At 50.0% G+C, this 56,509-nt stretch carries 60 protein-coding genes (2 of these 60 cut by a window edge); 36 read left to right on the top strand and 24 right to left on the bottom strand.

Annotated features, from left to right (window positions below; all coding sequences use genetic code 11):
• Together EDF88_RS08745 and EDF88_RS08740 are read right to left on the bottom strand one after the other, a co-directional pair.
• On the bottom strand, positions 1-582 hold the 5' portion of the coding sequence (locus tag EDF88_RS08745; RefSeq protein WP_134184095.1) for an efflux RND transporter periplasmic adaptor subunit. 600 nt of this gene lie to the left of the window's left edge; only the first 582 of its 1,182 coding nucleotides appear in the window; its start codon is at positions 580-582; its stop codon lies beyond the left edge, outside the window.
• A gap of 20 nt (positions 583-602) precedes the next feature.
• Positions 603-1,058 carry a MarR family transcriptional regulator gene (locus EDF88_RS08740; protein ID WP_064516519.1) on the bottom strand — a complete coding sequence of 152 codons (456 nt, stop codon included), beginning with the start codon at positions 1,056-1,058 and terminating at the stop codon, positions 603-605.
• A gap of 195 nt (positions 1,059-1,253) precedes the next feature.
• On the opposite strand from EDF88_RS08740, the gene EDF88_RS08735 reads away from it, so the two are divergent.
• Positions 1,254-2,363, top strand: a complete 1,110-nt coding sequence (locus EDF88_RS08735; RefSeq protein WP_134184093.1) for a DUF1615 domain-containing protein — start codon at positions 1,254-1,256, stop codon at positions 2,361-2,363.
• 88 nt (positions 2,364-2,451) lie between these two features.
• Here the strand turns inward: EDF88_RS08735 and EDF88_RS08730 are convergent, their stop codons facing one another.
• On the bottom strand, positions 2,452-2,769 hold the full coding sequence (locus tag EDF88_RS08730) for a DUF2755 family protein (RefSeq protein ID WP_134184211.1): 318 nt from the start codon (positions 2,767-2,769) through the stop codon (positions 2,452-2,454).
• Positions 2,770-3,050: 281 nt separating this feature from the next.
• Between EDF88_RS08730 and EDF88_RS08725 the strand changes: the two genes are divergently transcribed.
• Positions 3,051-3,281, top strand: coding sequence for a DUF2754 family protein (locus EDF88_RS08725; RefSeq protein ID WP_134184091.1), 231 nt, complete (start codon positions 3,051-3,053; stop codon positions 3,279-3,281).
• Positions 3,282-3,284: 3 nt separating this feature from the next.
• Here the strand turns inward: EDF88_RS08725 and ddlA are convergent, their stop codons facing one another.
• Positions 3,285-4,385 (bottom strand): D-alanine--D-alanine ligase, encoded by a 1,101-nt coding sequence (gene ddlA, locus EDF88_RS08720; protein ID WP_134184089.1) that lies wholly within the window; start codon positions 4,383-4,385, stop codon positions 3,285-3,287.
• A gap of 133 nt (positions 4,386-4,518) precedes the next feature.
• Between ddlA and EDF88_RS08715 the strand changes: the two genes are divergently transcribed.
• From EDF88_RS08715 to adrA, 5 genes are all read left to right on the top strand, one after another.
• Positions 4,519-5,217 (top strand): extensin family protein, encoded by a 699-nt coding sequence (locus tag EDF88_RS08715; protein ID WP_134184087.1) that lies wholly within the window; start codon positions 4,519-4,521, stop codon positions 5,215-5,217.
• Positions 5,218-5,287: 70 nt separating this feature from the next.
• Positions 5,288-6,508, top strand: coding sequence for a multidrug efflux MFS transporter (locus EDF88_RS08710; protein WP_064516533.1), 1,221 nt, complete (start codon positions 5,288-5,290; stop codon positions 6,506-6,508).
• A 228-nt stretch (positions 6,509-6,736) separates the two neighbouring features.
• Positions 6,737-6,997, top strand: coding sequence for an anti-adapter protein IraP (gene iraP / locus EDF88_RS08705; protein ID WP_134184085.1), 261 nt, complete (start codon positions 6,737-6,739; stop codon positions 6,995-6,997).
• A gap of 246 nt (positions 6,998-7,243) precedes the next feature.
• The gene (locus EDF88_RS08700) at positions 7,244-7,558 is read left to right on the top strand and encodes a PsiF family protein (RefSeq protein WP_134184083.1); all 315 of its coding nucleotides are present in this window, start codon (positions 7,244-7,246) and stop codon (positions 7,556-7,558) included.
• Between the two features lie 94 nt (positions 7,559-7,652).
• The gene (gene adrA / locus EDF88_RS08695) at positions 7,653-8,780 is read left to right on the top strand and encodes a diguanylate cyclase AdrA (protein WP_134184081.1); all 1,128 of its coding nucleotides are present in this window, start codon (positions 7,653-7,655) and stop codon (positions 8,778-8,780) included.
• Positions 8,781-8,813: 33 nt separating this feature from the next.
• Here the strand turns inward: adrA and proC are convergent, their stop codons facing one another.
• Entirely contained in the window at positions 8,814-9,623 is an 810-nt protein-coding gene (gene proC, locus EDF88_RS08690; protein WP_134184079.1) for a pyrroline-5-carboxylate reductase, read from the bottom strand.
• Positions 9,624-9,782: 159 nt separating this feature from the next.
• Between proC and EDF88_RS08685 the strand changes: the two genes are divergently transcribed.
• From EDF88_RS08685 to ppnP, 5 genes are all read left to right on the top strand, one after another.
• Positions 9,783-10,244, top strand: coding sequence for a YaiI/YqxD family protein (locus EDF88_RS08685; protein ID WP_134184077.1), 462 nt, complete (start codon positions 9,783-9,785; stop codon positions 10,242-10,244).
• Positions 10,245-10,323: 79 nt separating this feature from the next.
• Positions 10,324-10,848, top strand: a complete 525-nt coding sequence (gene aroL, locus EDF88_RS08680; RefSeq protein ID WP_064516545.1) for a shikimate kinase AroL — start codon at positions 10,324-10,326, stop codon at positions 10,846-10,848.
• Between the two features lie 44 nt (positions 10,849-10,892).
• Positions 10,893-11,084 (top strand): YaiA family protein, encoded by a 192-nt coding sequence (locus EDF88_RS08675; RefSeq protein ID WP_064516547.1) that lies wholly within the window; start codon positions 10,893-10,895, stop codon positions 11,082-11,084.
• Between the two features lie 280 nt (positions 11,085-11,364).
• Entirely contained in the window at positions 11,365-12,042 is a 678-nt protein-coding gene (locus EDF88_RS08670) for an AroM family protein (RefSeq protein WP_134184075.1), read from the top strand.
• Positions 12,043-12,122: 80 nt separating this feature from the next.
• Positions 12,123-12,416, top strand: coding sequence for a pyrimidine/purine nucleoside phosphorylase (gene ppnP / locus EDF88_RS08665; protein WP_034457894.1), 294 nt, complete (start codon positions 12,123-12,125; stop codon positions 12,414-12,416).
• Between the two features lie 85 nt (positions 12,417-12,501).
• On the opposite strand, the gene rdgC is transcribed toward ppnP, so the two are convergent.
• Complete coding sequence (gene rdgC / locus EDF88_RS08660; RefSeq protein WP_064516551.1) at positions 12,502-13,413, bottom strand: recombination-associated protein RdgC; 912 nt, start codon at positions 13,411-13,413, stop codon at positions 12,502-12,504.
• Positions 13,414-13,538: 125 nt separating this feature from the next.
• On the opposite strand from rdgC, the gene mak reads away from it, so the two are divergent.
• The gene (mak, locus tag EDF88_RS08655; RefSeq protein ID WP_134184073.1) at positions 13,539-14,450 is read left to right on the top strand and encodes a fructokinase; all 912 of its coding nucleotides are present in this window, start codon (positions 13,539-13,541) and stop codon (positions 14,448-14,450) included.
• 58 nt (positions 14,451-14,508) lie between these two features.
• Here the strand turns inward: mak and sbcC are convergent, their stop codons facing one another.
• Complete coding sequence (sbcC, locus tag EDF88_RS08650) at positions 14,509-17,664, bottom strand: exonuclease subunit SbcC (protein WP_134184071.1); 3,156 nt, start codon at positions 17,662-17,664, stop codon at positions 14,509-14,511.
• Positions 17,661-18,878 carry an exonuclease subunit SbcD gene (gene sbcD / locus EDF88_RS08645; RefSeq protein ID WP_134184069.1) on the bottom strand — a complete coding sequence of 406 codons (1,218 nt, stop codon included), beginning with the start codon at positions 18,876-18,878 and terminating at the stop codon, positions 17,661-17,663. Before sbcD ends, sbcC begins: the two co-directional genes overlap by 4 nt.
• A 211-nt stretch (positions 18,879-19,089) precedes the next feature.
• Between sbcD and phoB the strand changes: the two genes are divergently transcribed.
• From phoB to proY, 4 genes are all read left to right on the top strand, one after another.
• A complete protein-coding gene (gene phoB, locus EDF88_RS08640; protein ID WP_064516559.1) occupies positions 19,090-19,779 on the top strand; it encodes a phosphate response regulator transcription factor PhoB in 690 nt (229 codons plus the stop codon).
• 22 nt (positions 19,780-19,801) lie between these two features.
• The gene (gene phoR, locus EDF88_RS08635; RefSeq protein ID WP_064516561.1) at positions 19,802-21,109 is read left to right on the top strand and encodes a phosphate regulon sensor histidine kinase PhoR; all 1,308 of its coding nucleotides are present in this window, start codon (positions 19,802-19,804) and stop codon (positions 21,107-21,109) included.
• A 418-nt stretch (positions 21,110-21,527) separates the two neighbouring features.
• Positions 21,528-22,850, top strand: a complete 1,323-nt coding sequence (gene brnQ, locus EDF88_RS08630) for a branched-chain amino acid transporter carrier protein BrnQ (RefSeq protein WP_064516566.1) — start codon at positions 21,528-21,530, stop codon at positions 22,848-22,850.
• Positions 22,851-22,921: 71 nt separating this feature from the next.
• Positions 22,922-24,304 carry a proline-specific permease ProY gene (proY, locus tag EDF88_RS08625; protein WP_134184067.1) on the top strand — a complete coding sequence of 461 codons (1,383 nt, stop codon included), beginning with the start codon at positions 22,922-22,924 and terminating at the stop codon, positions 24,302-24,304.
• Positions 24,305-24,350: 46 nt separating this feature from the next.
• On the opposite strand, the gene EDF88_RS08620 is transcribed toward proY, so the two are convergent.
• Entirely contained in the window at positions 24,351-24,644 is a 294-nt protein-coding gene (locus tag EDF88_RS08620) for a YicS family protein (RefSeq protein ID WP_064556978.1), read from the bottom strand.
• A 172-nt stretch (positions 24,645-24,816) separates the two neighbouring features.
• Between EDF88_RS08620 and malZ the strand changes: the two genes are divergently transcribed.
• From malZ to EDF88_RS08600, 4 genes are all read left to right on the top strand, one after another.
• A complete protein-coding gene (gene malZ, locus EDF88_RS08615; protein WP_134184065.1) occupies positions 24,817-26,634 on the top strand; it encodes a maltodextrin glucosidase in 1,818 nt (605 codons plus the stop codon).
• A gap of 175 nt (positions 26,635-26,809) precedes the next feature.
• Positions 26,810-27,451, top strand: coding sequence for a hydrolase (locus tag EDF88_RS08610; RefSeq protein WP_064516574.1), 642 nt, complete (start codon positions 26,810-26,812; stop codon positions 27,449-27,451).
• 16 nt (positions 27,452-27,467) lie between these two features.
• Positions 27,468-28,010, top strand: a complete 543-nt coding sequence (locus EDF88_RS08605) for an antibiotic biosynthesis monooxygenase (protein ID WP_134184063.1) — start codon at positions 27,468-27,470, stop codon at positions 28,008-28,010.
• Positions 28,011-28,033: 23 nt separating this feature from the next.
• A complete protein-coding gene (locus EDF88_RS08600; protein WP_134184061.1) occupies positions 28,034-29,902 on the top strand; it encodes an amidohydrolase in 1,869 nt (622 codons plus the stop codon).
• A 60-nt stretch (positions 29,903-29,962) separates the two neighbouring features.
• Here the strand turns inward: EDF88_RS08600 and EDF88_RS08595 are convergent, their stop codons facing one another.
• Both EDF88_RS08595 and acpH read right to left on the bottom strand, forming a co-directional pair.
• The gene (locus tag EDF88_RS08595; protein WP_034457921.1) at positions 29,963-30,565 is read right to left on the bottom strand and encodes a peroxiredoxin C; all 603 of its coding nucleotides are present in this window, start codon (positions 30,563-30,565) and stop codon (positions 29,963-29,965) included.
• A 201-nt stretch (positions 30,566-30,766) separates the two neighbouring features.
• Positions 30,767-31,348: an ACP phosphodiesterase gene (acpH, locus tag EDF88_RS08590; protein WP_064516580.1), complete on the bottom strand. Its 582-nt coding sequence runs from the start codon at positions 31,346-31,348 to the stop codon at positions 30,767-30,769.
• A 103-nt stretch (positions 31,349-31,451) separates the two neighbouring features.
• On the opposite strand from acpH, the gene queA reads away from it, so the two are divergent.
• From queA to EDF88_RS08555, 7 genes are all read left to right on the top strand, one after another.
• The gene (gene queA / locus EDF88_RS08585) at positions 31,452-32,522 is read left to right on the top strand and encodes a tRNA preQ1(34) S-adenosylmethionine ribosyltransferase-isomerase QueA (protein ID WP_064516582.1); all 1,071 of its coding nucleotides are present in this window, start codon (positions 31,452-31,454) and stop codon (positions 32,520-32,522) included.
• A gap of 80 nt (positions 32,523-32,602) precedes the next feature.
• Entirely contained in the window at positions 32,603-33,730 is a 1,128-nt protein-coding gene (gene tgt / locus EDF88_RS08580) for a tRNA guanosine(34) transglycosylase Tgt (RefSeq protein WP_064516584.1), read from the top strand.
• Between the two features lie 21 nt (positions 33,731-33,751).
• Positions 33,752-34,084 carry a preprotein translocase subunit YajC gene (gene yajC, locus EDF88_RS08575; RefSeq protein ID WP_034457929.1) on the top strand — a complete coding sequence of 111 codons (333 nt, stop codon included), beginning with the start codon at positions 33,752-33,754 and terminating at the stop codon, positions 34,082-34,084.
• Between the two features lie 27 nt (positions 34,085-34,111).
• The gene (gene secD / locus EDF88_RS08570) at positions 34,112-35,959 is read left to right on the top strand and encodes a protein translocase subunit SecD (RefSeq protein ID WP_074392041.1); all 1,848 of its coding nucleotides are present in this window, start codon (positions 34,112-34,114) and stop codon (positions 35,957-35,959) included.
• 10 nt (positions 35,960-35,969) lie between these two features.
• On the top strand, positions 35,970-36,941 hold the full coding sequence (gene secF / locus EDF88_RS08565) for a protein translocase subunit SecF (protein ID WP_064516589.1): 972 nt from the start codon (positions 35,970-35,972) through the stop codon (positions 36,939-36,941).
• 141 nt (positions 36,942-37,082) lie between these two features.
• Positions 37,083-37,448, top strand: a complete 366-nt coding sequence (locus tag EDF88_RS08560; RefSeq protein ID WP_064516591.1) for a VOC family protein — start codon at positions 37,083-37,085, stop codon at positions 37,446-37,448.
• Positions 37,449-37,519: 71 nt separating this feature from the next.
• Positions 37,520-38,239: a YafY family protein gene (locus tag EDF88_RS08555; RefSeq protein ID WP_134184059.1), complete on the top strand. Its 720-nt coding sequence runs from the start codon at positions 37,520-37,522 to the stop codon at positions 38,237-38,239.
• 31 nt (positions 38,240-38,270) lie between these two features.
• On the opposite strand, the gene EDF88_RS08550 is transcribed toward EDF88_RS08555, so the two are convergent.
• Together EDF88_RS08550 and EDF88_RS08545 are read right to left on the bottom strand one after the other, a co-directional pair.
• Entirely contained in the window at positions 38,271-39,155 is an 885-nt protein-coding gene (locus EDF88_RS08550) for a nucleoside-specific channel-forming protein Tsx (RefSeq protein ID WP_064516594.1), read from the bottom strand.
• A gap of 377 nt (positions 39,156-39,532) precedes the next feature.
• Complete coding sequence (locus tag EDF88_RS08545) at positions 39,533-40,096, bottom strand: DUF3251 domain-containing protein (protein WP_134184057.1); 564 nt, start codon at positions 40,094-40,096, stop codon at positions 39,533-39,535.
• Between the two features lie 151 nt (positions 40,097-40,247).
• Here EDF88_RS08545 and nrdR point away from each other — a divergent pair, with 151 nt between their 5' ends.
• The 6 genes from nrdR (at position 40,248) to pgpA (ending at position 44,447) form a co-directional block, all read left to right on the top strand.
• Complete coding sequence (gene nrdR, locus EDF88_RS08540; RefSeq protein WP_064516598.1) at positions 40,248-40,697, top strand: transcriptional regulator NrdR; 450 nt, start codon at positions 40,248-40,250, stop codon at positions 40,695-40,697.
• Between the two features lie 5 nt (positions 40,698-40,702).
• Positions 40,703-41,818 carry a bifunctional diaminohydroxyphosphoribosylaminopyrimidine deaminase/5-amino-6-(5-phosphoribosylamino)uracil reductase RibD gene (gene ribD, locus EDF88_RS08535; RefSeq protein WP_134184055.1) on the top strand — a complete coding sequence of 372 codons (1,116 nt, stop codon included), beginning with the start codon at positions 40,703-40,705 and terminating at the stop codon, positions 41,816-41,818.
• A 79-nt stretch (positions 41,819-41,897) separates the two neighbouring features.
• A complete protein-coding gene (gene ribE / locus EDF88_RS08530; RefSeq protein WP_034457942.1) occupies positions 41,898-42,368 on the top strand; it encodes a 6,7-dimethyl-8-ribityllumazine synthase in 471 nt (156 codons plus the stop codon).
• Positions 42,369-42,388: 20 nt separating this feature from the next.
• Entirely contained in the window at positions 42,389-42,808 is a 420-nt protein-coding gene (nusB, locus tag EDF88_RS08525) for a transcription antitermination factor NusB (RefSeq protein ID WP_034457944.1), read from the top strand.
• 168 nt (positions 42,809-42,976) lie between these two features.
• The gene (thiL, locus tag EDF88_RS08520) at positions 42,977-43,954 is read left to right on the top strand and encodes a thiamine-phosphate kinase (RefSeq protein WP_134184053.1); all 978 of its coding nucleotides are present in this window, start codon (positions 42,977-42,979) and stop codon (positions 43,952-43,954) included.
• Entirely contained in the window at positions 43,941-44,447 is a 507-nt protein-coding gene (gene pgpA, locus EDF88_RS08515) for a phosphatidylglycerophosphatase A (RefSeq protein WP_134184051.1), read from the top strand. The genes thiL and pgpA overlap by 14 nt, the downstream gene beginning before the upstream one ends.
• A 51-nt stretch (positions 44,448-44,498) precedes the next feature.
• Here the strand turns inward: pgpA and EDF88_RS08510 are convergent, their stop codons facing one another.
• The 4 genes from EDF88_RS08510 to xseB all read right to left on the bottom strand — a co-directional run bounded on the left by EDF88_RS08510 (position 44,499) and on the right by xseB (position 48,605).
• Positions 44,499-45,473: an aldo/keto reductase gene (locus EDF88_RS08510; RefSeq protein ID WP_134184049.1), complete on the bottom strand. Its 975-nt coding sequence runs from the start codon at positions 45,471-45,473 to the stop codon at positions 44,499-44,501.
• 55 nt (positions 45,474-45,528) lie between these two features.
• Positions 45,529-47,391, bottom strand: coding sequence for a 1-deoxy-D-xylulose-5-phosphate synthase (dxs, locus tag EDF88_RS08505; protein ID WP_134184209.1), 1,863 nt, complete (start codon positions 47,389-47,391; stop codon positions 45,529-45,531).
• Positions 47,392-47,462: 71 nt separating this feature from the next.
• Complete coding sequence (gene ispA, locus EDF88_RS08500; protein WP_064516608.1) at positions 47,463-48,362, bottom strand: (2E,6E)-farnesyl diphosphate synthase; 900 nt, start codon at positions 48,360-48,362, stop codon at positions 47,463-47,465.
• Positions 48,363-48,605, bottom strand: coding sequence for an exodeoxyribonuclease VII small subunit (gene xseB, locus EDF88_RS08495; RefSeq protein ID WP_034493701.1), 243 nt, complete (start codon positions 48,603-48,605; stop codon positions 48,363-48,365).
• A 206-nt stretch (positions 48,606-48,811) separates the two neighbouring features.
• Here xseB and thiI point away from each other — a divergent pair, with 206 nt between their 5' ends.
• Positions 48,812-50,260 carry a tRNA uracil 4-sulfurtransferase ThiI gene (gene thiI, locus EDF88_RS08490; protein WP_064516610.1) on the top strand — a complete coding sequence of 483 codons (1,449 nt, stop codon included), beginning with the start codon at positions 48,812-48,814 and terminating at the stop codon, positions 50,258-50,260.
• A gap of 85 nt (positions 50,261-50,345) precedes the next feature.
• Here thiI and yajL read toward each other — a convergent pair whose 3' ends face one another.
• Positions 50,346-50,942, bottom strand: coding sequence for a protein deglycase YajL (gene yajL / locus EDF88_RS08485; protein WP_064516613.1), 597 nt, complete (start codon positions 50,940-50,942; stop codon positions 50,346-50,348).
• The gene (panE, locus tag EDF88_RS08480; protein ID WP_064516615.1) at positions 50,902-51,816 is read right to left on the bottom strand and encodes a 2-dehydropantoate 2-reductase; all 915 of its coding nucleotides are present in this window, start codon (positions 51,814-51,816) and stop codon (positions 50,902-50,904) included. The genes yajL and panE overlap by 41 nt, the downstream gene beginning before the upstream one ends.
• 127 nt (positions 51,817-51,943) lie before the next feature.
• Between panE and EDF88_RS08475 the strand changes: the two genes are divergently transcribed.
• Positions 51,944-52,435: a YajQ family cyclic di-GMP-binding protein gene (locus tag EDF88_RS08475; RefSeq protein ID WP_064516617.1), complete on the top strand. Its 492-nt coding sequence runs from the start codon at positions 51,944-51,946 to the stop codon at positions 52,433-52,435.
• Between the two features lie 14 nt (positions 52,436-52,449).
• Here EDF88_RS08475 and EDF88_RS08470 read toward each other — a convergent pair whose 3' ends face one another.
• The 5 genes from EDF88_RS08470 to cyoB form a co-directional block, all read right to left on the bottom strand.
• Positions 52,450-53,814, bottom strand: coding sequence for an MFS transporter (locus EDF88_RS08470; RefSeq protein WP_134184046.1), 1,365 nt, complete (start codon positions 53,812-53,814; stop codon positions 52,450-52,452).
• A gap of 147 nt (positions 53,815-53,961) precedes the next feature.
• Complete coding sequence (cyoE, locus tag EDF88_RS08465) at positions 53,962-54,849, bottom strand: heme o synthase (RefSeq protein ID WP_064516621.1); 888 nt, start codon at positions 54,847-54,849, stop codon at positions 53,962-53,964.
• 11 nt (positions 54,850-54,860) lie between these two features.
• A complete protein-coding gene (locus tag EDF88_RS08460; RefSeq protein WP_034457975.1) occupies positions 54,861-55,190 on the bottom strand; it encodes a cytochrome o ubiquinol oxidase subunit IV in 330 nt (109 codons plus the stop codon).
• Complete coding sequence (locus tag EDF88_RS08455) at positions 55,190-55,804, bottom strand: cytochrome o ubiquinol oxidase subunit III (protein ID WP_064516623.1); 615 nt, start codon at positions 55,802-55,804, stop codon at positions 55,190-55,192. The genes EDF88_RS08460 and EDF88_RS08455 overlap by 1 nt, the downstream gene beginning before the upstream one ends.
• A protein-coding gene (cyoB, locus tag EDF88_RS08450; RefSeq protein ID WP_064516625.1) for a cytochrome o ubiquinol oxidase subunit I crosses the window boundary here: on the bottom strand, positions 55,794-56,509 show its 3' portion. Its footprint extends 1,276 nt past the window's final position; 716 of the gene's 1,992 nt are visible here — the last part of the coding sequence; its start codon lies off the right edge, out of view; the stop codon is at positions 55,794-55,796. The genes EDF88_RS08455 and cyoB overlap by 11 nt, the downstream gene beginning before the upstream one ends.

Here is a 56,509-nt window from a genome sequence, read left to right as displayed (position 1 = left end):
GATTTCAGGGTGGCTATCAATCACCGTGTCATCAACCATCGCAAGGTTGGTGCGTAACGCTTGTTGTGCGGCAGCCAAATCACTTTGTGCACTAGATACTGCATCGCGATAATGCGAGAGATCTTCAGCCGCGATTGCACCGGTTGAGAAAATTTTCTGGCGGCGCGCATAGTCGTTTTGTGCAGTTTGCAGAGCAACCTGTTTTGCTGCGACCTGAGCGCGGTAATTATCAGCCGTGCTGTACAAACCGCGAACCTGTCGCACGGTATTGGCAAGGTTTGCTTCTGCTTGCTGAAGTGCAATTTTGGTATCGCTTGGGTCAAGCAACACGAGCGGCTGGCCTTTCTCGACAAAGTCTCCTTCGTCAGCAGTGACTTGAGTCACTGTGCCACCAATCTGTGGCGTTAACGCCACCTGGTTGCCGTTTACATAGGCGTCATCGGTAGACTCGTAATAACGAGCATATAAGAAATACCATGCCAGACAGCCCGCGGCTGCCAGCACGAGAATCAGGATAAGAATAATAAAGTTACGTTTGCGTTTACTGGAGCGCTGAACGTGCACTTCTGGGGTGGTTTCCATCTTTTGGCCTTTATACGGTGTTAGCAATGTGGCGCAGTAATTTCATCCGGCAGCATTTTGGTAATGAGTTTAACCAGCTGTTGGGATTCTTCCTGCGTCAGGCGTGCGGTGAGGTCACTGATAATTGAGGTTAGCGCTTCGTTTTGAAAATGGTCGCAAATAATCAGGCCTTTGTCGGTCAGAGCCAGAATCACCTGGCGCTTATCTTGTGGATTTGGGGAGCGAACGATCAGTTCGCGTTTGACCATACGATCAACCATGCGGCTCATTGCGCCAGCATCCATCACCAGAGTTTTGCTGATTTCGACCGGGCTTGTGACACCTTTATAAATATTAATCAGCACCTTAAATTGTGCGGCGGTAATATCCATACCAGAGAAATACTGGCTGATAAGCTGGTCTTTAAACTGGTTCGCAAGGTGGATAAGCAAACCGAGATGAAATTTGTTATCGATAATACCCGGATTGTTTTTCATGATACTTGCCTGGTCAGTAATTACATGTGAAATTACTGACCAGGCAGTCAAGTGTCAAGTTTGTGTCAAGAAGATCGCACTTTATGTCAGCGAGCCGATGGCCCTCAGTATTTATCAGTCAATCTCTGATAAACGGCAGATGGCAGAACTGCTATTGTTTCATCCTGCCTTAGAAAACAATTACAACGGAACGTTATGACCATAATCACTTTAAGCAGACAGCATGGGCTATTTGCCCTCGGCCTTGGTGCTATTTTTGTCCTGGCGGGGTGTACCACTAAAAGCACACCCTCTGTTTCGGAAACCCAAAAACCTGTTGATGTTGAAAGTGTAGTGAAGCAAAAAATCCCTGCCAGCATGAAAGACCGCAACAGTTGGGCGAAAGATTTAGCGGTCACGTTCAAGAGCCAGAATATTGCACCTAGCGAAGAGAATATTTGCTCGGTACTGGCAGTGGCACAGCAGGAATCCAATTTGGTTGCTGACCCGGTGGTTCCAAATCTGAGCAAAATTGCCTGGAAGGAGATCGACCGTCGCGCTGAGAAAATGCATATCCCGGTTTTTCTGGTCCACACCGCGTTATTAATTAAATCGCCAAATGGGAAGAGCTACAGCGAGCGCCTGGATAATGTGAAAACAGAAGGACAACTGAGCGCGATCTTTGATGATTTTATCGACATGGTGCCAATGGGGCAGAAACTTTTCGGCAATCTGAACCCGGTACACACTGGTGGGCCAATGCAAGTCAGCATTGCTTTTGCTGAGCAGCACACTTCAGGTTACCCGTGGAAGATGGAGGGCACAGTGCGCCAGGAAGTGTTCACTCGGCGTGGTGGATTATGGTTCGGTACCTATCATTTGCTGAATTACCCGGCAAATTATACTCAGCCGCTATATCGTTTTGCCGACTTCAATGCGGGATGGTATGCCAGTCGTAATGCTGCATTCCAGAGTGCGGTCAGTAAGGCTACCGGTGTAAAACTAGCGCTGGATGGCGATTTAATTCTCTACAACACAGATAAAGCAGGCAGCACTGAGTTGGCAGTAAGGAAACTGGCAGGCAAACTCGATATGAGTGAAAGCCAGATTCATCGTGCGCTGGAGAAAGGTGACAGTATAGATTTTGAGAAAACGGACTTATACCAGCAGGTTTATGCGATAGCAGAGAAAAAAACGGGCAAGAAATTGCCGCGTGAAATGTTGCCGGGTATTACGCTTGAGAGTCCGAAAATTACTCGTAATTTGACGACAGCATGGTTTGCAAAGCGGGTTGATGAGCGGCGTGCGGCGTGTATGAAATTGTAAGTCAGACTGGTAGGGTGGCTAAGCGGGTGATGCTTTGCTTACCCGCCCTACGAACGAAGTTTTCGACTCGGCATTGGATAAGACACCTTTAAAAATGGTGGCGTTGGTAGAATTTTAGCACAAGGCTAATCAAACCGATTACCGCACATCCCGCGAGGAATGGCACCAGACCAAATACAGTGCTTACTGCGAATCCCATTTCAATGTGCGGACGCGACGCATCATTACCCTGCGCGAGATGTTCAAGCACTCCAGGAGAGTGAACTATCAAACCCAGTATCTGCGTACCGACCCAAAAGCAGAACAAAATGAACACAGCGTAAGCCAGATTACTCTGGGTAGATCCCTCTGCTTTCGTTGTTGAAATCGTGGTTATTACAGGAACAACCTGTTTCGACAAACTCATATCAGCCATCACGACCTCCCATGCAACAGTAAAACGATTCAGGCTGGGGCCTGCTACTTCAATTGCGTTGAGTTTGGCAGGTCATATGGGTTGTCAATATCAGATTGTTGGTAATTTAACGGGCGGAATGCTCCTGGTTTGTGAATATATGTTTGAGATCACATATTTGTAACTTAGGTGAAATTTGCGTAACAATATTCTGTTTAGCCCGTATTAACGTGCGGTTTATCGCCACGCCCTGTGCCACAATAAGTCCTCTTTTTGCCCTGACGGATTGCACCATGTCTGCGAAAACACTCTCTTTAAAAATGCGCCGTGACTGGCACTATTACGCTGTAGCGATTGGTTTGATCTTTATTTTGAATGGTGTGATTGGCTTGCTGGGGTTTAAAACCGAAGGCTGGCAAAATTATGCTGTTGGGCTTGTGACCTGGGTAATTTGTTTCTGGCTGGCTGGGTTTATTATTCGCCGTCGTCCGGAACCCGAGGATACGGAGACGGCGAAAGAGTAAGGCTTAGGCAGTAATCGAACTCTTCAGAGCGCAATCTTGTAGGTGGCGCTCAAGAGCCAGTTCAATTAAACGGGTAATCAGTGTCTGATAATCTAAACCGCTTGTCTGCCACAGTTTTGGATACATGCTGATATTAGTAAAACCTGGCAGTGTGTTGATCTCATTGATAATCACTTCATTATCAGCTGTCAGGAATACGTCAACTCGCGCCATTCCGCAGCATTCCAGGGTCTGATAAGCACGTACTGCAATCTCACGGATTTTGTCGTTAATATCTTCCGGGATTGACGCAGGAACAACAACTTGCGCGCCTTTATCATCAATGTATTTGGTGTCGTAAGAGTAGAAGTCACTGCTTACCACCACTTCACCACAGGTACTCGCTTGTGGCTCATCGTTACCCAATACTGCACATTCAATCTCACGGCCTTTAATGCCGGTTTCCACCACAACTTTATGGTCAAACTCGAAGGCTAACGTGACTGCCGTTTCATATTGCGCCACGGTATTTACTTTGCTGACGCCCACGGAAGAACCCTGGTTGGCAGGTTTAATGAACAATGGCAGGCCAAGTTTTGCTTCGACTTCGGCAAAGCTGGTTTTGTTTCGGTTTGAACGGGTGAGGGTAATAAATGGAGCAACATTCAGACCAGCGTCACGTAATAGACGCTTAGTGACATCTTTGTCCATGCTTACGGCTGAACCCAGCACACCGGAGCCAACGAATGGTAGGTTAGCCATGCGAAGCATACCTTGCAAAGAGCCATCTTCGCCCAACGTGCCGTGAACAATCGGGAAAATGACATCTACAGGCGCTAAAAACGCAGCGGAGGAGGATTCAATCAGTTGGTTTTCTGTTTGACCAGGCACCACGGCAACATTTGTCCCTGAGCGATTCAGAGCGATTAATGCCGGGTTTTCTGCATTTAACAGATAGTTGGACGCATCATTGATATGCCACTGGCCTTGTTTATCAATGCCCAGTAACACGACTTCAAACTTTGATTTATCAATGGCGTCGACAATATTTTTCGCCGACTGTAATGATACTTCGTGCTCAGCTGACTTGCCCCCAAACACGATACCAACCCGCAGTTTTGCCATGCCCAAATCCATCCTTAAACAGTACAAAGGCGGACAACATACCACGCTCATAACGAGGATTCATGTGCTTCCTGCCGCTTAAAACCGACCGGCTTCTATAATGATTATTCCGTAAACAAAATCAGGTGAAAGGATGGTGAACGGAGTGAAAATTGTGATTGTCATAGCCATGATGGCCGCAGTGGGGTTCTGGCTCTATCAGCGCCTGCCTGCGCAGTACAATCCCTTTACGCCACTATCTATTGATGATCCACCAACGCAGGTTACACGCTACAAATTGCGCCAGATGGTAAACAATCCGCAAGCTTGCCTTGCGTTGTTGCAGCAGGCACAGGCGCGTGGACAGATAAATTTCCGCAATTCTGCGGATACCCAAGGTAATTGCCCACTAACTGGCGCAGTTAGGGTGGTGGATTTTGGCAGCGTAGGGCTTAGCAGCAGCTTTCTGGCAAGTTGCTCGCTTGCGCTAAGCAGCACGATGTTTATTCATCAACGCGCCGTTCCGTTGGCACAAACTGAAATGGGCAGCAAGCTTACGCGCATTAACCATCTGGGGAGTTTTGCCTGTCGAAATATCTACAATCGTGAAGGGGCTCGACGCAGTGAGCATGCTACAGCAGATGCGCTGGATATCAGCGGTTTTAGCTTTGCCAATCAGCAACAAATTAGTGTCCTGAAAGACTGGAGAGGTAAAGGGAAGGGGCGTGAATATCTACATGTGGTATTCGAAAACAGTTGTTCATTTTTTGGCAATGCGTTGGGGCCCGAATATAACGCTGCTCATACCAATCATTTTCATATGGGAATGCGAGGCTACGGGCTTTGTCGATAAAATTAATTTGTATGATAAACTTCACACTATTCAGCTGATCTTTTTATCCCACTAATAAAGCGTGCACGGTATGGAATCCTGGAAGGTCAACATTATCTCGGTGTGGTTCGGTTGTTTTTTTACCGGGCTTGCCATTAGCCAAATACTGCCGTTTTTACCGCTTTATGTAGAACAACTTGGTGTGACTTCTCACGAAGCGTTATCTATGTGGTCGGGTCTGACCTTTAGTGTGACGTTTCTGGTGTCCGCCATTGTGTCTCCGATGTGGGGAAGCCTTGCTGACCGCAAAGGCCGAAAATTAATGCTGCTGCGTGCTTCTCTGGGTATGGCGGTCGCTATTTTGCTACAGGCATTTGCCACTAATGTTTGGCAACTCTTTATTTTGCGCGCAGTGATGGGGTTAACTTCTGGGTATATTCCAAATGCGATGGCGCTGGTGGCTTCCCAGGTTCCAAGAGAACGCAGTGGCTGGGCATTAAGTACACTTTCCACTGCACAAATCAGTGGTGTTATTGTTGGTCCACTTTTGGGTGGATATATGGCTGATACCCTTGGGTTGCGGATGGTCTTCTACGTCACAGCTGCATTGTTGATGGTAAGTTTTTTAGTGACGTTATTTCTGATAAAAGAAGGCGCTCGTCCCAATATTAGCAAGGCCGATCGGCTATCGGGTAAAGCCGTGTTTGCGTCATTACCTTATCCTAAATTAATGATAAGTCTGTTCGTCACCACGATGGTCATTCAACTTTGTAATGGTTCCGTCGGGCCAATACTTGCCCTTTTCATCAAGCATCTTTCCCCTGAAAGCAATAATATTGCATTCATTAGTGGTTTTATTGCTGCAGTTCCTGGGATATCAGCTCTTATTTCCGCCCCCAGATTAGGCAAGCTGGGAGACAGAATCGGCACCGCCAGAGTATTAATGGCGACGCTAATCTTTGCAGTGATATTATTTTTTGCTATGTCGTGGGTAACATCACCGCTGCAATTGGCTGTATTGCGCTTTTTACTTGGCTTTGCAGATGGCGCGATGTTACCCGCGGTTCAAACTTTGCTGGTTAAGTATTCCAGTGACCAAGTTACAGGAAGGATTTTTGGGTATAATCAGTCCTTTATGTATCTTGGGAACGTTGTTGGGCCGCTTATGGGGGCCGGCGTTTCCGCGATGGCGGGTTACCGTTGGGTATTTCTTGCTACCGCGTTGGTTGTATTGCTGAATGTCTGGCAGTTGGCGGTAATGTTGCGGCGTAAAAACCAACAAGATGCCCAGAGAAAACAGCTTGGGTCATAATATATTCCATTTATCCGGAAGCTATTTTTATTGCCTGCTCAAAAAATAGGCAGTCATGAGATTGCTATAGTAGTTGTCATCCATTTAAGTGTCGGAATAGTTGCCTGATGATATTTTTTGGGCTCCGGCACATATTTAACAAGTCATATAAAAATAGTCACTGCACCCTCTAGGAAATCTGAAATCATAATGCTAACGTCATGCTTCAAATCCCTGGCGGTTAGAACTATGAAAAACCTTATTTCTGAGTTACTGGCTAAACTCGCTGAAAAAGAAGAAGAGTCAAAAGAGTTTGTTGCACAGATAGAAGCCCTGGAAATAGTGATTTTCGCCATGCTCGAAAGAATGGAGGGCAGCGAACGACGAGCAATAATCACAAATATTGAAGATGCTTTAAATGAAACTCAACCTGATGATTCAGTGACTACTGATGATACCAGTTTGCTTAAACAATATTTATCGCGATTATTGACTCCTCCAACTATTTGATTTGATCTATTCTTGATTTCTCTTGTGGGAGTTTCACATTATTTATTTTCTTATTATTAATTAGAATAACTAAAGTCAATCAGCATCCAGCTATCTTACCTCACCTGGTACATTTTAATCCCCCCCCTGAAACCTGGTGCCAATGCGGTGCTTTATCGCTCCGCTTGAACAATACATGGCCTGCTGGTTCGCCATTTTCCCAACTACAGACCAAAATTAATTCACCACAATAAAAAGGATGGTGCTATGAAAACTGTATTGATAATGGTGTTACTGGCGGGTGTTATGGGGTCGGCTGCGGCGGCAGATAAAGCGATGACGCCGCAGCAGCAACGTATGACGTCGTGTAACCAACAAGCGACCTCTCAAACTCTAAAAGGGGACGCCCGTAAAACGTATATGAGCAATTGCCTGAAAAATAGTCAGTCAGCGCCAGCAGATAAAAGTCTGACGCCGCAGCAGCAGAAAATGAAAGACTGTAATGCTGAAGCAGGCAAAAAAACATTATCCGGCGATACACGAAAAACATTTATGAGTAATTGCCTGAAAAAACAATCCTGATAGCCTAAATGGGTGAGTCGGTTAGCTGACTCACTCATAAAATCATACTTTCCCCCCGGATTAAACTTTCTATAATTACGGCAAATATTTCAGAATGTTCCTAATTATCATGAAAGATGAATACAGTTCTGGAAGATGGCTTCCTGGGGGATTTATGGATAGCTCAACGTACCTTGATGACGACCGGCATCGCTCCGCGCGACGATTTGCCCGACGACTTTATATCCCTCGAATCATAGGATTAGCGACCGGTTTTTTCTGTGTTTCCTCGGTGCTCGTTATGCAACCAGTGTCGGGGTGGTGGTGGTTGCTACTGGTCGCCTATAGTTTTATCTGGCCCCACTTCGCATGGCAAACTGCAGATCGTGCATCCGATCCCGCCCGAGCTGAAATCCGTAACTTAATGGTCGATTCTTTGATGGGTGGCGTGTGGATTGCGGTGATGGGGTTGAATGCTTTGCCATCAGCGCTAATTCTCGCAATATTGTGTATGAACAACGTCGGTTGTGGCGGATTGAAATTGTTCCTCGGTGGCTTGGGGGTAATTGTACTGAGTTGCTTGCTGACGTTGGGTTTGTCTCAGATACCGCTCAATCTGCAAACCATGCCATCACAAGTATGGATTTGCCTGCCACTCCTGCTGATTTACCCGACTTACTTTGGCCTGGTTAGTTACCGAACTGCTCTCAAACTCTCCGAACATAAACGGCGTTTAATGCACATGAGCACTCGTGATGGCATGACGGGTGTATATAACCGCCGCCACTGGGAGCACCTGCTACATGGTGAGTATGATAACTGCCAGCGTTACCAGCGTAGTGCCACTTTGTTACTCATTGATATTGATTACTTTAAATCAATCAATGACTCATACGGGCACGATGTGGGGGATGAGGCTATTCTGGCGCTTACCGAGCATCTGCAACTGACTCTGCGTATTACCGATGTTATCGGGCGCTTTGGTGGGGACGAGTTTGGCGTAATTATGTCCGGCACGGCTCAAGAAAGCGCAATACAGGCGATGGCACGAGTACGGGAATATCTTGAAGAGTTTCGCATACCTCATGCACCGCGTATTTCGCTGCGCATAAGCGTCGGAGTGGCGGAGTTTGATAAAAGTATGGTTAATTATCGCGAATGGTTAAAAGCGGCCGATGTGGCGTTATATAAAGCCAAAAATCTGGGACGTAGCCGCACTGAGGTCGCCGATATTGCGGCTTAAAACCCTCTCCCATTACGGGAGAGGGCAGACAAATTATGATTTACCTAAGTGCTCGGATTTGGCCATACATTTCACTACGGCTTCCATCACTGCGGCTCTGAACCCTTTCTCTTCCAGAACTTTTACCGCTTCAATCGTTGTACCGCCCGGTGAACACACCATGTCTTTCAACTCACCAGGATGCTGGCCTGTTTCAAGAACCATTTTGGCCGAACCCATCACTGCCTGTGCTGCAAATTGATACGCTTGCTTGCGCGGCATTCCACCTAGCACAGCGGCATCAGCCATTGCTTCGATAAACATAAAGACATAAGCCGGTGCTGAACCACTGACACCAACGACTGGGTGGATCATGTTTTCAGAGACGACTTCGGCAAGCCCGAAGCTGCGGAAAATATTCACCGCATCGGCAATATCTTCTGAAGTAACCAGAGCGTTTGGCGTAATTGAGGTCATGCCTGCATTCACTAATGCTGGCGTGTTAGGCATAGCGCGGATAATTTTGCGGTCATGGCCTAATGCTTTAGCCAACGAATCCAGCGTAACGCCTGCAGCAATTGAAATCACCACGCTATCTTTATTCAGGCTGGAATTAACTTCACCCAGAACTTTTAGCATCACATTTGGCTTAACTGCGCCGAAGACTATATCGGCGATCTGCGCCACTTCCTGTGCACTTTGCGCCGCATTAATACCGTACTGGTCGCGCAAGGCTTCCACTTTATCGGGCGACGGTGTGTAGACCCAGATATTACCTGGAAGTACCTGTCCACTGGCTATCAGGCCACCCAGGATGGCTTTTCCCATGTTGCCGCAACCAATAAATCCAATTTTCTTATCCAAAGTCTCACTCCATCTTTTGAGTTGTGTGATGAGCATAGCTTACCGTGCTTTCAGGCGCTCACGCTACGTCCAGGCGAAACAGCAAGCAAAGATAAAGTTGGCGATTGACGGAAAAGCACGGCAAGATCGTCCCATTCCCACTGACAACCAGGAGTCGTCATGCAAATTTGGGTGGATGCCGATGCGTGTCCAAAAGTCATAAAAGAAGTGCTGTTTCGTGCGGCTGAGCGTGCGCAAATTGTGGTAACTCTGGTAGCCAATCAGGGGCTGAAAACCCCACCTTCACGCTATATTCGTACCCTGCAAGTCGCGACGGGTTTTGATGTGGCTGACAACGAAATTGTGCGCCGTTGTGAAAAAGGTGATTTAGTGGTCACGGCTGATATACCGCTCGCAGCGGATGTGCTGGAAAAGGGGGCGATTGCGTTAAATCCTCGCGGTGAGCTTTACACACCTGCTACCATCCGTGAGCGCCTGACGATGCGCGATTTTATGGATACATTAAGAGCCAGTGGAGTGCAAACCGGTGGGCCTGATAGTCTTAATCAGCGCGACCGCCAGATGTTTGCCAATGAACTGGAAAAATGGCTGCTTGTCGCTGGACGTTCAAAAAGCGCTTAATACCGATGTAATTCTATTCCACGTACTAGCTTGCTGGTATGATGACAACCTTTGGCGGACTTCTAAGGATTAGCCACCGATGACTCAACCCATTTATTTAGTCGGCGCGCGAGGTTGTGGCAAAACAACCGTCGGTGTTGCATTAGCGCAGGCATTGGGCTGTAACTTTGTCGATACCGACCACTACCTTTTAGAAAGCACCAATATGAGCGTTGCCGATATTGTGGCGCAAGAAGGCTGGGAAGGTTTTCGTCGCCGCGAGTCGGGCGCACTGCAAAGTGTCACGGCTCCAGGGACGGTTATCGCCACTGGTGGCGGTATGGTTCTTGCTGAAAGTAACCGGCAGTTTATGCGCGAGCATGGCGTGGTTATCTACCTGCGCGCACCGGCGCAAATTCTGGCTTCGCGTTTAGAAGCCTTCCCGGAAGAAGGCCAACGCCCAACCCTGACAGGGCGGCCGATCACCGATGAAATCGTTGAAGTTCTTGCCGCACGGGAAGCGTTATACAACCAGGCTGCACACCATGTCGTTGATGCGACTCGCCCTCCGGCTGAAATTGTCGAGGCAATACTAACGGCTCTGCGTACGGCTCGCGCCAGCTGATTCCTGGCTATACTTAACGCTCATTCATCACCAAAGGAAGAGCGATGGCGAGCAATCCTCCATATCCTCGGGAAGCGCGTGTTGTTGCAGTTGAAAAAGGTGCAACAGACCAAACAGTGACCTGGTATCAACTCCGTGCCGACCATCCACATCCTGATACGCTGATTAGTGAACACGAAACAGAAAAAGAAGCGCTGGATGCGAAGCGGCGTTATGAAGATCCGCAAAAAACGTAATACCTCGGCATGGACGCCATGATTACCCCCCTCTTTTTCGAGTTAACTCAATGACCTGGTCATTAATCACACCTTTCGTTCAATCTTGTTGTTAACAAATCATTATCGTGATGTTGTAAAGATGTCGTTGACGTTTCGTTGAATATTCCGGCAGATGCTCTGCAAATATGCTGCTACGCTTTGTGGTTAATTATTGAGCGACCTTCAGCAGAGTATCATTCACAGGAAAGATACCAGTGCAGTAGCGAAGGACTGATATGGGACAAGGGCGGAACGAAACATGAAACAAACATTGGCAATTCTCACCATCGGTGTCGTTCCGGTCAGTGAAATACTGCCGCTACTCACAGACCATATTTCTGAAGAACAAATTAAAACTTTCAGTCTGTTAGGTAATCTTTCTTATGACGAAGTGATGGAGGAATTTTCACCGTCACCCGATGAAGAACAACTTCTGACGCTGTTAACCGGTAACGTTTTGGCTTACGTGGGGAAGCAGAAAGTAGAACGAGCGTTGCAAAGTGTTATTGAGGTGCTGGATAACCAGGGTTTCGATGTCATTTTATTGATGAGCACACACCGCTTAGCCAATCTCTCGGTGCGTAAAGGTATTTTGCTGGAGCCTGAGCGAATTATCCCCCCGCTTGTGGCTTCAATAGTCGATGGGCACCAGGTCGGTATCATTCTGCCCGTTCCCGAAATGATGAAATATCAGAACAAAAAATGGGAGTTACTACCCATTGAGCCATTGTATGAACTGGCTAACCCTGTTCATGGAACTGATCAAGAGCTTATCGATGCAGGGAAGAAACTGGTAGAGAGTGGTGCAGATGTTTTGGTGCTGGACTGCCTTGGATTCCATCAAAAACATCGCGATTTGTTGCAAAAATCCTTAGATGTCCCGGTATTGTTATCGAACGTGTTGATTGCGCGTTTAGCGTCAGAATTGCTCGCTTAACGGCGGGTAATAATTTGCGTGACAGGCTCTCAAGTTCCCCTCTATATTGTTTTTTCAACTATTTTAAAAAGGGCCTGGTCATGCTTCAAAGTAATGAGTACTTTTCCGGTAAAGTGAAGTCTATTGGTTTTACAAGCAGCAGCACTGGCCGCGCGAGTGTTGGGGTTATGGTTGAAGGTGAATATACTTTCGGCACGGCTCAACCAGAAGAAATGACCGTCATCAGTGGTGCATTACACGTTTTACTACCGGGTGAAACCGAGTGGAAAACTTATGCAGCGGGCACCGTGTTCCACGTCCCAGGACACAGCGAATTCCATTTACAAGTCGCTGAACCTACGTCGTATCTTTGCCGTTATTTAGCTGATAAATAATTTACCCGTCATACTTCAAGTTGCAGGTGTGTCGCCTGCCTGCAACTCGAATTATTTAGGGTAAAACATTATCTTCTGAAAAATGTTAGCGTTGAGCTTCGCCGCCCAGTGCTTCCACCAGGTTCTTAATCAACGCCGCCAGTTCACCCGTCATCAGAATAAAATCTGCATCAAAACGAGCACCGAAATCTTCACGGTCAATATCCTCATTTTGGTCACGCAGGGTATCGGCAAACTTCAGGCGCTTAATCGAACCGTCGTCAGCAATCAAAAACTGAATACGTTCTTGCCAGTCGAGAGCCAGTTTGGTTACCACTTTGTCGGCTTCGATATGGGCGGCAATCTCATCACAAACCAAATCCTGCTGCTTGCAGCGAATTACACCACCGCCTTCGAGAATAGCTTTAAGCTCGGCTTCATCCATCAGCGCAAAGCCCGGAGGCACGTCGCCAGAACGTACCCACTCAGTCAGCGTCAGTTCAATAGGGGTTTCCAGCGCCAGTGGCACAACAGGCAGCGAACCGAGGCTTTTACGCAGCAGTGCCAGCGTATCTTCAGCTTTTTTTGCACTGGCACAATCGACCATAATCAAACCGTTGACGGTATCGATCCACATCATGGTTTGGTTGAAACGGCTGAAAGCACGTGGCAGTAAAGAGTGCAGCACTTCATCTTTCAGAGAATCTTTCTCGGTCTTTTTCAGCTTACGAGCTTGTTCGGCTTCAAGACGGCTGATCTTCGCTTCCAGTTCTTGTTTAATCACCGGAGCCGGGAGAATTTTTTCTTCTTTACGGGCGCAAATCACAATCTGCCCGTTGGCTACATGGGTTAATGCATCGCTGTGCGAACCCATTGGCGACACCCAGCCGGTCTTCGCCATATCCTGGCTACCGCATGGGGTGAAAGTAAACGCGGCCAACTGTTTTTCCATCTCATCCGCTGAAAGCGTGATGTCACGGCTTAAACGGTAAACCATTAAATTTTTGAACCACAGCATGATTATTTCCCGGACTGTCAGTTAAACGCAGCGGGCATGATAGCGAATCAGCCGCTGTGTTTCATTGCCTTTACAGGGCCACACTTCTATTCTGTTGATAACACTAATTAAATGAGGGCATCGCTGTGCGCATTGGTATCGACTTAGGTGGAACAAAAACAGAAGTGATCGCACTGGCGGATGATGGTAAACAACTTTTCCGTCATCGCCTGCCAACACCGAAAAATGATTATCAGCAAACCATTGGCACCATTGCTGAATTGGTTCGCCTGGCTGAAGAGGCCACTGGTGAGAAGGGAACGGTCGGCATTGGTATTCCTGGCTCGATCTCGCCCTATACCCGAGTGGTAAAAAATGCCAACTCAACATGGCTCAATGGCCAACCTTTCGATAAAGACTTATGCGATGCGCTAAGCCGTGAAGTGCGTTTGGCAAACGATGCCAACTGCCTGGCGGTTTCCGAAGCCATAGATGGTGCAGCGGCAGGGGCAGCGATTGTCTTTGCGGTGATCATCGGAACCGGCTGTGGCTCAGGTATCGCCATTAATGGCCGCAGTTTGATTGGTGGCAACGGTACTGCGGGCGAGTGGGGGCACAACCCATTGCCCTGGATGGACGAAGACGAGCTGCGTTTTCGCGAGGAAGTGCCTTGCTACTGTGGCAAACACGGGTGCATCGAAACCTTTATTTCCGGTACCGGCTTTGGCACCGATTACCATCGCCTGAGCGGGAAAAAGCTCAAAGGCAATGAGATCATGCATTTAGTCGATCAACAAGATCCTGTCGCTGAACTGGCGATCGCGCGTTATGAAATGCGTATCGCAAAATCACTGGCGCACATCGTCAATATTCTTGATCCCGATGTGATTGTATTGGGCGGTGGGATGAGCAATAACGAACGCTTGTACAAAACGGTGCCGCAGCTAGTGAAACCGTGGGTATTTGGTGGCGAGTGCGAAACCCCAATTCGTAAAGCGGTGCACGGTGATTCCAGCGGTGTACGTGGTGCTGCATGGTTGTGGCCATTAGAGAAATAAAAGCGGGCCTATGACGCTGCGCTCGTAGATAGGGTAAGCGCAGCGTCATCCGCAAAAATCAACCGACAGCAAACTCCTTCGCCAGGCGACTCACGCCTAACCCGTTAATCTTCTTCACCTTAATCTGTACTGGAATGCGCTCTTTCATAGCTTCGACGTGGCTGATGACGCCAATGGTTTTTCCACTGGCATTAAGCGTATCCAGCGCATCTAGCGCGGTATCCAATGTTTCGGCGTCCAGCGTGCCAAAGCCTTCATCCAGGAATAGCGAGTCGATACGCGTTTTATGGCTCACCAGATCGGAGAGCGCCAGTGCCAGCGCAAGGCTGACCAGGAAACTCTCGCCACCAGAAAGTGTACGCGTGTCACGCACCGCATCAGCCTGCCAGGTATCCACCACTTGTAATTCCAGCGCTTCGCTGTCTTTTCGTTGCAGCAAATAGCGCCCGTGCAGTCGGTTGAGCTGGTTGTTGGCAAGCCATACCAGGTTGTCTAGCGTCAGCCCCTGAGCAAACTTACGGAATTTGTCGCCTTCTTTTGAGCCAATCAGCGCATTGAGATAACCCCAGTCTTCAACTTGCTGCTGGCACTCTACAATGGCCTGCATCAGCCCTTGTTGGCGCTGGCGGTTTTCAGCATCGTGGCGCAATTGCTGCTGAATCTGGCCTTGCTGAGTGGTGTTCTCGCGCAACTGCTGGTTGCAATGGGCTAACTGTTCTTGCAGCTCGCTCAGCTGTGTATCTTCCGCCAGTGCTTGCGGGCGAGCAGCAGTATGCTCCGCTAGCGCTTTCTCAGCCTGCTGGCAGAGCACGGTTTGCTGCTGGTGTTGTTGCTCAAGCTGCTGTTTTTTCTGCTCAAGCATCTGGCGTTCATTTTCATCCAGCAACGCCGCCTGGAATGATTCCACGTCGGTAAAGGGACTTGCGGTAAGCGCACTTAGGAATTGCGCGTTTGCCTGAGCAACACGAGTTTCCTCTTGCTGCAGTTGCTGTTGCAGTGTTTGCCATTGGCTTTCCAGGGCAATGCAATCGCTGTGCAGCTGGTGCCAGTTTTGTAATTCTGCGATTTGTTCGCTTTCGGATAGCAACGCTGGCACGGTGCCATCGTCAATAAAGGCATTTAACACACCCTCAAGGCTTGCCAGTTGTTGCTGCAAACGCGGTAACTGTTCACTGCGTTGCTGCCAGAGTTGCGATTCCTGCTGTCGCTGCGCCAGCCAGTTATTTTCTTCACCGTGAGCGGGATGTTGCAGGCCAACATTTTCCAGGGCTGTGTTCAGCGCTTCGCGTTGGGTTGCAATTTCATCGGCAAGTTTACGATGCTGGACGTTCGCCTGAGTTAGCTGTTCTTCCAGCACAATGCGCTGGCTAAGCTGATGCAGCTGCTGTTCGCGCTGCTCCTCACTTTCGAGCCAGTGCTGAATATCATCTTCGGGTGCCAGCACCAATTGCAGGCTGGCGCACAGTTGTTGCCAGTGAGCGCGCAGCTCGTTTTCTTCTTCATCCAGGGTCTTGATGGTATGAATCAGGTTTTCACGTTGTTTGCGCTGTGTATCAAGCTGGCCTTTCATCGCAAAGCCCGCTTCTGCAAGGCTTGCTACTTCCAGTTTTAATTTATCCAGGCGCTGCTGGTTTTCACCTGGTTGTATCGCCTGGTAATCAGCGACCGCCGGGTGTTGCGTGGAGCCGCACAGTGGGCAAGGTTGCTCAGGTTGCAAAAGGGCGCGTTCAGCTTCCAGGCTGACAATGCGTTTTTCCAATTCGCATACTTTCTCCAAATCACTCTCATGTTGGCGGCGTTCTTTATATTGCTGGCGTTTAAGCACCAGCTGCGCATCGCCTTCGGTAATCTGTTTCTCAAGAATGGCGAGCTCTTGTTGCTGAAGAGCTTTGCGCTTGAGTAATGAGGAGAGCTGCGGTTGAAGCGTTGCAAGCCTCTGGCGCTGAGGGCGCGCGGCAATCGTCGTCTGTAAATGAGCACTAACTTCATCTGCGCTAAGAGACAATTCAATGACAGGCAGCAGAGCGAGTTTTTTCTGGCTGGCATCGATATCTCGTTGCAAAGTTTGTAGCTGAGTGGCATCACGCTGTTGCTGGCTGAAAGCCATGCGCCAGCCTGCCAGTTCTGCCCCCCACAAGCGAAAATGTCCGTGGGTTTTCAGCCAATCCTGAAGCTGAGTATCCTCTTCAGTCAGTTTTGCAGCCTGGCTTGCTGCTGCGAGCCGTGTCTGCTGGCGGCGTGCCTTTGTCTGAAGTAAGCGAGTGTTCACTTCCTCAGTTTTAATGCGCGTGGCTTGTAGAGTGGTTTGTAATTCCTGTAACCGTTTCCAGTCCGGGCGCAGTTTTTCTGCGGGTTGCGCTCGGGTGAGTTTTTCTAACTGCGGTGCCGCCTCTGTTATTGCGAGGGTTGCAGCATTCAAGGCCTGTTGGGTCTGTGTATGCTTCTGTGTGAGCTGTGAAAGCAGGCCGAGCCACTGCTGGTGTTGCTGGAGTTTAAGTTGTTCTGCAAGCTGTACTTTTTCTTCAGTAGTAAGTGCCTGCAAACTCTCAGCAAGCTGCTGGCGCTGCTCTTCGCTCAATAACGCTACACCCGCAGCCTGGGCTTGCAGGTTCTCAAGTTGGCTGCGCACATTTTTATGATTTTCGAACACTGCCGCAGAAACGGTGCCGTAAATTTCAGTGCCGGTCAGTTCTTCGAGCAGCGAGGCACGGTCATTGGCATCGGCATTTAAAAAGGCAGCGAACTGCCCTTGGGATAGCATCATCGAACGGGTAAAGCGGTCGTAATCCAGCCCGGTCAATTTGGCGGTGATCTCGAGCTTATCTTTGACCTTATCGGCGACTATTTTGCCGCTGGCTACTTCTGCCAGCTCCACACGCGGGGCTTGTAGATTGCCGTTTACCGCGTTGCGTGCCCGGTTCTGGCTCCAGAATGCGCGGTAGGCAACACCTTTTACTTCAAACTCCACTTCCGCCAGACATTCGGCTGTATCGCGAGTCATCAGATCATTTTGCGACTGTGAGACGGTATTGAGGCGCGGCGTCTTGTGATAAAGCGCGAGGCAGATAGCATCGAGCAGCGTGGTTTTCCCCGCACCAGTTGGCCCGGTTATAGCAAACAATCCGTTGCTGGCAAAAGGCTCGCTGGTGAAATCAATTTTCCATTCCCCTTTCAGGGAGTTGAGGTTTTTTAACCGTAGGCTAAGGATTTTCATGCCTGTTCCTCCGTGTCATGCAGACTGGCAACGGTTTGAGCAAACAGGGTGCGCAAGCGCTGCGCACGCTCCTCGGTGGTCTCTTCCTGAACCAGGCGGCGTTCAAAAACTTCCTCAACGGTGAGTTCACTCAGGGTTTCTTTATGCTGCTGGGCGATAACGCGTTCGCGCTGCTCACGGCTACGGCGCAGCAACACCACTTCTACTGGCAGCGTTTCGGTGATTTGCTGGATATGGCGTTGCATATCATGCAGGTATTCATCGGTGGCGATTTCGATATCCAGCCACACTTTGGGTTCTGCCGGGGCATCGCGCCACTGTTCTAGTTGCTGTTCAATTTCAGACAGCGAGCCTTTGATAACCGCTAACGGCTGGCTAACTGGAACAGTCAGTGGGGTGACCTCATGAAGTTTACCCTCGGCAAACTCAACCAGATAAACGCTCTTGGTCTTGCCGGTTTCGTCAAAACTTAGCGGAATAGGTGAACCGCTGTAACGGATATGTTCGGTGCCGCCAATTAATTGCGCACGATGAATATGGCCAAGCGCTATGTAATCGGCATTCGGGAAATGCTGCGCCGGGAAGGCATCAAGCGTGCCAATATAGATGTCACGCACTGCATCGCTTTTTGTCACGCCGACGGTCGTTAAATGCCCGGTGGCGATAATCGGCAGCTTCGCGTCAGCGCGCAAATCGCAGGCTGCGCGATAACACTGCTGATAATGTTCGCTAATGGCTTCCATTAAAGAACGCTGTTTTTCATGGCCGGACAGCCCCGCCTGGCTGCTTTGAATATCGCGTGGGCGCAAAAACGGGATTGGGCACAGAATCGCACCCGCCTGGCCGCTTTTGGTATTGAGCCGGATAGCTTGCTGGCTTGCATCATGGCGGGCACTGGCAATCACATATGTATTCAGGCAGGCCATAAGCTCGCGGGATTCGTTGAGCGTCGCCACTGAATCATGGTTTCCTGCCAGCACCACGAGCGAGCATCCCGTCGCCTGGAGTTGCACCACAAAGCGGTTATACAGTTCTCGCGCATAGCTTGGCGGTGAGCCGGTATCAAAAATATCACCCGCAACGATTATGGCATCCACATCATTTTCAACGGCAGCTTTGAGCAGCCATTCAAGAAAAGCCTGGTGCTCAGGACCGCGACTTTTGGTATAAAAATTTTGACCAAGATGCCAGTCTGATGTGTGAATTATGCGCATGACCTGTCCGGTGGCTTAAAAATGAAGTCCCGATTATATACACGTCGCCCTTGAAGATGCAGGGGCAAGGCGAAAACGGCATATGTCTCTGTGTCATAAATGAAATTGATGGGTTGCTGAACAGTCATTTTTTTCATAAATCTGTCATAAATCTGACGCATAATGGCACCGCATTGAAACAACAATAATTATTCCCTGGACAAGACAAATCATGGCGAAACGCATTCTGGTCGTAGAAGATGAAGCTCCAATCCGCGAGATGGTCAGTTTTGTGCTTGAGCAAAACGGTTTTCAGCCAGTTGAAGCGGAAGATTATGACAGTGCAGTGAACTTGCTTATCGAACCTTTCCCCGATCTGATTCTGCTGGACTGGATGCTGCCAGGCGGCTCCGGTATTCAGTTTATTAAGCACCTGAAACGTGAAGCTATGACGCGTGATATACCGGTGATGATGCTGACTGCGCGTGGGGAAGAGGAAGACCGTGTGCGAGGTCTCGAAGTCGGGGCCGATGACTATATTACTAAGCCGTTTTCTCCGAAAGAGTTGGTGGCGCGTATTAAAGCTGTGATGCGCCGTATCTCTCCGATGGCGGTAGAAGAAGTGATCGATATGCAGGGGCTGATTCTAGACCCGTCGTCGCATCGCGTGATGACCGGGGAAAACCCATTGGATATGGGGCCAACAGAATTTAAGCTACTGCACTTCTTTATGACACACCCGGAGCGGGTGTATAGCCGTGAACAATTGCTCAATCATGTATGGGGCACCAATGTTTATGTCGAAGACCGAACGGTTGACGTACATATTCGTCGGTTACGCAAAGCGCTCGAACATAGTGGACATGACAGAATGGTACAAACAGTACGCGGTACGGGTTATCGGTTCTCAACCCGCTTTTAATTCCTTATCAGGAGAGTGACGCGTGCTGGAACGGTTGTCATGGAAAAGGCTGGTACTGGAGCTGGTGCTCTGTTGTATACCGGCCGTCATTTTAGGCCTTATTTTTGGCCATTTACCGTGGTTTTTATTACTGGCAGTCACTGGGCTGCTGGTTTGGCATTTCTGGAATCTGCTGCGTCTGTCGTGGTGGTTGTGGGTTGATCGCAGCATGACACCTCCGCCGGGGCGGGGGAGTTGGGACCCGCTGTTGTACGGCCTGCATCAGATGCAACTGCGTAATAAAAAGCGCCGAAAAGAATTAGGCAATTTGATTAAGCGCTTTCGTAGCGGTGCAGAATCATTGCCCGATGCGGTCGTACTGACCACCGAAGAAGGGACGATTTTTTGGTGTAATGGACTTGCTCAACAATTATTGGGACTGCGTTGGCCGGATGATAACGGGCAGAACATCCTTAACTTGCTGCGTTACCCTGAATTTACCCGCTATTTGTCGCAGAAAGATTTTGCTCGCCCGCTGACACTGGTACTCAATAATGGCCGCCATCTGGAATTTCGCGTAATGCCTTATAGCGACGAACAGTGGCTGCTGGTGGCGCGTGATGTGACTCAGATGCACCAGCTTGAAGGGGCGCGTCGCAACTTCTTTGCCAACGTCAGCCATGAACTGCGTACACCGTTAACGGTGCTGCAAGGTTATCTGGAGATGATGCAGGATCAAACCCTTGAAGGCCCGCTGCGCGAGAAAGCGTTGGGCACGATGCGCGAACAAACCTCGCGTATGGAAGGGCTGGTTAAGCAGCTTCTCACGTTGTCAAAAATTGAAGCTGCACCCGCGATGGTGCTCAATGAAAAGATTGATGTGCCACTGATGTTGCGTGTGGTGGAGCGCGAAGCGCAAACTCTCAGCCAGCAAAGACAGACGTTACAGTTTGATATTGATCCGGCTTTAAAAGTGTTTGGTAATGAAGAACAATTGCGCAGTGCGATTTCAAACCTCGTTTATAACGCCGTAAACCATACGCCAGATGGCACACATATTACCGTGAGCTGGAAACGGGCTGCGGGTGGGGCGTGCTTTAGCGTTGCGGACACGGGACCGGGCATTTCAGCCGAACACATTCCACGCCTGACCGAGCGTTTCTACCGCGTGGATAAAGCGCGTTCACGGCAAACCGGTGGCAGCGGGCTGGGGCTTGCGATAGTGAAACATGCCTTGAGCCATCATGATGCGCGTCTTCATATTGAAAGCCAGCCGGGTAAAGGAACGACCTTTTCCTTTGTACTGCCTGAGCGTCTTATCGTTAACGAAAAAGTGGTTCAGCCAGAGTAGCTTGCTCTGGCTGTGTCAAAAACACTTTCCACAGGCCAGTCTTCTGGTCTGTGTTTTTTTTGCTCAGATGTAAATCAATAATCCTCGATTGGTTGTAATTTGACCGCACAAACGACCATGATATTTTCTGATGGATAAACTTATCCTCTAACTTTCTGGCTAATTTAAGGATATCAATCTGGTTTTTGGATCCCTTCTTGCCTTCAAACGCTATAAGCGTTTTAATTGCGCCCCTGTAATTGGTAGACCGACTGGATTTGAGTGGTAATTCAAACAACTATTCTTCTCCACCGATCCAGGAAAGGATTTTCCGCTGTCGTAACTACCAATTGCCGCTTTTATGCCGAGTTAACCCGTATAAAAATTTGAATATTTTCAAAACTTTCAACACCACACATCCACAGGCTGTATAAATTTTATGACTCATCATTTGAAATCTCGAGACATCCTCGCACTGGGCTTTATGACCTTTGCGCTGTTTGTCGGAGCAGGCAATATCATTTTCCCGCCAATGGTGGGTTTACAGGCTGGTGAGCATGTCTGGATTGCCTCCCTTGGCTTCCTGGTCACCGCAGTTGGCCTGCCCGTTCTGACTATTGTCGCTATCGCTCGTGTTGGTGGTGGTATTGATAGCCTGAGCTCGCCAATCGGCCGCCGTGCCGGTGTGCTGTTGGCCACCGTTTGTTATCTGGCCGTTGGACCACTGTTTGCGACACCTCGTACAGCGACTGTCTCCTTCGAAGTGGGGATTGCGCCGCTGGTTGGCAGCAGTGAACTTGCTCTGTTTATCTACAGCCTGGTTTATTTTGCCATTGTTATGGCCATCTCTTTGTATCCGGGCAAATTGTTGGATACCGTTGGTCATGTGCTGGCTCCGGTAAAAATTGTCGCGCTGTTAGCGTTGTCAGTCGGTGCGATTCTGTGGCCTGCTGGTGGTATCAGCACCGCGACTGAAGCGTACCAACATGCGGCGTTTTCTAACGGCTTCGTCAATGGTTATCTGACCATGGATACGCTGGCATCTTTGGTCTTCGGGATTGTCATTGTTAACGCAGCGCGTTCACGTGGCGTTACTGAATCTCGCTTACTGACGCGCTATACCATCTGGGCTGGCCTGATTGCAGGTATCGGCTTAACGCTTATTTACTTAGCACTGTTCCGCCTGGGTTCTGACAGCGCATCGCTGGTTAGCGATCAAAACGCGAACGGTGCCGCAATTCTGCATGCGTATGTTGCTCATACCTTCGGTGGTGCCGGTAGCTTCTTCCTTGCCGCGCTGATTTTCCTCGCGTGCATGGTAACGGCGATTGGCCTGACTTGTGCGTGTGCTGAGTTCTTCAGCCAGTATCTGCCGCTGTCTTACCGCTCGCTGGTGTTTATCCTTGGCCTGTTCTCGATGGTGGTTTCTAACCTCGGCCTGAGCCATTTGATTCAGATTTCGATTCCAGTGCTGACGGCAATTTACCCACCGTGTATTGCGCTGGTGGTACTGAGTTTCACCCGTCCGTGGTGGCATAATTCAACTCGCGTTATCGCTCCGGCGATGCTCATCAGTACCTTGTTCGGTATCCTTGATGGGATTAAAGCTTCGGCAATCAGTGATATTTTACCAGCGTGGACGGCGCGTTTGCCGCTTGCTGATCAAGGGTTGGCATGGCTAGCACCAACGGTCATCATGGTGGTTATTGCCATCATTTGGGACCGCGCCGCAGGGCGACAGGTGGCATCCGCCGCCCACTAAAAATTAAAATTATGTTCAACCACGGGGCTTAGCTCCGTGGTTTTTTTTATTGTTAAGCAGGTATGGAATCAATGGAAAACGCTAATAAACTCAAGCGCGGCTTGAGTACCCGGCACATACGCTTTATGGCGTTGGGTTCGGCAATTGGCACCGGGCTGTTTTATGGCTCGGCAGACGCAATTAAAATGGCTGGCCCAAGTGTATTGCTGGCTTACATCATTGGCGGGGTGGCGGCATATATCATTATGCGTGCACTCGGCGAGATGTCGGTTCATAACCCTTCAGCCAGTTCATTCTCCCGTTATGCGCAAGACAACCTTGGCCCATTAGCCGGATATATTACTGGCTGGACCTACTGTTTTGAGATCCTGATTGTGGCGATTGCAGATGTTACCGCCTTCGGTATCTATATGGGGCTCTGGTTCCCCGCAGTGCCCCATTGGGTCTGGGTATTGAGTGTGGTGCTGATTATTTGTGCCATTAACCTGATGAGCGTTAAGGTGTTCGGCGAGCTGGAGTTCTGGTTCTCATTCTTCAAGGTTGCCACCATCATTATCATGATTGCTGCCGGCATTGGCATCATCGTATGGGGTATTGGTAACGGCGGCAAGCCAACAGGTATTCATAACTTATGGAGCAATGGCGGCTTCTTCAGCAATGGCTGGATAGGCATGATTATGTCGTTGCAGATGGTGATGTTTGCTTACGGCGGTATTGAAATCATTGGCATTACTGCCGGTGAAGCGAAAGACCCGCAGCAGTCGATTCCACGTGCGATCAACTCTGTTCCTTTACGCATTCTGGTGTTCTATGTGGGCACGCTGTTTGTCATCATGTCGATTTACCCGTGGAACCAGGTTGGGACGGAAGGTAGCCCGTTCGTGTTGACGTTCCAGCATATGGGGATAACGGCTGCGGCAGGCATTCTGAACTTTGTTGTTATCACCGCCTCGCTTTCTGCCATTAACAGTGACGTATTCGGTGTAGGCCGTATGCTGCATGGTATGGCAGAGCAGGGTAGTGCGCCGAAAGTGTTCGCCAAAACCTCACGTAACGGTATTCCGTGGGTCACCGTATTAGTGATGTGCTGTGCGCTGCTACTGGCTGTAGTGCTCAACTATCTGATTCCGGAAAACGTCTTCCTGGTGATTGCGTCGTTGGCAACATTTGCCACCGTGTGGGTATGGATAATGATTTTGCTGTCGCAGATCGCTTTCCGTCGCAAACTTTCACCAGAACAAACAAAGGCGCTGAAATTCCCGGTTCCGGGTGGCGTTGCGACCACAGCAGTCGGGCTAGTGTTCCTGGTGTTTATTATCGCGCTTATCGGCTGGCACCCGGACACCCGCATTTCGCTGTATGTTGGCTGTGTGTGGATAGTTTTGCTGTTGATCGGTTGGCTATTCAAACGCCGCCAGATACTCGCCGCAAGCGAAAGCAGCAACGGAGTTTAATCACCGTTGTCAGGTGGACTAGCGTAAGCGAAATCCACCTTGCTGCTTACATCTCCGGGCATTCCACTTTGCTTATCGCATCCCAGTAGTTTTTCTCGTTATTGCGCTCAAGAGCAATCCTCGCATCACGGATATAGGCTTTATTATCCTCATTAGAGAGGATTTTATTCGCCCAGACCTCATCAGATGTTTTCTTCTGCGGGTGGCAAGCCTTCTTTAAGTCGCTGATAATTTGTTGTTTATATTTGCCAAACTGCAGAGATTCGTAAGCCGAATTTGCCAGAGAATTGGCAGACCAGACTACACAAAGAAGCAGAGTAATATTTCGGACGATAGACATAACGGTCTCCTGAACGGTGAGAATATTCTCACTATAGGTAGCGCTAACTTATTAAGCAAACGGCTCAATTTCTCATCCCCCGCTTTCATCCCCCAATAAAAATAGCAACGATGAGTGATAGCCAGCTACGCTGTGGCAAGGTGGCGGCAATAAATTTTCTGGGGATACGATTATGTTGAATGCATGGCACCTTCCGGTGCCCCCTTTCATACAAACACGTAAAGACAAGTTGTACATCACATTGTGGGTTTCTGGCGATGATTTACCGCAACGTGTAGTTCTGCGTTACGAAAAGGATAATGAAGAAACCTCAATACAGATGACGCGCCAAAAAGTGGCTCCCGAAGAGGGTGTGGTGGCATGGCGCGGTGTGATTGATCTAACCGAAGGGCAGCCGCGCCGACGCTACAGCTTCAAGCTGCTGTGGTTGGATAAACAGCGCTGGCTAACACCGCAAGGTTTGAGATCAATTCCGCCTGCAAGACTTGAGCAGTTTGCGATCGATCTTCCGGATGACGGCCCGCAATGGGTACAGGATCAGATCTTCTATCAAATTTTCCCCGATCGTTTTGCGCGTAGTCAGCAACGCACGCCAGAGCAGGATCAGGTTTATTATCACCATGCGGCAAAACGCGACATCATTTTGCGCAATTGGGATGAACCGCTCAGTGGAGATGCCGGCGGATCGACATTTTATGGCGGCGATCTGGATGGGATTAGCGAAAACCTGTCGTACCTGAAAAAGCTGGGTGTCACCGCGCTGTATCTCAATCCTATCTTCACCGCGCCGAGCGTACATAAATACGATACTCAGGATTATCGCCACGTAGACGTGCAGTTCGGCGGCGATCACGCCTTTTTGCGCCTGCGTAAAAATACTCAGAAATACGGCATGCGCCTGATGCTGGACGGCGTGTTTAACCACAGTGGTGATACGCATCAGTGGTTTGACAGGCAGCAAACTCATGGAGAGGGGGCGAGCCACAATCCACAATCTCCATGGCGTGATTTTTACAGCTATAACCAAGAGGGGCATGCGCTCGACTGGCTTGGCTATTCCAGCTTGCCGAAACTGGATTATCAGTCTTCCTCGTTGGTCGATGAGGTTTACCAGGGGGAAGACAGTATTGTGCGCCATTGGTTACGTGAGCCGTGGGGCATCGACGGCTGGCGGCTTGATGTGGTGCATATGCTCGGTGAGGCTGGTGGGGCGAGGAATAACTTCCTGCATGTCACGGGCATTACCAAAGCTGCAAAAGAGACCAATCCCGATGCTTATGTGTTGGGCGAGCATTTTGGGGATGCGCGACAGTGGCTACAGAATGACACTGAAGATGCGGCAATGAACTACCGTGGCTTCACATTCCCGCTGTGGGGATTCCTTGCGAACACCGATATTTCCTACGATCCGCAGCATATCGACGCACAAACATGTATGGCCTGGATGGATGAATATCGTGCGGGGCTTTCTCAGCAGCAGCAATTGCGGATGTTTAACCAGCTTGATAGCCATGATACTGCGCGTTTCAAGTCGATTCTGGGTAATGACGTCGACAGGTTACCGCTGGCGGTAGTGTGGCTGTATTGCTGGCCTGGTGTGCCTTGCGTTTACTACGGCGATGAAGTCGGTCTGGATGGTAATAACGATCCGTTCTGTCGTAAGCCATTCCCGTGGAACCCGGATCATCAGGATCTCGATCTGCTGGCGCTTTACCAACGCCTTGGAAAGTTGCGACATAAAAGCCGGGCTTTGCGCCTGGGAGGTTGCCAGGTCATTCACGCTGACGGCGACGTAGTGGTATTTGTGCGCGTTTACCAAAGCGAGCGGGTGCTGGTGGCAATCAACAGGGGAGAAAATGTGGCGGTTACGCTGCCAAGGCAACCCCTGTTAAACGACAAAACCTGGACTCGGCTTGAAGGAGAAGCCAGGTTTGAAAACCAACAACTGGCGCTGCCTGCTGTTTCGGTTTCCGTTTGGCATTGCTTGTAATTGTGTAACCGGTTTCCCTTTTGCCACGCGAAGGGGAAAACCGCTGCTATTCTTATTCTTCGTCCCCCCACAGTTAAGACCCGCTTAAGTTAGACATTCCCAGATCTCATGCCAATTGGGAGGAAGCACTGTGTGCATTCTCCATAATTATCTAGATGAAATTTAAGGAAATTTTATGTCTATACATGAACTTCTCGACCCGACTAACTCAACTCTGATTTTTATCGATCATCAGCCGCAGATGGCTTTTGGTGTCGCAAATATTGACAGACAAACATTGAAAAACAATACGGTAGCGCTCGCAAAAGCAGGCAAGATTTTTAACGTCCCTACCATTTTTACCTCAGTGGAAACTAAAAGTTTTAGTGGCTACATCTGGCCCGAACTGCTGGCTGTTCATCCTGAAATAACTCCAATCGAACGATCCTCAATGAATTCCTGGGAAGACGCTGCTTTTGTTGCAGCGGTGAAAGCCACCGGTCGAAAGAAGCTGGTGATTTCTGCGTTGTGGACGGAAGTCTGCCTGACATTCCCCACATTAATGGCGCTGGGAGAAGGCTTTGAAGTGTATGTAGTGACCGATACCTCAGGCGGCACCTCTGTGGATGCGCATGAGCGTTCGATTGACCGCATGGTTCAGGCAGGGGCGGTTCCGGTGACCTGGCAGCAAGTGCTGCTTGAGTATCAACGTGACTGGGCGCGGCGTGACACTTACGACGCGGTTATGGATCTGGTGCGCGAGCACAGCGGCGCGTACGGGATAGGGGTTGATTACGCCTACACCATGGTTCATGGCGCGCCAGAGCGAAAAGCCTGATTCAAAGGAACAGTTCATGGCTGACAACAATACGGTTACGTTGGTTATTACTCACGCCCTGAAACCGGGGCATGCTACGCGATACGAAGATTGGCTCGCGAAAATTATGCCTGCGGCGGCACGCTATCCCGGGCATCTCGGGGTGCACGTTATTCGCCCAACGACCGGAAACGATGTGTACAACATCGTTATCCGCTTCGATACGCTGGAAAATCTCACCACCTGGACGAAATCAGCTGAGCGTGAAGCGTTGGTCGATGAGATCAAACCGATCCTCAGCCAGGACGATCATCTGGAAGTGCGCACCGAAAACGTTTTTTGGTTCACCCCAGAAACACCGACGATCAAACGTCCGGCGCAGTGGAAGCAATTCCTGATAACGCTGGCTGTCATTTTCCCAAGCACTAATGTGGTGCCACGCATCACTGCCATGGTTTTCCCTTCGCTGCATGGTTCGCTTTTGTTACATCTCATCAATGACGCGTTAGTGGTGGCGTTGGTGGTGTGGCTATGGATGCCAATCATGACGCGCCTGTTTGCAGGCTGGCTGAAAAAATAACGTTCCACTGAGGAGAACAGGTTATGTCGCAATCTGCTTCATTAATTCTCACTAACGGTCAATTTCATACCCTTGATAGTGAAGCACCGCTGGCCGAGGCGGTGGCAATCAAAGATGGCAAAATTATCGCAGTAGGAGATGAGTCGTGGGTAATGAGCTTTGCGAGTGTGGAAACACAGCGAGTTGATCTCAAAGGCCATACGGTAATACCCGGCCTTAATGACTCACATTTGCACCTTATTCGTGGCGGGCTTAATTACAACCTGGAACTGCGTTGGGAAGGTATCCCTTCGCTTGCGGATGCTTTGCGCATGCTAAAAGATCAGGCTTTGCGCACCCCTTCGCCGCAGTGGGTACGTGTGGTTGGAGGGTGGACGGAGTTTCAGTTTGCTGAGCGCCGCATGCCGACGCTTGAAGAACTCAACGAAGCGGCACCGGATACGCCCGTTTTTGTGCTGCATCTTTACGACCGTGCACTGCTAAACCAGGCGGCACTTAGAGCGGTGGGCTACACCAAAGAGACGCCCAACCCGCCGGGAGGTGAAATTATGCGTGACCGCAATGGTAATCCAACCGGGATGCTAATCGCCAAACCGAATGCAATGATCCTCTATTCAACACTCGCGAAAGGGCCGAAATTGCCACTTGATATGCAGGTGAACTCGACGCGTCAGTTTATGCGAGAGCTCAACCGCTTAGGTGTAACCAGCGCCATTGATGCTGGTGGTGGTTTCCAGAACTACCCAGAGGATTACCAGATAATCGACCAGCTGCATGCTCAAAAGCAGATGACAGTGCGTATCGCTTACAACCTGTTTACCCAGCGCCCGCAGCATGAACTGGAAGATTTTGAAAAATGGACCGATATGCTTAAACCGGGGCAGGGGACGGATTTTTATCGTGCGAATGGTGCCGGAGAAATGCTGGTCTTTTCCGCCGCTGATTTTGAAGATTTTTTACAGCCTCGCCCAGATTTGCCTGAAGGCATGGAGCAAGAGCTGGAACGCGTGGTACGCCATTTAGTAGAGCATCGTTGGCCATTCCGTTTGCACGCGACCTATAACGAGTCCATCAGCCGCATGTTGGATGTATTCGAGAAAGTGAATCGCGATATCCCATTTAATGGTTTGCATTGGTTTTTCGACCATGCAGAAACGATTACTGAGAAAAATATCGAGCGTGTTAAAGCGTTGGGCGGCGGGATTGCAGTGCAGCACCGTATGGCGTTTCAGGGGGAATATTATGCCGCACGCTACGGAGCAGAGGCGGTTAAGCAGACGCCACCTGTCGCGAAAATGCTCTCCGCTGAATTGCCTGTTGGGTTAGGCACAGATGCGACAAGAGTTGCCAGCTACAACCCATGGACGGCGCTTTACTGGCTGGTATCGGGGCGTACCGTTGGCGGCATGCAAATGTATGACGACAATAACCGGCTTTCACGCGATGTGGCACTTGAGTTGTGGACTGCAGGCAGCGCGTGGTTTTCCAGTGAACAAGGTAAAAAAGGGCGCATTAAAACCGGGCAACTGGCCGATTTAGTTGTGCTTTCGAAAGATTTCTTCAAAGTAACCGAGGATGAGATTAAAGGGATTGAGTCTGTGCTGACATTCGTTGACGGCAAGGTGGTTTACGCAGCAGGTGCATTTACGCTGCTAGCACCGCCGCCAATTCCGGTCGTGCCTGAATGGTCACCCGTTACCACTGTTCCTGGACATTACCGCTCGGCACCGCCAGAAGCCGCAAAAGTGGGTATGATGGCGCAGGTGCATCAGTGTTGTGGTAGCTGCAATGTGCATGGTCACCAGCATGACACTGCGCGTAAATCGGCAATCCCGATTGCGGATGAAGGGGCATTCTGGGGTGTGATGGGATGTTCTTGCTTTGCGTTTTAACTACTCAAGCCAATAAAAAAGGCCGCTTGCGCGGCCTTTATCGTCAAAAACGTTTAGCGATTACAGGCTAGAAACGTTTTCGCTCAGGTATTTAGCAACGCCGTCTGGAGACGCGTTCATGCCTTCTTTACCTTTTTCCCACTGAGCCGGGCACACTTCGCCGTGCTCTTCGTGGAATTGCAGCGCATCAACCATACGCAGCATTTCATCAACGTTACGGCCCAGCGGCAGGTCGTTAACAACCTGGTGACGCACGATACCGTTTTTGTCGATCAGGAAAGAACCACGCAGAGCAACGCCTGCGTCTGGATGTTCGATGCCATAAGCTTTCTGAATTTCACGCTTAATGTCAGCAACCATCGCGTATTTCACTTCGCCGATGCCGCCATTTTCAACAGGGGTTTTACGCCATGCGTTGTGAACGAATTCGGAGTCAAAAGATACACCAACGACTTCTACGCCACGTTTCTGGAATTCTTCGTAACGCTTGTCGAACGCAATCAGTTCAGACGGACAAACGAAAGTGAAGTCCATTGGCCAGAAGAACACAACGGTGGTTTTACCATTGGTGTGTGCTTTGAAGTTGAAGTTCTCAACGATTTCGCCACTACCGAGAACGGCTGCAGCTGTAAAGTCAGGGGCTGGACGAGTAACCAGGACCATATGTACTCCTGTTAATTTTGTTAAAGTGAGTGTTAACGCAACGGGGGGGAGTATAGGGGCGGCAATCCCTCTAACTCAAGCATGCTACGCCAATTAATGAGATAGGATTTACCTATCAAAAAATGAATATTCGCACAGCAGCGATCCAAAATAGCCCTTTTTTATAAAAGGGCAAGAATTTAATCGCAAGGCTGGGATCGCTTACAAATTCTTTTGTTCGGCTAGATTCATCATGCGTGGGTAGAACTGCCAGAACAGATCTTCAAGTGCATCATAGTGAGCATCAAGATCTTGCCAGGAAGCTCGCAAAGCATCAAGTTTTGGTCTACGGCTAGCCATGCCATTGAGAACATTAGCAATAAATGCCATGTCGCTATAACGCTCCATCCAGCGCTCTTGCCACAGATATTGGTTAAGATTGATAAAGCGCGGTGGGGTATCCGATAAGAACGGTTCAATATTGGCGCGAGCGCCGGAGATAAACTCTGGGAGCGAGATGTCCGGGCTTAGCGTTTGCCAATGGCGTGAAACGAAATGATCCCACATGACATCCAGCGTAATTGGTGCGACTCGGCGTGTTTCAGGGCGGAACCATTGACGTGCAATCGCCACTTCCGGTAAACCATCGGTCAGAACATCCACACGGCGGTGCATTCGGATGCCAGCCACCACATCGCCTGGAAAACTTTCATCCGGGTTGCCACGTACGAAATCAGCCAGCAAATTACCCAAGAGTGAGCTGTCAGCAAGGCTTGCGAGATGTAAATGGGCGAGAAAATTCATAATAACCTTATTCGTAAATAGCGTAAGGGCGGCTTATTCCTTGCAGGGAAAGTCCCCTGGCACTAGACTGTAGCGCCACTTTTTAAGTCTTGAGTTCTAAACCATGCGCGTTGCCGATTTTTCCTTTGAATTACCTGATTCCTTGATTGCTCATTATCCACAAGCACAGCGTAGTGGGTGTCGTTTGCTGTCGCTGGAAGGGCCGACGGGTAATTTAACGCATGGCACTTTCACCGATTTGCTCGACAAGCTCAACCCTGGAGATTTGCTGGTCTTTAACAATACCCGCGTAATCCCGGCGCGCCTTTTTGGCCGTAAAGCGAGCGGCGGTAAGATTGAAGTGCTGGTCGAGCGCATGCTTGATGACAAACGTATTCTGGCGCATATCCGTGCTTCTAAAGCACCGAAACCGGGCGCTGAGTTGTTGTTGGGCGATGATGAAAGCGTACATGCCACTATGGTTGCGCGCCACGATGCGCTGTTCGAAGTGCAGTTTGAAGACGACCGCAGCGTGCTGGATATTTTAAACAGTATCGGCCATATGCCATTGCCACCGTATATTGACCGCCCGGATGAAGAATCTGACCGTGAGCTGTACCAGACGGTATATAGCCAGAAACCAGGTGCGGTTGCGGCTCCGACTGCGGGTCTGCACTTTGATGAGCCGTTGCTGGAAGCGCTGCGCAGCAAGGGTATTGAGCAGGCGTTTGTCACGCTGCACGTAGGAGCCGGGACATTCCAGCCAGTGCGCGTTGATAGCATCGAAGACCACATCATGCATTCCGAATATGCGGAAGTGCCTCAAGATGTCGTTGATGCCGTATTAGCCTGTAAAGCACGTGGTAATCGCGTTATCGCGGTTGGCACGACATCAGTCCGTTCGTTAGAAAGCGCGGCTCAGGCAGCAAAAAATGACCTTATCGAACCTTTCTTCGGCGACACACAAATTTTCATCTATCCAGGTTATCAATACAAAGTGATTGATGCACTGGTGACCAATTTCCACCTGCCGGAATCGACTCTGATCATGCTGGTTTCTGCGTTTGCTGGTTATAAAAACACCATGAACGCCTATAAAGAAGCCGTAAGTTCCGAATATCGCTTTTTTAGTTACGGGGATGCCATGTTCATCACGTACAATCCGCAGGCTATTGATGAGCGCCCAGGCGCGTAATCACTAAATTCTACGCCGCCGGTTATTCCGACGGCGTTTTGTCTTAACCATCAGACTGTTTCTCTGATGCTGGAGGAAATGTGAAATTTGAATTAGATACTACCGACGGACGCGCTCGTCGTGGCCGTCTGGTGTTCGACCGTGGCGTTGTAGAAACGCCTGCGTTCATGCCTGTTGGCACTTACGGCACCGTAAAAGGGATGACGCCGGAAGAAGTTGAAGCCACTGGCGCGCAAATTATTCTGGGTAACACCTTCCACCTGTGGTTGCGTCCTGGCCAGGAAATCATGAAGTTGCACGGCGACTTACATGACTTTATGCAGTGGAAAGGCCCAATTCTGACTGACTCCGGCGGTTTCCAGGTCTTTAGCCTTGGTGACATCCGTAAGATTACCGAAGCTGGTGTGCACTTCCGTAACCCTATCAACGGCGATGCAATTTTCCTCGATCCAGAAAAATCTATGGAAATTCAATACGATCTCGGTTCCGATATCGTAATGATCTTCGATGAATGTACGCCTTATCCAGCAGACTGGGATTACGCTAAGCGCTCAATGGAGATGTCTCTGCGTTGGGCACAGCGTAGTCGCGATCGCTTTGATTCTCTTGAGAATAAAAATGCGCTGTTCGGTATTATTCAGGGCAGTGTTTACGAAGATTTACGAGATATCTCGGTAAAAGGTCTGGTAGAGATTGGCTTTGATGGCTACGCTGTCGGCGGCCTGGCTGTAGGTGAACCGAAGGAAGACATGCACCGTATTCTGGAACATGTTTGCCCGCAAATCCCTGCTGACAAGCCACGTTACCTGATGGGCGTAGGGAAACCGGAAGACTTGGTTGAAGGTGTTCGTCGCGGTATTGATATGTTCGACTGCGTGATGCCAACCCGTAACGCACGTAATGGTCATCTCTTCGTTACTGATGGCGTGGTGAAAATCCGTAATGCGAAGCATAAAGATGACACTTCGACGCTGGATTCTGAGTGTGATTGCTATACGTGTCGCAATTATTCACGTGCCTACTTGTATCATCTTGACCGTTGCAACGAAATACTCGGTGCACGCCTCAATACGATTCATAACTTGCGCTATTACCAGCGTTTAATGGCAGGTTTACGCAAGGCCATTGAAGAGGGTAAATTAGAGCAGTTCGTGAGTGATTTTTACGAGCGAATCGGTAAACCAGTTCCACCTTTGAATGTTGATTAATTTAATAATGAGGGATTTTTAATGAGCTTTATCATTTCTGATGCGGTTGCTGCAACAGGTGCTCCGGCGCAGGGTAGCCCGTACTCTTTGATTCTTATGCTGGTGGTATTTGGTCTGATCTTCTATTTCATGATCTTGCGCCCACAGCAAAAACGTACCAAAGAGCATAAAAAGCTGATGGACTCCATCTCTAAAGGGGATGAAGTACTGACTACTGGTGGTCTGGTTGGTCGCGTAGTGAAAGTAGCTGAAACTGGCTATATCTCTATCGCGTTGAACGACACCACTGAAGTGGTTATCAAGCGTGATTTCGTAGCTGCCGTTCTGCCGAAAGGCACTATGAAGGCGCTGTAATATTCGTTTTTCCCTAAGGGAACTACCGTGCTAAACCGCTATCCTTTGTGGAAGTACATCATGCTGATCGTCGTGTTTATCGTCGGTCTGCTATACGCACTTCCCAACCTATATGGTGAGGATCCGGCAGTTCAGATCACTGGCGCGCGCGGCGTCGCCGCCAGTGAGCAAACGCTGATCCAGGTCCAGAACACCTTAAACGCAGAAAAAATCCCCGCTAAGTCTGTGGCCCTGGAAGAGGGTGCGATTCTTGCACGCTTTGACACCACTGATACGCAGCTTCGTGCTCGTGAGGCTCTGATGAGCGTCCTTGGCGATAAATACGTTGTGGCACTTAACTTAGCTGCGGCGACTCCTCGCTGGTTATCCGCTATTTCCGCAGAACCGATGAAACTCGGTCTGGATCTACGTGGTGGCGTGCACTTCCTGATGGAAGTGGACATGGATACCGCGCTGAGCAAGTTGCAGGAACAAACCATTGATAACCTGCGTAGCGATCTTCGCGATAAGAGCATTGCGTACACCAACGTGCGTAAAGCCGATAACTATGGCGTCAATGTTGTTTTCCGTGACAGCCAAACGCGTGATCAAGCTATCTCCTATTTAACTCCACGCCATCGTGATCTGGTGATTTCTGCTCAAGGCAGCAACGCAATGCGTGCTGTAATGACAGATGCTCGCCTGAGTGAAGCGCGTGAGTATGCCGTTCAACAGAACATCAATATTCTGCGTAACCGTGTAAACCAACTGGGTGTTGCTGAACCATTGGTACAGCGTCAGGGTGCGGATCGTATTGTTGTTGAACTGCCAGGTATTCAAGATACTGCGCGTGCGAAAGAGATTCTTGGCGCGACTGCAACGCTTGAATTCCGTTTGGTCAACACTAACGTGGATGCTTCCGCTGCGGCTTCTGGCCGTGTACCGGGTGATTCCGAAGTGAAAGATACCCGTGAAGGTCAACCGGTTGTCCTGTACAAACGTGTGATTCTGACCGGTGACCATATCACCGACTCCACTTCCAGCACCGATGAATACAACCAGGCCCAGGTGAATATTTCACTCGATAGCGCTGGCGGTAACATCATGTCTAACTTCACTAAGGACAACATCGGAAAACCGATGGCAACTCTTTTTGTGGAGTACAAAGACAGCGGTAAGAAAGATGCTACTGGTCGTGCGATTCTGGCGAAGCAAGAAGAAGTTATTAACGTGGCGAACATTCAGTCGCGTCTGGGTAACAGCTTCCGTATCACAGGTATCAGCAATCCAAATGAAGCTCGCCAGCTTTCTCTGCTGTTGCGTGCGGGTGCATTGATTGCGCCAATTCAGATTGTTGAAGAGCGTACCATCGGCCCAACTTTGGGTATGGAAAACATCAAGCAAGGTCTGGAAGCGTGTCTGGCAGGTCTGGCCGTTTCAATCCTCTTTATGCTGTTCTTCTATAAGAAGTTTGGCCTGATTGCGACCTCTGCACTGTTGGTTAACCTGGTAATGATTGTTGGGATTATGTCCCTGCTGCCAGGGGCAACGCTTACCATGCCAGGGATTGCGGGGATCGTATTAACCCTTGCCGTCGCCGTCGATGCCAACGTACTGATAAACGAACGTATTAAGGAAGAACTTAGTAACGGACGTTCGGTGCAACAGGCTATCCACGAGGGCTACCAGGGCGCGTTCAGCTCTATTTTCGATGCCAACATCACGACGCTTATCAAGGTCATCATCCTGTATGCCGTAGGCACCGGGGCAATTAAAGGCTTTGCGATCACAACCGGTATTGGTGTGGCGACGTCCATGTTTACCGCAATCGTCGGTACCCGTGCCATCGTAAACCTGTTGTACGGCGGCAAACGCATCAACAAGCTGTCTATCTGAGGAGTGCGTTGTGGCACAGGAATATACTGTTGAACAATTGAACTACGGCCGTAGAGTCCATGACTTTATGCGCTGGGATTTCTGGGCTTTCGGTATCTCCGGGTTCCTGCTAATCCTTTCTCTCGCCATTATCGGCGTGAAAGGTTTTAACTGGGGTCTGGATTTCACCGGCGGTACGGTTATCGAAATCTCGCTGGAAAAACCAGCGGATTTAGACCAAATGCGTGAAGCGTTGCAGAAAGCGGGCTTTGCAGATCCGCTGGTGCAGAACTTCGGTAGCAGCCGTGACATTATGGTACGTATGCCACCTGCCAAAGGGGAAACCGGTGGGCAGGTGTTGGGTAGCAAAGTCGTTAGCGTAATTAACGAAGCAACCAGCCAAAATGCCGGAATAAAGCGTATTGAGTTTGTTGGCCCGAGTGTGGGTGCCGATCTTGCTCAAAACGGTGCTCTGGCACTGCTTGCCGCGCTGCTTTCCATCCTGGTATATGTTGGATTCCGCTTTGAGTGGCGTCTGGCGGCTGGTGTGGTTATCGCACTGATGCACGACGTGATCATAACTTTGGGCGTACTGTCGCTATTCCATATTGAGATAGACTTAACCATCGTCGCGTCGTTGATGTCGGTTATCGGCTACTCACTGAATGACAGTATCGTAGTATCTGACCGTATTCGTGAAAACTTCCGTAAGATTCGTCGCGGAACGCCTTACGAAATCTTCAACGTTTCTTTGACGCAGACTCTGCATCGTACGTTGATTACATCCGGTACTACGTTGGTTGTGATTCTGATGCTGTATCTGTTCGGTGGGGCGATGCTGAAAGGCTTCTCACTGACCATGCTTATCGGTGTTTCTATCGGTACTGTTTCTTCTATCTACGTGGCGTCTGCACTGGCGTTGAAACTGGGCATGAAGCGTGAGCACATGTTGCAGCAGAAAGTAGAGAAAGAAGGCGCGGATCAACCGTCGATTCTGCCTTAACCTTTAGGGTTTCGCTGAAAGCTAAAACCGCAGCCATCGTGCTGCGGTTTTTTTTCGCCTGAGTAAAAGTCTCCTGACAGTATGCTGTCAGGAGGGGCTCGTTAGACTCTTCGATGAACCCTATCAATGAGGAGCAAACACATGGACACCATCATCAACTGGTTTGAAATTCCGGTACAGGATCTGGAACGAGCAACAGCTTTTTATGAAGCTGTTTTTGCGACTGAATTTCGCCGCGAAAGTATGTCTGGCATGGAGATGGCTATCTTCCCGCATACCAAGCCGAATCCCGGCGGGGCACTATTGAAATCCGATGCGTTTAAACCTGCTGCACAGGGAACCGTTGTTTATCTTCATGCACCTGATTTAGCCGCCATGCTTGAGCGTGTGGTTAAAGCCGGAGGCGAATGCGTATTCGGCCCGCAAGAACTCCCGGATGACATTGGGACTTTTGCGCTTATCGTCGACAGTGAAGGGAATCGTGTCGGGTTACATCAACCGGTTTGACTCCCGGTATATACTGAATGACAAACGCCTGCCGGACATTCTGGCAGGCATTACTCTTTTGAAATAACGCCATGAGCCGAAGAGCAGACCGCCTTTTTCAAATCGTCCAGATCCTGCGTGGGCGTCGTATTTCCACGGCAGCGTTACTTGCCGAACGCCTTGAGGTTTCTGAACGCACCATTTATCGCGATATCCGCGACCTTTCACTTTCCGGTGTTCCCATTGAAGGTGAGGCTGGCTGCGGCTACCGATTATTACCGGGCTATGATTTGCCACCGCTGATGTTTACGGCGAACGAAGTGGAAGCGCTCGTGGCCGCGATTCGTCTGCTGCAAACATGGAGCGGTGAAACGCTGGCGCAGGCTGCCGGAACGGCAGAAGAAAAGCTGCTTGGTGTACTCACCCCACAGCGACGGGCGGTTGCGGAGCGCTGCCGCATCCTTTCGCCTGATTTTAATAAATATCCGCAGGTCAAAACGTGGTTTGATGTTTTTCATCGCGCAATTGGCCAGCTTCAAGTACTGCGCATCGACTATGAAGATCATAAGGGGAAAGTGTCGAGCCGCAATATACACCCGCTTGGGCTGACATTTTGGGGAGAAGTCTGGCTGCTGGTAGCCTGGTGTGAAACGCGTGAAGATTACCGCAGTTTTCGCCTGGATCGCTGTTTGTCTGTGGCCCCCACGGGGCTGCATTTTTCGGAGCGGCCCGACCGTTCTTTAAATCATTTTATTCAGTTGCAGCAAAATGAAGGCTGTCTTCCAGAAACAAAAAAGCCGACCGGCAAATAGCGGATCGGCTTTTTAAGGATTCAGACAGCTATTAGAAGTTGTAACCAACCACTAAGTAACCACCCCAACCGGTAGAGCGAACGCTGAAATCACCGTTACCGAAGTTCAGGCTTGCGTCGTCATTCCACTGGCCACCGTTGTGCCAGTAACGGGCAACAACTGCATAGTGGAAGTGATCGTAGTTCAGAGACAGGATGTGGCTGGATGCGATGGAATCACTGGTACGAGCATGCTTGCCGTTGTTATCCATGAAGTTGTCATCGCCCAGGTCTGAGCCCCAGTCGAAGTTGGTGAAACCGATGTAGCTCAGGTTACCGCCCCACAGGGAAGTAATCGGTACAAAGTATTTCACTTTGAAGCGGTAGCCATCCCACTCGTTTTCGTTGGATGCGCCATAGTTCTGCCATTGGTATTTCGCGTACACGTTCATGGACAGGCTCATTGGCAGGCCAGTGTCGATGTCGGTACCCAGACCCATGTACCAGGTGCTCTGGCGGCCATCTTTGTTGCGACCCATATCGTAGATATAGTTGTTTGCAACATACCATTCTTTGAACGGACCGAAGCTCAGGTCAGTGCCAGTCAGCTTGTCGATAGAGAAACGCGGTTCGATTTCCATAAACAGTGGAGAACCGTGGTTCCAGATACCTTTCGCATCAGTGTTACCACCGAAGAATACTGGCGCATCCATGTAACCATAGAAGTCGAACCAGTCTTTCTTAGCGAAAGCTTCATATTCCAGGTAGGTATCGTTACGGATTTGTGGTCCGAAACGGGTGTGGTAGCTGCCCACAACGTTAACGCTTTGGTGCCACCAATCAGAAAGGTATTCGGTATTTTTTGTTTCTTCAGCCTGAGCCGTGAAAGAGCTTGAAAGCGCCAGGACGGTGCTAGCCGCCAAAATAATTTTTTTCATTTTATATGCCACTGTTTTTTACATGGATCCCGTGAGGGCAGGAGGTGTTTTATCACCTAAGGTCATCAACCATTAACTTGGCTTTTTATTGACGCGCCTATTATAGAAATCCCTGCTCACAAAAATATGTTTCATTTCACATTATCGTTAAGTACGTAATCGATTGCGTTCTCAATTGCGCACATTAAAAACGGGCGAGATTCTACCTGCTTCTGAAATTTAAGCAAATAGATGGTCCGTTGTTACAGGTATATGTGATTAAGATCACTAGATTTATTCTTTGAAGTGAAAGGTGCTGATCGTGTTTCATTTGTTTAGTTGTAACAAAAAACGCAGATGTTACTGAGGGTTACCCCCGCAAGCACGAGGGCAATTATCTATTGTTGGGCTGGTAGTGCCTGCGAAGGGTCGACTGGTTGTATATCGTGAATTCTCACAAAACCTAATTGTTCAGGCGAAAGTCCTGAAAGCAACAACGGGATACTGACATCGCTCGGTGCCAGCACGCTCGCAGGAGCACTGAATTGCTGTGACTGGACGTTCACTTCCTGGTAGTTATCCGTAGTGCCCTGAATTTGTCCCCATTCTACTTTGCCGGTAAAAGCGGGCAGAGGATCGTTGGACTCGCCTTTGATAACGAGCATCACACGGCTGCCATTTGCTTCTGGAGTCATGCTGCTCAGCGACATTTGCAAATTACCTAACTGACTATTCAGGCGTGCCGGAGTTTTAGAACCTGGTAACAAGTAGACGCCAGTAGTTGATTTCGCATTCAGCGCATTTTGTTGCGTCAGCTTGATTGTCTGGTCAGTGAGCTTTGTCATTTCTTTATTCAGTGAACCCACTTCACTCTTCATTTGATGAACTTCAGTTTGTTGCGCGCAGGCGCTGAGGCTCACCAGGCTGCTAACCAGGAGTATTCTTAGGTAACTCTTTGTCATCGCTAATTTTTCCTTGAGGTTTTGTCCTGATTTAAGCGTAGCTTGTCGCTAATGAAAAGTCATATTTGTTGGGATGATGTGGCGTTACCTTTGTACTCCCGCTACTTCGCGGTAAACTATTGTTCATTTGAATAATCCTTCAGGACGCGCCATGCATTGCCCATTCTGTTTCGCAGTAGACACCAAAGTGATTGATTCCCGGCTTGTCGGCGAAGGGTCATCCGTGCGTCGTCGCCGCCAGTGCCTGGTTTGTCATGAACGCTTCACAACTTTTGAAGTGGCGGAACTAGTGATGCCACGCGTCGTGAAAAGTAATGATGTTCGCGAACCGTTTAATGAAGACAAGCTACGTAGCGGTATTTTAAAAGCACTGGAAAAACGCCCAGTGAGCTCTGACGACGTTGAAATGGCAGTAAACCACATCAAATCCCAATTGCGTGGCACAGGCGAGCGTGAAGTACCAAGCAAAATGATCGGCAATCTGGTAATGGAACAGCTTAAGAAACTCGATAAAGTGGCGTATATCCGCTTTGCTTCGGTTTATCGCAGCTTTGAAGATATCCGCGAGTTTGGCGAAGAAATTGCCCGTTTACAGGATTAATGCTGATGTCGCTTGATGAAAAGTTTATGGCTCGCGCGCTGCAATTGGCAAAGCGTGGCCGTTTTACTACTATGCCAAACCCCAATGTTGGCTGCGTGATTGCTAAAGATGGCGAAATTGTTGGTGAAGGTTTCCACTTTCGTGCGGGCGAACCTCATGCAGAAGTTCACGCGTTGCGTATGGCGGGTGACAAAGCACAAGGTGCTACGGCGTATGTCACGCTGGAGCCATGCAGTCATCACGGTCGCACACCTCCGTGCTGCGATGCGTTAATTGCGGCTGGTGTTTCGCGTGTGGTTGCCGCGATGCAAGACCCGAATCCACAAGTTGCCGGGCGTGGTTTGTACCGCCTGAAAGAAGCGGGCATTGAAGTCAGCCATGGTTTGATGATGAACGAAGCTGAGGTCATTAACCGTGGCTTCCTGAAACGTATGCGCACTGGCTTCCCATATATCCAACTTAAACTTGGCGCGTCGCTGGACGGGCGCACCGCGATGGCAAGTGGTGAAAGTCAGTGGATCACTTCGCCTGAGTCACGCCGTGATGTGCAGCGCTTGCGTGCGCAAAGTGCAGCTATTCTAAGCAGCAGTGCAACGGTGTTGGCTGACGATCCGTCTTTAACTGTGCGTTGGAATGAATTAGACAGCGCGACTCAGGCCGTTTACGCCGAAGAAAACTTACGCCAGCCAACGCGCATTATTCTCGATCGTGGAAATCTCGTGACGCCGCACCACAAAATTATCGCTCAGGCAGGTGAAACCTGGCTTGCACGTTGTAAAGCGGATGAGCAAATATGGCCTAATGGTGTTGAGCAATTTATCGTACCAGAGCATAACGGTCATCTCGATTTGGTCGTCATGATGATGCTACTGGGCAAACGCCAGGTGAATTCCATTTGGGTGGAAGCGGGCGCAACACTTGGTGGGGCGCTACTTCAAGCTGGTCTGGTTGATGAGTTGATTGTGTATGTAGCACCGAAATTATTAGGTAACGACGCACGTGGCTTATGTAACCTGCCAGGGCTTGAAAAATTAGCCGATGCGCCAGAATTTAGCTTTAGTGAAGTCCGTCAGGTCGGCCCTGATTTGTGCCTGCATTTAACGCCGCGATACAGTCGCTAGTAAAACGTAAGCGGGCACGAAAAGTTTATGATAAAATCCGCCCCCCTAACGGGGCTAAACAGAACCGTAAAGGAAGAATATGAACATCATTGAAGCAGCCGTTGCTACTCCAGACGCTCGCGTCGCCATCACCATCGCGCGTTTTAACAACTTCATCAATGACAGCCTGCTGGATGGTGCGCTTGACGCCCTGAAACGTATCGGCCAGGTTAAAGATGAAAATATCACCGTGGTCTGGGTTCCGGGTGCTTACGAGTTGCCACTGGCGGCAGATGCACTGGCGAAAACCGGTAATTATGACGCGGTGATTGCGCTGGGTACGGTTATCCGTGGCGGCACAGCTCACTTTGAATATGTTGCTGGTGGTGCCAGCAATGGCCTGGCACATGTTGCGCAGGAAAGTGGTATTCCAGTCGCCTTTGGCGTGCTGACCACCGAAAGTATTGAACAAGCCATCGAACGCGCTGGCACAAAAGCCGGTAACAAGGGTGCAGAAGCTGCACTGACCGCGCTTGAAATGATTAATGTATTGAAAGCCATCAAGGCCTGATTTTTTGTAAGGGGAAATCTGTGAAACCTGCTGCTCGTCGCCGTGCCCGTGAGTGTGCCGTTCAGGCGCTATACTCCTGGCAGTTATCTCGAAATGACATCGCTGATGTCGAATACCAGTTCCTGGCTGAACAGGACGTCAAAGACGTTGACGTTAACTACTTCCGCGAACTGTTGGTCGGGGTGGCTACTAACAGCGCGTATCTGGATGGGCTAATGAAGCCTTACCTGTCTCGCCAGCTCGAAGAGTTGGGTCAGGTAGAAAAAGCGGTTCTGCGTATTGCACTGTTTGAATTGGCTAAACGTGATGACGTGCCATACAAAGTGGCAATCAACGAAGCCATTGATCTTGCGAAAACCTTCGGTGCCGAAGACAGCCACAAGTTCGTCAATGGTGTGCTTGATAAAGCTGCTCCACAGATTCGTCCCCGCAAAAAGTAATCTTCTGGCCGGTGATTATTCATGAGTTTTTGAGCTACAGCTAACAACGCTGTAGCCTAAAGAATACTGAATACCCGGCCTTTTTTTATTCTATATCCGTTAGCATTCAAGTTGCAGCGAACACCCCTGCAGCTTGCAGAATGATGGGTATATTCAGAGGCGTAACGAATGGCATGCGGTGAGTTTTCCTTAATTGCCCGTTATTTTGATCGCGTAAGCAGTTCCCGTCGCGATGTGGAAACCGGAATCGGCGATGATTGTGCATTGCTGACGGTAGCCGAGAAGCAACTTTTAGCGATAAGCACTGATACGCTAGTCTCAGGCATCCACTTCCTGCCGGATATCGATCCCCGCGATTTGGGCTACAAAGCTCTGGCTGTTAATCTAAGCGATTTGGCTGCTATGGGCGCCGATCCGGCCTGGCTGACGCTGGCTATTACCCTTCCTGAAGTCGATGAAAGCTGGCTTGAAGCCTTCAGCGATAGTCTGTTTGAACAACTCGAATACTACGATATGCAGCTGATCGGCGGTGATACCACACGTGGTCCGCTCGCAATGACGCTGGGTATTCATGGTCTCGTGCCGGTGGGGCGTGCGCTTAAACGAAGTGGCGCGCGGCCAGGTGACTGGATCTACGTCACGGGTACGCCGGGCGACAGCGCAGCTGGCCTGGCCATTTTGCAGGATCGCTTAGTGGTTAAAGATCCCGCGCAAGCTGCATATCTTAAAAAGCGCCATTTGCGCCCAACTCCTCGCGTGCTGCACGGGCAGGCCTTGCGTGATCTCGCCAGCAGCGCAATTGACCTCTCTGACGGGCTAATCTCTGATTTAGGTCATATTCTTAAAGCAAGCGGATGTGGAGCGCGCATAGATCTCGATGCTCTGCCATATTCGACCGCCTTGAAAACTAACGTCAGCGCTGAACTCGGGTTGCAATGGGCGCTTTCTGGCGGAGAAGATTACGAGCTGTGCTTTACCGTGCCGGAACTCAATCGTGGTGCCCTGGATGTCGCTATTGGCAATCTTGGAATTCCATTTACTTGCATCGGCCAGGTTGCGCCTGAGTCTGAAGGGCTGCAGTTCTTGCAAAATGGCAAACCGGTTACGCTGGATTTAAAAGGATACGATCACTTTGCCTCGCGCTAAAGATGTGGCTAAAAGCCGTCTCAAACTCAGCAATCCCTGGCATTTGCTTGCCACTGGTTTTGGCAGTGGCTTAAGTCCAATAATGCCGGGTACCGTGGGGTCGCTTGCAGCGATCCCATTGTGGTATCTGATGACATTTTTGCCATGGCAGCTCTATTCCATGGTCATCATGCTTGGTATTTGTATTGGTGTTTATCTGTGCCACCAGACCGCACGTGATATGGGGGTTCATGACCACGGCAGTATAGTGTGGGATGAATTCATCGGCATGTGGATTACGCTGATGGCGCTGCCAATCAACGACTGGCGCTGGGTTGCCGCAGGCTTTTTGGTATTCCGAATTCTCGATATCTGGAAGCCGTGGCCAATCCGTTGGTTTGACCGTAACGTGCATGGAGGTATGGGGATCATGGTGGATGACATTGTCGCCGGGGTGTTCTCCGCGGGAATAATCTATGTGATTGGTCACCACTGGCCGATTGGCTTGTTCTGATTTAAACAACCCTTACACTCTCCTGATGGAGAGTGTAAGTGCATTGAACAGTTACTTGAATCCTACCTTTTCATGCGGTTCGTATACCGTTTCCAGCTCGGCAATCTCTTCAGGTTTCAGCGTTAAATCCGCCGCACCCAGTAAATCATCCAGTTGGTGCTCACGCGAGGTACCAATAATCGGCGCGGCAATCCCCGGCTTACTCAGCAGCCATGCCAGCGCGACCTGCGCCCGTGACACACCTTTATCATCCGCGACATTCGCCAGACGTTCAGCAATCAGCGCATCGTTATCCCGGCTCCCTTCGTACAGCGTTTTACCAAACTCATCAGACACCGAGCGCGCGGTGGTATCACCCCATGGGCGAGTCAACTTGCCGCGTGCAAGCGGGCTCCAGGGGATCACGGCGATCCCCTGTTCGTAGCACAGCGGCAGCATATCGAGCTCTTCTTCACGATAGATCAGATTGTAGTGATCCTGCATGGTGACGAAACGCGCCCAGCCATGTTGATCCTGCAATGCCAGCGCTTGCGCAAACTGGGAGCTGTGCATGGACGACGCGCCGATATAACGTGCTTTACCCGCTTTCACCACATCGTTTAGCGCTTCAAGCGTCTCTTCAATAGGCGTGTTGTAGTCCCAGCGGTGGATTTGCAGCAGATCGACATAATCGGTCCCAAGGCGGCGCAAGCTGTCATCAATCGAACGCAAAATCTGTGCTCGTGACAAGCCTTCAGCCAAATCGCCGACCTGATGGTAAACCTTGGTAGCCAGTACGGCATCTTCGCGGCGCATGAAGTCTTTAAGAGCACGCCCGACAATCTCTTCGCTGCTACCGTCGGAATAGCTATTGGCGGTATCAAAGAAATTAATGCCGTTATCGATGGCGTGTTTGATGATGAGGCGGCTGCTCTCTTCAGGAAGTGTCCAGGCGTGTTTGCCACGGTCTGGCTCACCAAAGGTCATGCAGCCCAGGCAAAGGCGGGAAACTTTGAGGTCTGTTTTTCCTAACGTGTTGTATTGCATACTTCCACTCCAACTATTCAGGTTCCTTTAAGCATAGCAGGAGTGGAGCAGGGGATTATTTAAGCCAGTCGCGGATCTTCGTTTCCATGCCTTGAGCATCAAGCCCAATGGCGGCACGCGCTTCTTCCTGAGTGCCTTGCGGAATAAAGTAATCCGGCAGGCCAATATTCAGCACCGGAACCACTTTACGGTTGACCATCAGCACTTCGTTGACGCCACTCCCAGCACCACCCATGACCGCATTCTCTTCTATTGTCACCAGTGATTCGTGGCTGGCAGCCAGTTCCAGAATCAGCGCTTCATCAAGCGGCTTCACAAAACGCATATCGACCAGCGTTGCATTCAGTGATTGGGCAACGGCTTCCGCTTCCGGCAACAGCGTGCCGAAGTTCAGCAGCGCGACTTTCTCACCAGCGCGTTTCTTCACACCTTTACCGATTGGCAGCGACTCCAGCGGCTGTAATTCAGCGCCAGTACCATTACCTCGCGGATAACGCACCGCCGATGGGCCTGCGTTGTAGTGATAACCGGTGTGCAGCATCTGGCGGCATTCGTTTTCATCACTCGGTGTCATGATGACCATTTCCGGAATGCAGCGCAGGAAGGAGATGTCGAACGCGCCCTGATGGGTTTGGCCATCAGCGCCAACAATGCCCGCACGGTCGATGGCAAATAACACCGGCAACTTCTGGATGGCGACGTCGTGAATCACCTGATCGTATGCGCGTTGCAGGAAGGTCGAGTAAATGGCGACAACCGGTTTGTAACCGCCAATGGCGAGGCCAGCAGCAAATGTAACTGCGTGCTGTTCGGCAATCGCGACATCAAAATATTGCGACGGATACTGGCGTGAAAACTCCACCATACCGGAGCCTTCGCGCATTGCAGGCGTGACAGCCATCAGTTTGTCGTCTTTGGCTGCGGTTTCGCATAACCAGTTACCGAAGATTTTCGAATAGCTCGGCAGGCCGCCCGCCGCTTTCGGCAGCGTGCCGCTTTGCGGGTCAAATTTAGGCACTGCGTGGAAGCTAATCGGGTCTTTTTCAGCAGGCGCGTAGCCACGACCTTTTTTGGTCATGATGTGCAGGAACTGCGGCCCGTTCAGGTCACGCATGTTCTTCAGCGTATTCACCAGGCCAACAACATCATGCCCGTCAACCGGGCCAATATAGTTAAAGCCTAGCTCTTCAAACAACGTTCCCGGAACCACCATACCTTTCAGGTGCTCTTCGGTACGTTTGAGCAGCTCTTTAATCGGCGGTACGCCGGAGAACACTTTTTTCCCGCCTTCACGCAGCGAAGAGTAGAGTTTGCCCGAAAGCAGTTGCGCGAGGTGGTTGTTTAGCGCACCGACATTCTCAGAAATCGACATTTCGTTGTCGTTAAGAATAACCAGCATATTTGGGCGAATGTCACCCGCATGGTTCATCGCTTCAAACGCCATACCTGCGGTGATTGCGCCATCGCCAATGACGCAAACGGTACGACGCTCTTTGCCTTCTTTGCCAGCGGCTACTGCGATACCAATTCCCGCACTGATTGAGGTGGACGAGTGGCCCACGCTCAATACGTCATATTCGCTCTCGGCGCGCCATGGGAAGGGATGCAAGCCACCTTTCTGGCGGATAGTGCCAATTTTGTCACGACGGCCAGTAATGATTTTATGCGGATAAGCCTGATGACCGACATCCCAGATTAACTGGTCAAACGGGGTGTTATACACATAGTGAAGCGCCACGGTCAGTTCTACCGTGCCAAGGCCAGAGGCAAAGTGCCCGCTGGAACGGCTTACGCTATCGAGCAGGTAACGACGCAGCTCGTCACAAAGTTTCGGTAAGCTCTCTTTTGGCAACAGGCGTAGCTCAGGGGCTGATTCCACCAGTGCGAGGGTCGGGTATTTGGCAATATCAAAACTCATTAAGAAACTCATCGTGGTGTTTACCCTTCATCCTTCAAGCCTGCGCCTGAATGCCAAAGGGTAGTTAATAATTATTTATCACGTTGGATTATATAGCTCGCTAACGCTTCCAGTGCGGTAGTGTCTAACGACTGGCGAGCCAGGCCTTCCAGCGCCCTGAGAGAATCCTGGTAGAGATCCCAAGCTTTAGCTTTGGCATTTTCAAGCCCCAACAAGGCCGGATAGGTACTTTTACCCAGATGCTGGTCGGCGCCCTGGCGTTTACCCAATGTCGCGGTATCACCAATAACGTCGAGGATATCGTCCTGAACCTGGAATGCTAGCCCAATGCTTTCAGCATAACGGTCAAGCAACGGCAGGGCGTTACGGCCTGCATCACCTGCGCTTAATGCACCCAGACGAACAGCGGCACGAATTAACGCCCCGGTTTTATGGCGATGAATGCGCTCAAGGCTTTGCAGGTCAACATGCTTACCTTCTGCTTCCAGATCAAGCGCCTGGCCGCCACACATTCCAGCCACGCCACTGGCAGTTGCGAGTTCTTTCACCATCGCCAGCCGGTCTGCAATCGCCACGCCCGCCATTGGTGCATCACTTAGTATAGAAAACGCCAACGTTTGTAGGGCATCTCCTGCCAAAATGGCACTGGCTTCACCGAATTTGATGTGACAAGTCGGTTGCCCACGACGCAAATCGTCGTCATCCATGGCGGGTAAATCATCGTGAATCAATGAATAAGCATGGATACATTCGATTGCCGCAGCAGGTGCATCCAGCGTCTCTTGCGCTATGCCGAACATTTCCCCGGTCGCATAAACCAGGAAAGGGCGCAGTCTCTTGCCACCAAATAGTGCGCCATAGTGCATAGCCTCAACCAGAGGAGTGTTCTGAAACGGTAGCGGTGCCAGAAAACGCAGCAGCGCATCGTTGGCCCGCTCGGCGTGGGCCTGCAACTGATGGTTAAAATCCATTTACTCGTTATCCGGGGTAAAAGGCTTGAGTGGGGCGTCTTCGCTATCGTTTAGCAGGATTTGTACGCGTTGTTCTGCTTGTTGCAGTTTCACCTGACCCTGGCGTGCAAGCTGCACCCCACGCTCAAATTCATTTAACGCCTCTTCGAGCGCTAAATCTCCGCTCTCCAGACGAGTAACAATCTGCTCAAGCTCCACAAGCGCAGTTTCAAAACTGGCTGGGACTTCGGTTTTTTTCGGCATAGTGAATGTCTGACTCTAATAATTTTTGCGACTCTGCAATGGTAGCGGAAACTGACAAGCAAGTAACCATGAGCATGTTGGTTAGCAGAGGTTAGTGATATACTTGCGCGCCTCGGATGCAGCGGCAACTCGCCGTTGCAGTTCTTTAAGTCTTCCAGCCCGCATGATTCATATTATGCCTGGCTCATCAACGAATCTAAGCCGCCATGAAGTTTATCATTAAATTGTTCCCGGAAATCACCATCAAGAGTCAATCTGTGCGCATACGCTTTATTAAGATGCTCACCGGGAACATTCGCAACGTTTTAAAACACTACGATGAAGATCTGGCGGTTGTTCGCCACTGGGACAACATTGAAGTTCGCGCTAAAGATGAAAATCAGCGCATCGCCATTCGTGAAGCGTTGACCCGCATTCCCGGTATTCACCACATTCTGGAAGTTGAAGATGTGCCGTTTACCGACTTGCACAATATCTTCGAACAGGCGCTGGAGCTTTATCGCGATCAACTGGAAGGCAAAACCTTCTGCGTGCGTGTAAAACGTCGTGGTAAACATGAGTTCAGCTCAATTGAAGTTGAACGTTATGTTGGTGGCGGCCTGAATCAACACATTGAATCTGCGCGCGTAAAACTGACTAAACCAGAAGTTACCGTTAATCTGGAAATCGAAAACGATCGCCTGCTGCTGGTTAAAGGCCGCTATGAAGGCATCGGCGGTTTCCCGATTGGCACGCAAGAAGATGTGCTGTCGCTGATTTCCGGCGGTTTCGACTCCGGTGTTTCCAGCTACATGCTGATGCGTCGCGGTTGCCGCGTGCACTATTGCTTCTTCAACCTCGGTGGTGCTGCGCACGAAATCGGCGTTAAACAGGTTGCTCACTATCTGTGGAACCGTTTTGGCAGCTCCCACCGTGTGCGCTTTGTGGCGATCAACTTTGAACCTGTTGTTGGCGAAATCCTCGAGAAAGTCGAAGACGGCCAGATGGGCGTGGTGCTTAAGCGTATGTTTGTGCGTGCTGCGTCCCGTGTTGCTGAACGCTACGGCGTGCAGGCACTGGTAACCGGCGAGGCGCTGGGCCAGGTTTCCAGCCAGACGCTGACCAACTTGCGTTTAATCGATAATGTTTCTGATACGTTGATTCTGCGCCCGCTTATCTCTCACGATAAAGAGCACATCATCGATCTGGCTCGTGAAATTGGTACAGCCGACTTTGCGCGTACCATGCCGGAATACTGCGGTGTTATCTCGAAGAGCCCAACCGTTAAAGCGGTGAAAGCGAAGATTGAAGCTGAAGAAGCCAACTTTGACTTCTCCATCCTCGATCGCGTGATTGAAGAAGCCAGCAACATCGATATCCGTGAAATCGCCAATCAGAGCAAAGAAGTCGTTACGGAAGTTGAAACCGTTGATGCATTTGGCCCGAATGACGTGCTGCTGGATATCCGTTCTATCGACGAGCAGGACGATAAGCCATTCAAACCAGAAGGTGTGGAAGTGGCATCAATGCCGTTCTACAAGCTGAGCACTGCATTTGGCGATTTGGATCAGAGCAAAAACTATTTGCTGTGGTGCGACCGCGGTGTGATGAGTCGTTTGCAGGCGCTGTATCTGCGTGAGCAAGGTTTTGAGAACGTGAAGGTTTATCGCGCTTAATCAGTTGGCGGGTTGCGTTCTGCATACCCGCTCAATAACTGCTTCACGTAGGTCGGATTAGCCAAAGCGACATCCGACAACACGTTTACTGATAATCCCTGTAGCTATAAATTCCCGCTGCCAATACCAATTGCTGTGACACCTCATGGGCTTTTTCACGGCTCACCAGCAAGTCGATAATCTTCAGCGCAAAATCAATGGCTGTACCTGGCCCCTGGCTGGTTAACAGGTTGACGCGCGGATCCCACACAATACGCTTATCCTGCCACTGAGCTTCGGGAATCGTCTCTTTCAGCCCTGGAAAGCCAGTCATATTTGCAATCGGGAAAAGTTCATGCGGAACCAATACCGTACCGGCTGCGGCACAAATCGCGGCCACAATGCGGCCTGAAAGATGGAACTGGCGCACGGTTTCAACCAGTAGTGGGCTGTCGCGGAAACATTCCGCACCTTTTAAGCCGCCCGGCAACACGATGATATCGAACTCACCGTCCGCCACTTCAACCAGCGGCGCGTCAGCCAGTAGTTTTACCCCACGCGAGCAGGTAATCGTCAGATCCCCATCGCTGGCAACGCTTGCTGTGGTAACGCTAATACCGCCACGGACCAGAAGATCGATAGTGGTGACGGCTTCGGTCTCTTCAGTCCCAGGAGCCAGACAAACCAGTGCTCGAGCGCTCATATTCATTCTCCTTACGCTTTATTTGCTCATACAAGCGGCTGTTCACCGGCACTGAAAGGCCATGGGCGCGCGCGCGTTGCAGTAAATAACCAGTAATGTAATCAATCTCGGTGTGGCGTTCGACCCGCACATCCTGAAGCATCGACGAGATGTTTTCCGCCGTGCTTTCGATAACTTCGCCGACATAATAAATCAAGTCTTCAGGCGTCGTATGGTGACCTTCGCGTTCCATTACCATAGCGACTTCGTGGCAAATATCGCTGACTTCATTTTGATGCTGGCGTAAATCACCATTCGGGCAATTGTAGAGTGCGGTGAGAGGGTTAATCACGCAATTTACCGCCAGCTTCTTCCAACTGGCAGGCAGGATGTTGTCGTGCCAGGCTATTTCGGGCAACACATTGTGCAGGGTATCGGCGAGATAGCTGAAATTGTGGCCCGCCGCGTTTCCTGGCCCAATATGCGTTATGCCATTGGCGACGTGAATAATCACGTTACCGTCGCGGCGTGCGGCGTGTGTGGTGACGCCCAGTAAAATGGGTTGATGTATGCTGCGTAACTCTTCGAGCGTCCCCATACCGTTGTGGAGCAGCAGAATTGGGCTGTTTGCCGGGAGTCTTCCCACCAGGACTTTTACAGCGCCAGAAACCTGCCATGCTTTAAGTGTCACCAGCAACAAATCACTGTTGGCGAGAAAATCAGGATCGTTGGCGATAAGCGTTTGGTTGAACACGCTACCATCGGTTTCAACCAGATTGACATGGCAAAAAGGTTGCGGCACGCGCAACCATCCCTGGACTTCATGTCCTTGCTTAAAAAGCGATGCCAGCCAGAGTTGGCCGAGCGCACCGCAACCTAGCACGGTGATTTTCATTTTGCCTCCTGGCAGCAGATGTTTTGCTTAATCTATATTATACAGGGCTCTCTCGTGCTTTAACGGGTTGTTTTGCGCGGCCCAGCAGGTATTATGCAACGCAACAAAAAGAGAGGGAGAAGAAAGCATGCCATCTTTTGACATTGTGTCTGAAATTGATATCCAGGAAGTGCGTAACGCGATTGAAAACGCGGAACGTGAGGTTGCTACTCGTTTTGACTTCCGTAATGTGCCGGCAACATTTGAACTGAATGAGAAAAATCAGTCCATCAAAGTTGCCAGCGAGTCTGACTTCCAGGTCAACCAACTGTTGGATATTCTTCGTGCCAAGCTGCTTAAGCGCGGTATCGAAGGGGCTTCAATTGATGTGCCGGAAGAGTTCGTGCACAGCGGTAAAACCTGGAGCGTTGAAGCGAAGCTCAAGCAGGGCATTGAATCGACTATCGCCAAGAAAATTGTGAAGCTGATTAAAGACAGCAAAACAAAAGTTCAGGTGCAGATTCAGGGCGAAGAGCTGCGTGTAACCGGCAAATCTCGCGACGATTTACAGGCCGCAATGGCGCTGGTTCGTGGTGGTGATTTGGGGCAACCGTTCCAGTTTAAAAACTTCCGCGACTGATTTTTAAAGGGGCTTTACGCCCCTTTCACCAACTGTTCAATCTCAAATCGATTCGTTAGCTTACTGTCTATCTTCACGTAGGCGCTGCGTTCCTGCGCGATAATATTCACGTCACTCACACCATGTTGAGCCAGCAAACGCTGTTTTAGTGATTCGTCTGCGGTTACATCTTCTGGTAGTTCAATTCGCAGGCTTGCCACATACGGCGGCTCAGTCATAGTGCTACTTACCAGTAGCCACACCATTGCCAGCAATGCGCCCATCAAGAATACCGTCTGTGAATCAAATAATCCGTCAATCCATCCGCCCAGTGAACCGCCAATGGCTACGCCTAAAAACTGGCTGGTGGAATAAATCCCCATCGCCGTGCCTTTGTAACCTGCCGGAGATTCCTTGCTGATAAGCGACGGTAAAATAGCTTCCATTAGGTTAAAGGCGAGGAAGAACAATTGGACACCCAACACCAGTTCCCAGAAGTGCGGGCCGGAACCCCACAGGACAATTTCAGCGATAAGTAGTAATGCAACACAGCCGACAAACACGCGTTTCATACGGCGTTTTACTTCCGCATAAATGATAAATGGCACCACCGAAGCAAAAGCTATCAGCATAGTGCAAAGGTAAACTTTCCAGTGCTCAGACGCCGGGAATCCAGCCTGTTCGAGTTGACCTGGGAGTGCGACAAACGTCGACATCAGCATGATGTGCAGGCACATGATGCCGAAGTTCAGTTTCAGTAGTTTTGGTTCGGCCAGCACTTTGCTAAAGCAGCCTTTCACCATGCCGGACTCACGGTTCAACACATGATTTTTGGTGTTTGGTACCACCCAGAGGGTGATTAAAATGCCGCAACTTGCCAATACGGCAATCATCCAGAACAGTGCGTTTAAGCCGAGGCTATGAGTGATGATTGGGCCAAGTACCATGGCGATGGCAAAGGTGACGCCGAAGCTCACGCCGATAAAAGCCATAGCTTTGGTACGATTCTGTTCGCGGGTTAAATCCGAAAGCAGTGCCATTACAGCCGCAGCAATTGCACCTGAGCCTTGCAATGCACGGCCAAGAATAACGCCCCAGATAGAGTCAGACAGCGCTGCTATTACGCTACCAAGCACGAAAATCAGCAAGCCGCCGATAATTAGCGGTTTGCGGCCAATGCGGTCGGAAAGCAGACCAAAAGGAATCTGGAAGACAGCTTGAGCAAGGCCATAGATGCCGATGGCAATACCAATTAGCGCTTCACTGGCACCATGTAGCGCCATTCCGTAAGTAGTAAGAACCGGTAGCACCATAAACATGCCGAGCATGCGCAGTGAAAATACCGTGCCTAAACCCCACGTCGCACGTAACTCGACGGGCGTCATTTTGTAATCGTTCATTACCACCTCAGATAAAAAGCAGGCCTTAGTGTAGTGCGTGGGCAGGGGAGGGTAAATGGCTGGTTGTTTAATAAATATTACAATGTGGAATGCTTGATGGCATTAATAAAAAAGGGCGCAATTGCGCCCTTTTATGAGGTTCATAACTTACCAGACGTAAGTCATAAGATTTTGTGAATCTGGCACCATGAAATCGACCGACATCATCACGCTTAATGAGGTGATAGCAACGATTGAAAAGACGAACAATTTGCGCGCCCAGACTTTATCGTCTTCCACTTTATAACCACGTAATGCCATGCCCAACCACCAGACACTGACGGCGGCAGCTACAACCAGATATTTCCATCCGGCATAACCACCCAGCGACAGCATCAACGTTGCGACAGCAAAAGCGATGATATAAACCGTGATGTGGTTTTTGGCGACTGAAATCCCTTTAACCACCGGCAACACCGGAATGTTGGCGGCCTGGTAATCTTTAAAGCGGAAGATAGCAATCGCGTACGAGTGCGGCATCTGCCACAGGCTAAAGATAGCCAGCAGGATTAAAGCACCGGCATCAAATTCATTGGTTACAGCGCAGTAACCAATAACCGGCGGTGCAGCACCTGACAGGCTGCCAATTAACGTGCCGTAGACGGAGTGGCGCTTCATGTACAGGCTATAAACGCCGACATAAACCACAAAGCCCATCACACCTAACCACATGGCCAGCGGGTTAGCACCAAACCACAGCAGCATGAAGCCAGCAATACCCAACAAGGTGGCGTATACCAGCGAGGTTTTCGGCGCAATCAGGCCTTTGACCAGAACCCTGTTCTTGGTTCTCTCCATCTTGCGGTCGATGTCGCGGTCAATGAAGTTGTTATAGACACAACCCGACGCCACGACCAACGACACCCCAACAAGGGTGGATATAAACAGGGAATAATCAATACTGCCCTTTGAGGCCAGTAAAAATCCGCCAATGACAGAAATTAAATTGCCGAAAATAATTCCTGGTTTAGTTACTTGTAGGTACCGCTTCATCATATAGGCTGCTCTTAGTGAACCATCATGTTCTGGTTGAGGTTCCACATAATCCAGATAGAGCCGACCACCAGAATGGCTATTATCAGCGCAGTAAAGGCAAAGGCCACCAGGTTCCAACGCTCCTCAGAAGAGGTGTTCATGTGCAGGAAGCACACCAGGTGAACCAAAATCTGTACCACAGCACTTACCAGCACCACGCCAAGAATTACGGCGTGAGACGCTGTACCTGTCATAACCATCCAGAACGGGATTGCCGTCAGGATGATCGACAGGATAAAACCAGTCATATAGGTTTTAACGCTACCGTGGTGGGCGCCAGCGTGTTCATTTGAATGACTCATTACATCGCCCCCATCAGATAAACAACCGAGAATACGCAGATCCATACCACATCCAGGAAGTGCCAGAACAAGCTCAGGCACATCAGGCGAGTACGGTTAGCACTGGTCAAGCCGCGACGGTAAACGTGGAACATCATCAACGCCATCCAGACCAAACCAGAAGTTACGTGCAGACCGTGCGTACCAACCAGGGCAAAGAAGCCTGACAGGAAGCCGCTACGATCCGGACCGAAACCTTCTTTGATCAGGTGATGGAATTCATAGATTTCCATCGCGACGAAGCCCGCACCAAACAGGAAGGTCAGCGCAAGCCAGGAGATAACCTGGCTCTTGTTGCCTTTGTTCATGGAGATGATCGCCATGCCGTAGGTGATGGAGCTGAACAACAGCAGAGCAGTTTCAACCAGCACAAATGGCAGTTCGAAAATGTCTTTCCCTGCCGGGCCGCCGGCGGTGCCGTTCACCAGAACGGCATAGGTAGCAAACAAGCAACAGAACAGAATGCAGTCGCTCATCAGGTAGATCCAGAAACCAAAGACTTTATTGGTTCCTGCATCGTGATGCCCATGCTCTGCGGCGTGGGCGTTAGCGTGAGTGAGAGTTTCAGTTGACATTTTTCAGCCCTGCTTTGGTAATTTCATCGAAGTGCTGGTTTTCCAGTTTTTCGACTTCCGCAACCGGAACGTAGTAATCCACATCTTCGTCGAAGCTTTTCGCAATCCAGGTGATGATGATGCCGGCAAAGCCAACAATCGCCAGCCACCAGATGTGCCAGATCATCGCGAAACCAAACACGGTAGCGAACGCGGCAATAACGATGCCTGCTGCGCTGTTACGTGGCATATGAATTTCTTCATAATGCGTTGGCTGTTTGTACGCTTCACCTTTCTCTTTCATTTCCCAGAATGCATCACGTTCATGAACGTGTGGCAGGTGGGCAAAGTTGTAGAACGGAGGAGGAGAGGAAGTTGACCACTCCAGCGTACGGCCACCCCATGGGTCACCTGTCAGGTCACGATTCTGCTCACGGTCACGGATTGAGACGTAGAACTGAATCAGCTGGCACAGGATGCCCAGAGCAATCAGCCCTGCACCACAAGCTGCAACAACCAGCAGAGTGTGGAACTGCGGATCAATCTGCTGGCTCAGGCGACGGGTCATACCCATGAAGCCCAGCACGTACAGCGGCATAAATGCCACGAAGAAGCCGATGATCCAGAACCAGAATGCGCGCTTGCCCCAGGTTTCGTTCAGCGTGAAGCCGAAGGCTTTTGGCCACCAGTAAGTCAGGCCTGCGAAGCAACCGAACACTACACCAC

It is taken from the genome of Buttiauxella sp. BIGb0552, assembly GCF_004366275.1.
In the GTDB taxonomy this organism is placed as follows: Bacteria; Pseudomonadota; Gammaproteobacteria; order Enterobacterales; family Enterobacteriaceae; genus Buttiauxella; species Buttiauxella gaviniae.
The sequence above is the reverse complement of the archived record's forward strand: the minus strand, read 5'-3'. Positions and strand labels throughout refer to the sequence as shown.

Excerpts from the sequence above, each read along its gene's own strand:
- EDF88_RS08740 (WP_064516519.1), bottom strand. The coding sequence starts at position 1,058 with ATGAAAAACAATCCGGGTATTATCGATAACAAATTTCATCTCGGTTTG.
- EDF88_RS08735 (WP_134184093.1), top strand. The coding sequence starts at position 1,254 with ATGACCATAATCACTTTAAGCAGACAGCATGGGCTATTTGCCCTCGGC.
- EDF88_RS08730 (WP_134184211.1), bottom strand. The coding sequence starts at position 2,769 with ATGAGTTTGTCGAAACAGGTTGTTCCTGTAATAACCACGATTTCAACA.
- EDF88_RS08725 (WP_134184091.1), top strand. The coding sequence starts at position 3,051 with ATGTCTGCGAAAACACTCTCTTTAAAAATGCGCCGTGACTGGCACTAT.
- ddlA (WP_134184089.1), bottom strand. The coding sequence starts at position 4,385 with ATGGCAAAACTGCGGGTTGGTATCGTGTTTGGGGGCAAGTCAGCTGAG.
- EDF88_RS08715 (WP_134184087.1), top strand. The coding sequence starts at position 4,519 with ATGGTGAACGGAGTGAAAATTGTGATTGTCATAGCCATGATGGCCGCA.
- EDF88_RS08710 (WP_064516533.1), top strand. The coding sequence starts at position 5,288 with ATGGAATCCTGGAAGGTCAACATTATCTCGGTGTGGTTCGGTTGTTTT.
- iraP (WP_134184085.1), top strand. The coding sequence starts at position 6,737 with ATGAAAAACCTTATTTCTGAGTTACTGGCTAAACTCGCTGAAAAAGAA.
- EDF88_RS08700 (WP_134184083.1), top strand. The coding sequence starts at position 7,244 with ATGAAAACTGTATTGATAATGGTGTTACTGGCGGGTGTTATGGGGTCG.
- adrA (WP_134184081.1), top strand. The coding sequence starts at position 7,653 with ATGTTCCTAATTATCATGAAAGATGAATACAGTTCTGGAAGATGGCTT.
- EDF88_RS08685 (WP_134184077.1), top strand. The coding sequence starts at position 9,783 with ATGCAAATTTGGGTGGATGCCGATGCGTGTCCAAAAGTCATAAAAGAA.
- aroL (WP_064516545.1), top strand. The coding sequence starts at position 10,324 with ATGACTCAACCCATTTATTTAGTCGGCGCGCGAGGTTGTGGCAAAACA.
- EDF88_RS08675 (WP_064516547.1), top strand. The coding sequence starts at position 10,893 with ATGGCGAGCAATCCTCCATATCCTCGGGAAGCGCGTGTTGTTGCAGTT.
- EDF88_RS08670 (WP_134184075.1), top strand. The coding sequence starts at position 11,365 with ATGAAACAAACATTGGCAATTCTCACCATCGGTGTCGTTCCGGTCAGT.
- ppnP (WP_034457894.1), top strand. The coding sequence starts at position 12,123 with ATGCTTCAAAGTAATGAGTACTTTTCCGGTAAAGTGAAGTCTATTGGT.
- rdgC (WP_064516551.1), bottom strand. The coding sequence starts at position 13,413 with ATGCTGTGGTTCAAAAATTTAATGGTTTACCGTTTAAGCCGTGACATC.
- sbcC (WP_134184071.1), bottom strand. The coding sequence starts at position 17,664 with ATGAAAATCCTTAGCCTACGGTTAAAAAACCTCAACTCCCTGAAAGGG.
- sbcD (WP_134184069.1), bottom strand. The coding sequence starts at position 18,878 with ATGCGCATAATTCACACATCAGACTGGCATCTTGGTCAAAATTTTTAT.
- phoB (WP_064516559.1), top strand. The coding sequence starts at position 19,090 with ATGGCGAAACGCATTCTGGTCGTAGAAGATGAAGCTCCAATCCGCGAG.
- brnQ (WP_064516566.1), top strand. The coding sequence starts at position 21,528 with ATGACTCATCATTTGAAATCTCGAGACATCCTCGCACTGGGCTTTATG.
- proY (WP_134184067.1), top strand. The coding sequence starts at position 22,922 with ATGGAAAACGCTAATAAACTCAAGCGCGGCTTGAGTACCCGGCACATA.
- EDF88_RS08620 (WP_064556978.1), bottom strand. The coding sequence starts at position 24,644 with ATGTCTATCGTCCGAAATATTACTCTGCTTCTTTGTGTAGTCTGGTCT.
- malZ (WP_134184065.1), top strand. The coding sequence starts at position 24,817 with ATGTTGAATGCATGGCACCTTCCGGTGCCCCCTTTCATACAAACACGT.
- EDF88_RS08610 (WP_064516574.1), top strand. The coding sequence starts at position 26,810 with ATGTCTATACATGAACTTCTCGACCCGACTAACTCAACTCTGATTTTT.
- EDF88_RS08605 (WP_134184063.1), top strand. The coding sequence starts at position 27,468 with ATGGCTGACAACAATACGGTTACGTTGGTTATTACTCACGCCCTGAAA.
- EDF88_RS08600 (WP_134184061.1), top strand. The coding sequence starts at position 28,034 with ATGTCGCAATCTGCTTCATTAATTCTCACTAACGGTCAATTTCATACC.
- EDF88_RS08595 (WP_034457921.1), bottom strand. The coding sequence starts at position 30,565 with ATGGTCCTGGTTACTCGTCCAGCCCCTGACTTTACAGCTGCAGCCGTT.
- acpH (WP_064516580.1), bottom strand. The coding sequence starts at position 31,348 with ATGAATTTTCTCGCCCATTTACATCTCGCAAGCCTTGCTGACAGCTCA.
- queA (WP_064516582.1), top strand. The coding sequence starts at position 31,452 with ATGCGCGTTGCCGATTTTTCCTTTGAATTACCTGATTCCTTGATTGCT.
- yajC (WP_034457929.1), top strand. The coding sequence starts at position 33,752 with ATGAGCTTTATCATTTCTGATGCGGTTGCTGCAACAGGTGCTCCGGCG.
- EDF88_RS08560 (WP_064516591.1), top strand. The coding sequence starts at position 37,083 with ATGGACACCATCATCAACTGGTTTGAAATTCCGGTACAGGATCTGGAA.
- EDF88_RS08555 (WP_134184059.1), top strand. The coding sequence starts at position 37,520 with ATGAGCCGAAGAGCAGACCGCCTTTTTCAAATCGTCCAGATCCTGCGT.
- EDF88_RS08550 (WP_064516594.1), bottom strand. The coding sequence starts at position 39,155 with ATGAAAAAAATTATTTTGGCGGCTAGCACCGTCCTGGCGCTTTCAAGC.
- EDF88_RS08545 (WP_134184057.1), bottom strand. The coding sequence starts at position 40,096 with ATGACAAAGAGTTACCTAAGAATACTCCTGGTTAGCAGCCTGGTGAGC.
- nrdR (WP_064516598.1), top strand. The coding sequence starts at position 40,248 with ATGCATTGCCCATTCTGTTTCGCAGTAGACACCAAAGTGATTGATTCC.
- ribD (WP_134184055.1), top strand. The coding sequence starts at position 40,703 with ATGTCGCTTGATGAAAAGTTTATGGCTCGCGCGCTGCAATTGGCAAAG.
- ribE (WP_034457942.1), top strand. The coding sequence starts at position 41,898 with ATGAACATCATTGAAGCAGCCGTTGCTACTCCAGACGCTCGCGTCGCC.
- thiL (WP_134184053.1), top strand. The coding sequence starts at position 42,977 with ATGGCATGCGGTGAGTTTTCCTTAATTGCCCGTTATTTTGATCGCGTA.
- EDF88_RS08510 (WP_134184049.1), bottom strand. The coding sequence starts at position 45,473 with ATGCAATACAACACGTTAGGAAAAACAGACCTCAAAGTTTCCCGCCTT.
- dxs (WP_134184209.1), bottom strand. The coding sequence starts at position 47,391 with ATGAGTTTTGATATTGCCAAATACCCGACCCTCGCACTGGTGGAATCA.
- ispA (WP_064516608.1), bottom strand. The coding sequence starts at position 48,362 with ATGGATTTTAACCATCAGTTGCAGGCCCACGCCGAGCGGGCCAACGAT.
- xseB (WP_034493701.1), bottom strand. The coding sequence starts at position 48,605 with ATGCCGAAAAAAACCGAAGTCCCAGCCAGTTTTGAAACTGCGCTTGTG.
- thiI (WP_064516610.1), top strand. The coding sequence starts at position 48,812 with ATGAAGTTTATCATTAAATTGTTCCCGGAAATCACCATCAAGAGTCAA.
- yajL (WP_064516613.1), bottom strand. The coding sequence starts at position 50,942 with ATGAGCGCTCGAGCACTGGTTTGTCTGGCTCCTGGGACTGAAGAGACC.
- panE (WP_064516615.1), bottom strand. The coding sequence starts at position 51,816 with ATGAAAATCACCGTGCTAGGTTGCGGTGCGCTCGGCCAACTCTGGCTG.
- EDF88_RS08475 (WP_064516617.1), top strand. The coding sequence starts at position 51,944 with ATGCCATCTTTTGACATTGTGTCTGAAATTGATATCCAGGAAGTGCGT.
- EDF88_RS08470 (WP_134184046.1), bottom strand. The coding sequence starts at position 53,814 with ATGAACGATTACAAAATGACGCCCGTCGAGTTACGTGCGACGTGGGGT.
- cyoE (WP_064516621.1), bottom strand. The coding sequence starts at position 54,849 with ATGATGAAGCGGTACCTACAAGTAACTAAACCAGGAATTATTTTCGGC.
- EDF88_RS08460 (WP_034457975.1), bottom strand. The coding sequence starts at position 55,190 with ATGAGTCATTCAAATGAACACGCTGGCGCCCACCACGGTAGCGTTAAA.
- EDF88_RS08455 (WP_064516623.1), bottom strand. The coding sequence starts at position 55,804 with ATGTCAACTGAAACTCTCACTCACGCTAACGCCCACGCCGCAGAGCAT.